Origin of the sequence: Hymenobacter sp. NBH84, from assembly GCF_014217645.1 — a bacterium.
In the GTDB taxonomy this organism is placed as follows: Bacteria; Bacteroidota; Bacteroidia; order Cytophagales; family Hymenobacteraceae; genus Hymenobacter; species Hymenobacter profundi.
In genome coordinates this window covers 2869075-2926745 of the sequence record NZ_CP043644.1, presented here as the reverse complement: position 1 = coordinate 2926745, position 57671 = coordinate 2869075, and the positions used below count along the sequence as shown (strand labels likewise).

The following is a 57671-nucleotide window of genomic DNA, read 5'->3' as shown; positions in this document are numbered from 1 at the left end:
GCCGCTGGGTAGGTTAGCTACCGATACCGAAGTCGTCTGATCGTTGAAAGAGTGGGTCAGCACGCGCTTGCCCATCATGTCGTACACTTCGGCTACGTGTGCACCGCTGCCCAGGCCGCTGATGTTCAGTACATCGGGGGTAGGAACGGGGCTCAACACCAGAGCGGGCGCGTTGCCGGCTGGCACTGCAATGGTTACCACGGGCGAGAAGCTCTCGGTGCCATCGTTGTCGATCTGACGTAGGCGGTAGTAAGCTTTGCCTTCGGGGGCGTTGGCATCTACTAGGGTGTAGGCGTTGCGCTGGCTGGTGCTGCCGTGACCATCTACGAAGCCTAGTGGGAACCACTGGTCGTCGCCGGTGCTGCGCTGCACTTCAAAGCCTTTGTTGTTCTTCTCCGAAGCCGTAGCCCAGTTCAGGCGAACGGCAGAGCCTTCCAACTGACCAGTGAAAGCTACGAGTTCAACTGGTAGAGGGTTATTGCCGTCGCCAAGTGTGAAGGTACCATTCAGCTTAAAGGTGCTCCGTAGGAATATAGAGTTGCTACTTGCATTCACTATACCGCCCAGCTTCTGGTAAGGTGGTCTGTTATAATCCTCCGAACGAAAGAGAGTTAAACGATTTTCCGGAACGGCACCGAGTTCATTCTTTTGTTTGTCGCGGTATCCGAATGTTAGACCGAGGTCAAAATTTATGTCTCGTTGCCCAGCATCATTGGCAACTGTAACAACGTATTGACGCAATATACTGCTAGGTGCCAGCGCACCATTACTACTTACACCCTGTACATTGGAACCAGTAATACGTTTAACAGTGACACTACCGGGAAATTCTGGACCGTATGGCTGAAGGGCGAGGCCAATATTATTGAATTCGTACCTTATTGAAGTTGATAGATTCTGCGTTGAAACAACATTGCCAATTACATATCCACCGATATTATCGGTATCATCATCTCCAACAAATTGTTCAACAAGAGAAGCACTACTACCCTCTAAGAATAAGGTGTTTAGGTCACCAGTTTCGAGGCGAGCTCCATTGGTCAATGTAATACTACCTGTTACGGTAAGATTGCTGGTGAGTGTTTTAGAGCCTGGATTGGTGAAAAAAATTGTATTCGCACGCAGGCTATTTATATTAATGGTTTGCGTGTTTTTTCCATTAAAGGTAAGATTACCATCACCACCAGTAAACCCACCTATGCCAGGAGAATCAAGATTCCCTCCTACAGTAAGGGCGGCGGTGCCTTGATCAAATCTGCCACCGTCCACAACTGTAAGATTACCAGCAATGATGATAGCTGCCGGGTTATTCGCACCTCCAGCCGTCTTGGTAGTGAAGTTACCTTTACTACCCACGTAGAGGTTATTATTAACAGTTAGTGAAGCACCTTGCTGCCTTGCCACCGCTACGGAAGTAGTCTTATTCGTAGCGTTAACAGTGAGGTCATACAGGGTGGTATTATTGGGAAATTCAGTTGTAGAGCCACTAGCAACATTCGTAGCGCTGTTAGGAACATTCTTCGTATAGCTTTTGCGAAAAAAACAAACCTTGTGGTTCGCCAACAGGGCCTATGTTGACTTTACCATTATCAGTACCATTAATTGTGTAATAATAGGATAAACCTTTATTGTTTAATGTTGTGGGGGATTCATTATCAGATGGCAAAATTGCGTGTATATTCCTGGCAGTGCCAGTGGCTGTAGCAAAAGCCAAGTAGTTAAAGTTTGCTGGGCGTCCATTAGGAAAAGCAGACCAAGCAATAGCTACTTCTCGAACATTACTAGTGGCACCATAACCGGTGACTGCCTCTGGAACAATATCAGTCCATTTTCCTCCGTCAGCTAGGCGTACTTCAGTATTATTACTATTGATAGCAAGTACCAAATCAGCTCTGAAAGGAAGCTTTGCTGTTAATCCACCTCCAATTTGGTCGTAAGAGGAATAGCCGTTTGGACTACCGTCATTATCATCCCCACCGTTAACCGGAATTATAGGATTACTGTCAAAGTAAAAAACAACTCGGTCGTCATTACTTTGACCTTGCGCAGCAATGTATAGGTTGTTAGCATCCCATGTTATCCGATAAGTAACAGAATTGCCATTTCCTTGGCCTGAAACCTTCAAATTCCGAGCATTGGAACTATACTCAAATAGATTACTTCCATCTTTAATGACTCCATCTTGCTTGGGAGGATTAAAAATAAATTGTGCCTTCGCGCTCCCTACCGCCAATATGAGTAAGAAAAGAGCACTAAGGACTTTTCGAGTTAGATATAAGTGTTTCATTCTGAGAAGGTGGAATAGAAGAATTCTGTCACAAATTTAACGTATAGATGAAAAAATTGTGTTAAATAAATTTTACATTTAACAAAAACTTATTTTATTTATATAATAAAGAATGCATTTTCCTTTTTATGTTTCATGGAAAGGAAAATGCATAGTCTAGGATTAATTCTACTATGAATTTCTATAGGGATGTCATGAGCTAGGGAGAAGGACGAAAAAGCCTATTTTGTTAAATAGGCTTTGCACATGTTAGCGGGAAGGATAAACTGACTTTTAGAAATATTCTCTTCAAATATTATAATTGAATTATTCGGGTAGCAAAAAGGGCTTGCAACCATTTGGCCTTATTATAGTAAAACTTATGATAAACGCATGTAAGTATTTGACAGATAATATAATAAGCGTATAAAAATAAACGGCGCGGCAGCACCGAAACCGGTAACTGCCGCGCCGTTTGCGCTGTTTTCTGCTAGAAGTGTTACTGCACCTGCTGGGCCATTTGCACGGCCTTGTAGAGGTTCACCAAGCCGCCGGTGTTCGATAGCTCGGCGAAATCAATGGTGGTTTTGCCGCCGGGCTTGAGCACCTTAGTATGCAAAGGCGTGGCCGACTCGCGGATGATGCGTTTCAGGTCCTCGGGGGTGAGTTTGGGGAAGTAGGATTTCAATACCGCCGCCATACCGGCTACCATAGGGCCAGCCATACTGGTGCCGCTTTCGTTGCCGTAGGTGTTGTTGGGCAGGGTGGAGTTGATCTGCACGCCGGGCGCAAACACGTCTACGTTTTTCTTGCCGTAGTTGGAGAAATCGGCTACCAGCTCCTGGTCGTTGGTGCGAGAGGAGGCGCCTACCGTAATCAGGTTCGGGATGGTCTTGGTGTTTAGGAACACCGGCGAAGGGTACTGCTTCTTAGTGTCGATGTCGATGGACTCGTTGCCGGCGGAGTGTACGAGCAGTACCCCCTTGGTATCGGCGTAGCGGATGGCTTCTTCCACGGCCTCGCGGTGGGGCGAGAAGTACTTGCCGAAGCTCATGTTAATCACTTGCGCGCCGTTGTCTACGGCGTAGCGGATGGCGTTGGCTACGTCCTTGTCGCGCTCGTCGCCGTTGGGTACGGCCCGCACCGCCATAATGCGCACGGGTAAGCCCGCCACGCCCATAATACCCACGTTATTGGTTCGGTCGCCGGCAATGATGCCCGCCACGTGTGTGCCGTGGGTAGGGTCAGGGCCGGTCACGTCGGCATTGCCGTACACGCGCTGCTTTAGGTTATCGGGGTCGTCGCCCACAATGCTGCGCGGGTTGAACTTGAGGTCTAGGGAATATTCTACTAAGTTTTTGGTCTGTTCGTAAGCGTGCTTCATATCGTCCAGCACCGATTCCATATCGGCGTAGCCGCCAGCCTTCAGGTTTTGATAAAATAGCTGGCTGATGCGGCGCAGGTCGGCATTGTCGGTGGGTGGGTTGCGCAGGGTAGCCGTATCCAAGCGCGACACGCCCAGGGCCTGCTTCATCTGATCGGCCACGGCCTGGGTCTGCGGATACTCGTCCTTGTACTGGTCGTAGTGCTCGTTGTCTTCCTTGTAGTGCGTCTGGTAAGACTTTTTCACCTGCTGATATAGGTCGAATTCCTCGCGCTTGGCGGCGGGCACTTGGTTGCGGGTTTTGCCCTGGTAGAGCGGTTCCAGGCGGGCCAGCATGCGCGTGTCCTCGTAGGCTTCCACGTCGATGTTGCGGCCATCCTGGCCTCCAAGGAAGTTCCAGCCATATACATCGTCGATGTAGCCATTGCCGTCGTCGTCTTTGCCATTGCCGGCAATTTCCTTTGGGTTGTGCCACATCACGCCGCGCAAATCTACATGGGCGGTATCCACGCCACCGTCAATCACGGCCACGGTAACGGGGGTAGCGGTGCGGCCTTTCAGAAGCTCCTGGTAGGTGCGCTCAGCGCTCAGGCCCATCACGCCATTGTTTTGTTGTGGGTCGAGCAGATGCCATTGGGGCTGGGCAGCAGAGGGGGAGGGGGTGGTTTGCGCAGCGGCAGCCAAAGGCAACAGCAGCGCTACCAGGCCAGCCTGGCAGGAGAGAGGGGAAAAGCGCATTAGAGAAAAATAAGGAGACAAAGAGGCAGCTGCTACACAGTTGCCGTGGGATGCTGTGCCTAACACAACGAAACGGCAAGCTGGTTCTTGCTTTCAGTACAAGATTCAGAAAAATCTCGCTTAGTTACACCGTTCTGGGTCGGCCGCAGTAGATAAGACGAGCAAAACTGATGGTGAGTAATCGTAGCGGTTTCGTGAACGGTGTATACCGTATCCTGTAGATACACAATATTTTATGTCTCGTTGTTGCTGATGGTGGCTGTTCAATGAGAGAGTCTATGGCATTCAGCAAGGTGACACAAAATATTGTGTCGTCTCCTACCAGCTACGAAACCACTGTAAGCAGACGTTATTTTTTATGTGTCATTATTCCATAAAAAAATAGAATAGTAAGTACTAAGAAAATTGTATTTCATAAGTATGCTATTATAGATAAAGAACAATAAGCTGTATAAATTTAAATTGTATATATAAAGCGTTATAACCTGATAATTGCTGTTATAAAGCTGGTAGAATATATTTATTCTGATGTGGCATCATTCTTTATGCTAGTGTTTCTGACGCCTAACCACCTCAGGAATGCAAATACGTTTACTATTTTTCTTATTTCTGTTGCTGTCAGCCAGTCAGCAAGCGGCCGCCACCACTTACTATGTACGGATTGCAGGCAATGATGCGCAGACTGGTACTACCCCCGCTACTGCCTGGCGCAGCATTGCGCGGGTAAACGCCGCCACGCTGCAACCCGGCGACCAAGTCTTGTTTGAGGGAGAGCAGACCTTTGTAGGTGGCTTGCAGCTGAAGGGCACTACGCAAGGCACGGCTGCGCAACCTATTGTATTCGGCTCGTATGGTAGGGGCTGGGCTACCATCAGCAGCGGCGGTACCTACGGCTTGCTGGCCCGTAACGCGGGTGGTATTGAGCTGCGTCGCCTGTATTTCGCCGGCTCGGGCCGGTTGAACAACAAGAGCGCTGGTGTGGTATTCGTGCTGGACTCGGCGGCCACGCAACTCCCGCACCTGGTGCTCGACAGCCTCGACGTAAGTGGCTACCAGCAGGCAGGCGTTACGATCAGCAGCCAGCGAGCCGGTAGCGGCTACACCAGCGTACATATCACCAACAGCCGCGTGCACGACAACGGCGAGGCGGGCATCAGTTCGTATGGTCCGGCTGCGGCCACCCACAGCAACTGGTACGTGGCAAATTGCCGACTATACAACAACACCGGCCGGCTTGATCTGAAGCAAACCCGTACAGGCTACGGCTTACTGCTGGCTCACGTAACGGGCGCCGTGGTAGAGCAGTGCGAGGCCTACAACAACGGCCGCCTGAACGCCTACCCCGCCGCCGGCCCGGCCGGCATTGGGGCTTGGCGGTGCACCAACCTGACGGTGCAGCAGTGTAAGTCGTACAGTAACCGCTCGGGTACGGTGCGGGGCGGAGGCTTTGCCCTAGAAGGCGGGTGTGCTACCGCTGTGGTTCAGTATAACTACGCGCACAACAACGAAGGCCCCGGCTTCGCCATTACCCAGCCTGATACGATGTCGGCGCCCAGCACCAACCTGACGGTGCGCTACAACATCAGCGACAACGACGCCCGCCGTGCCAACCATGGCGCCCTGGCGGTGCTGGCACCTGCCGCAGCAGAGCGAATGCAGCGGATTAGCCTGCACAACAACACCGTGCTGGTTACGAAGCCCGCTAATAATTCGGTGCCCGTGGCTGTCCAGCTTGAAGGCGGTGCGGCGAGCGGAATCACCTTGCGCAACAACCTGTTGCAGACCACCGACGGCCTGACGCTGGTAGACGCCAGCCTGACCACTGGCGTGCGCCTGGAAGGCAACTGCTATTGGAGTGAGGGGAGTGGTTTTACGTTGCGCTGGAACAACGCTACCTACACCTCCCTACCCACCTGGCGACAGGCCACCACGCAAGAGCAGCTGGGCGACCGGCCCTGCGGCCTGAGCATCAATCCGCAGCTGCGCACTGCCAACCAGAGCGATGCAACGACGGCTACACCAACCGCCGCCGCTACAGCCGCCAACAGCGACTACCGGCTGGCGCCTACCTCGGCGCTGGTAGGAGCCGGGCTGAACCTATGGGATGAGTTCCGGCAGGAAGCAGGACCACGCGACTACTTCGGGTTGGCAACGCCCGCAGCGGGCGTACGGGGCAGCATTGGTGCCTCGGAAAGCCCAGCCGTGACGCTGCCTACGGCTACACCCGCTGTCGTTTCGGGCGCGTGGTGCGCGGCCTACCCCACGCGCACCCACGAGTTGGTACGCGTGGTGCTGACCAACACACCCACTGCCGATATAGCCATTCGCCTCTACGATATGCAGGGCCGCACCTGCCTAACGCGCACGCTGCACGGCCGCGAAACAGAAGTGCCCGTAGCTGGCCTGGCCAGCGGCGTGTACGTGCTGCGCGTGGAAGCCAATGCCCAGCACTATCAGCAGCGTATTGTGGTGGAATAGAAATACGCATCAGCTAGTAAGAAAACCGTCTGTCAGCCGGAACGCAGTGAAGGACCTTCTCACGTGAGAAGGTCCTTCACTGCGTTCCGGCTGACAGACGGTTTTTACTGACCACCTCACAACTCGTAACTTGCGCGCTTATTCGATTTTAGAAGCGTGCAAATGATGCAGGTAGTAACTACCCGCTGCCGATGGGGCGCGGGCATGATCATGCTGGTGTGGCTGTTGCTGAGTGGTGCCGTGCAGGCCCAGGACGCGCCGCCGAAGCGGGAGCTGCGGGGCGTTTGGATTGCTTCGGTGGCCAACATCGACTGGCCCAGCCGTCCTGGCCTCACCGCCGACCAGCAGCGCAACGAGTACCGCCGGATGCTAGACCGACAGCAGCGCACGGGCATCAACGCTGTGTTTGTGCAGGTGCGGCCCGCTGCCGATGCCTTCTACCGGAGTGGCCTGGAGCCCTGGAGCAAGTGGCTGATGGGCCAGCAGGGCAAAGACCCCGGCTACGACCCACTTCCGTTCCTGATTGACGAAGCACATAAGCGCGGCATGGAGTTTCATGCCTGGTTCAATCCTTACCGCGCCTCGCAGGATACGATCACGCGGCGCTTGGCTACCACCCACGCCTACCGCCAACACCCCGAGTGGTTTCTGCGCTACGGCGGCAAATTGCTGTTCAACCCTGGGTTGCCGGAAGTGCGCCAGCGCATCACAGAAGTGATTCTGGACGTAGTGCGCCGCTACGATATCGACGGTGTGCACTTCGACGACTATTTCTATCCCTACCCCGAAGCGGGTCAGACGCTGCACGATGAGGCGGCATTTGCCCAATTCAACCCTGACCACCTCGCGCTGGCCGATTGGCGCCGGCAAAATGTAAACCTGCTGATTGAGGGCCTGAGCCGCGAGATTCACGCCACTAAGCGCTGGGTGAAATTTGGGATTTCGCCGTTTGGGGTTTGGATGAACCGCTCGGCCCACCCCGAGGGCTCCGATACGCGGGCCGGCCAGCCGACCTACGCCAACCTCTACGCCGACACGCGCCTGTGGCTGCAACGCGGCTGGATCGACTACATCGTGCCGCAACTGTACTGGAGCAGCAACTTCCGGCTGGCGCCCTACCCGGTGCTGGTGGAGTGGTGGAGCCGCAACCACTTCGGGCGCCATCTCTACATTGGGCAGGCGCCCTACCGGATGCTGGAGAACACCCGCGGCGACACCACGTGGCGCAATCCCCGCGAGCTGATGCGTCAGATTCGTCTCAACCGCAGCTACCCCACGGAGGTGAGTGGAAGTGTGTTTTTTAGCTCGAAGTCCTTGCTGGCCAATCCGCTGCACGTCACCGATTCGTTGCAGCAGAACGCCTTTCGCTACCCGGCGCTGGTGCCGGCTATGCCCTGGCTGGATGCGGTGCCGCCCCGCCCGGCCCAGCAGTTGGTAGTTATCCGCACGCCCCCGGCCGTGACGCTCACCTGGCAGCCCGGCCCTACCGCCGCCGACGGCGACGATGCCCGGTATTTTGTGGTGTACCGGTTCGCAGAAGGCGAAACCCCCTCGCCCGACGACCCCCGCCACATTCTGGCCCTGGTGCCACGCACCGCCTACGCGCCTACCCTGATTGATACCACGGCCCTCACCGGTGTGGAATACGCCTACTACGTAACGGCCGTAGACCGCCTGCACAACGAAAGCTCACCCGTGCACGTGGTGACTAGGAAAGGGAATATTATGGTAGCGCAAGCGCCCCAGCCAGCCACTGTGCCAGCGCTGCCCATACCGCCCGCCCCCGCGCCGCCTACCCCCAAACCAGCTACCGGCACAAAGGTGAAAACCAAGACCGAAGCCGGCACCATCAAAAAGAAAACCAAGCTGAAAAAGCGCCGCAAAGGCTTTTTCGGGCGGTTGTTTGGGGGGTGAGTTTGTGAAATTGTGAGTTGAAAAGGTGCGCCTGTCATCCTGCGCAAGCGCAGGATGACAGGCGCACCTTTTCAACTCACAATTTCACAAACTCACCACTTCATCATTTCAAAGCATTCTATACTCGAACCACACCCGCGACGTGGTGCCGGTAGTGCCGGCTTTCACGCTCAGGATGCGTAGGAGCATCACCTCCCCGGTGCCGCGCACACGTACGGCGTATACATCACCAGGGGTGGCGGCGCCCAATTCAGCGGTGTTTGTATTGCGGTATAATAGATTACCTACGGCGTTGGCGGTTGCCTGCGTATAAAAGCCAGCGGCTACCTGGGTGGCAGGCACTTTGTAGAAGCGCGTATTATTGCCGGCCGTAAGCGTGACGCTGCCGTTAGTGGCGCCACTCACAAACAAATCCTTCGTGTCTGCGGCGCTGGTTGCGGGTTCGTTGCGGGCCAGCTTCAGGTTGTAAGCCAGCGAGTCGGGAGAAGCGCCGGTGCCGAAGCTTACCGAGCCGCGCTGGGTGGTAGCCAAGGCAGTAGGCGCCATAATATCGAGCGTGGCAGATGCCAGATTGACGCGCTGGGTTTGGGCAAAAGCCGAGAACAGGAACGTGACGGGCTGCCCCTGCGCCCCCGTGGGAACCGTTACATCCACGGTGCGCGTGGTGGCTACGCCAGCCGTTGGCGTACGCAATACCCCCTGGCGCACGGGCGCTTGTGTACCCACGCGGGCGTAGTACACTAGGCTGTCAATGTTTTTGAACAGGGTAGCGGTGCTACCAGCGGCAGGCACCGTCGAGATACCGCCCTCGTTCATCACAATCGAGTAGCCAATCAAGTCGCCGGGGCTCTGGGCGGTGGCTGCTAGGCCGTTGCGGTAGGTGGCGGGGGTAGCGCCAAACTTGAGGGTAGGGGACGCGGCAACGGTGTAAGAGAAGCGCCGCAGCCGTTTGGAGCCATTGGCAAAATTCAGCGTCACATCTACGCGCACGGGCGTTTTGTTCGCTAGCGTGGCAGGCACAGTATAGGGAACCAGTTGGGCAAAAACCTGACTGGTAGCATCCAGCGCGCCATTGGCCGGGTAGGTGCCCACCACGGCCGAGTCTTGCCGATTGATTACCTGAAATACGGTGATGTCGCGAAGGTTGTCCTGCTGATTATAGCCTACAGCTACAGGTACGGTTTCGCCGGGCGCAAACTTGGTGGAGCCGAAAACCGGCCCACCTATCACCCCAAAGCCTGCTTCCTCCTGTGTGTCGTACAACTCATCATACGGCTCCTTCTCGCAGCCCGCGAGTAGGGTCACAGCCAGGCCCGCTACTACCGGTAGGGTACGGCGCAAGGTGAAAAATCGAGAATATATCATGACGACGATATGCGTTTTGAAAATGAAAGGGTAGGGCGTTAGTCCGCTTGTTAGCGTTGCCTGTCATTCCAAGCGTTCTGCTTAATGCGCAGGATGCCCAGAATGACAGGCAACGGTCTTTCTAATTGGCCTGGTCCCACCACAGGGGCTTCGTGATGTAGTCGCCGTTGGAGGTGGCGCCCACGTCGCTGAACAGCTTGGATACAGCGGCGGGATTGTAGAGCACCTCGGTGGCCCCGGGCAGCATCCGGCGCGGAAACTTGCCATCTACTTCGGGGTTGGCATTCACCGGGAAGCGGAAATTGGGGTAGGTAGTGGCCGAGAAATCAAAGCGACGCAGGTCTGACCACGACTCCGGATTCAGGAACATGGCAATGTATTTCTGCTCCATAATGCGCTTCAGCGTGAGCTGGCTCTCATTCTGGGCCACGGCGGCACTACTCAGGTAATCTTCAATCTGGGCTGTGGAGATGAGCGGGAACGTAACGGGTGGCAAAGCATTGGAGCCCCCAGAACCCACTTTCTCCATGTGTGCCCGAATACCGGCCCGGTAGGCCGTAAAGGCCCGCGACAAATTGCCAGCCCGAAACGCCGCTTCGGCCTCAATAAACTTGGCCTCCGCATACGTCATCACCTGAAAAATGCCCAGGTCGCGGGCATACCAGCTGGAATAAAAATCAGCGTAACCATTCAGCACGAAGCTGGTGGAAGGCACACTTACACCAGGGTCGGTACCCAGGCTGATGGGGGTAGCCATAATGGTATAGCGTGGGTCCACAATGCCGGGGTAGGCCGCCCCGCCCGCGTTGCCGTTCAGGTACTTGATAATGTTAGCCGAGAAAGTGGCCGTCGCATAGTTGTTGCGGGTGGTGCCGAAGATGTTGGTGGTATTCACCTGCGGCGCCACGGCCGGAATAAACTGAATCTGCGCGTCGTCGGCGTTACTGGTGAAGCCTTTGTCGAGCAGCGCCAATACCTGCTGCGGGTTGTAGGAGCTCTTTTTGGTGAGGTGGTTGAGCTGACGTGCCTTCAGGGTGTTGGCAAAGCGAATCCACTTCTGCACGTCGCCTTTGTACAGGATGTCGCCGCTTTCGCTGGGCGAGGTCACATACAGTGGCCGGAATTCCTCGCTGGCGGGCCGCTCCATTAGGGTAATGCCCTCATCCAGCAGCGTATTGATGGTAGCGTAAATCTGCTGCTGCGAGTCGTAGGCAGGCGTGTAGTTGGCCGCGCCTTTGAATGCCTCGGTGTAGGGAATATCACCCAGCATATCGGTGGCGTGGGCCAGCACCATGGCGGTCATAATCTTGCCCGCGCCCACGTAATACGGCGAGCCCTCGGCCTCCGCGGCGGCCGTCATGGTCGGCACGTTGCCGGCTGAGTAGTAGTAGGTGTAGTTGAAGGTATTGGTGCTATTGCCGTTGGAAAGGTAGTACTGGTCGGTGCTGGTAGCCAGAGTTTTGCGCACCGTGTACTGGGCCAGATAGGTAGTGGTGAGCGAGGTAAACATCTGCGTCTGAATGCCCTGCGAAATAATGCCGGGCAGCAGGAAGTTCGGGGTCGTCGTCACCGGATTGTTGGGGTCGGTGTTCACATCAAGGTAGCTTTCGCACGCCGTGAAGGTGCCGCTACCCAGCAAAAGGCCCAGGAAGAGAAGATATCGTTGTTTCATTGAATTGATGTGTGTAATGGACCCCACCCCAACCCCTCCCCTCCGGGAGAGGGGCTTTAGCTTCCAGAATACTATAACCTAGAATTAAAGCCCCTCTCCCGGAGGGGAGGGGTTGGGGTGGGGTAGCAATTAGAAATTCACCCGCAGGCCCATGTCTACGCCACGGGTGGCGGGTACGGCTCCATAGTCGAAGCCGCCAGAACCGCCGCCGCGCACGCCGGCGCCCGAAGCGGCCGTTTCGGGGTCCACCCCCGAGTATTTGGTGAGCAATACCAAGTTGCGACCAGTCACATTCAACTCGATGCCCTTAATGAACTTAGAGCGTTCCAGCAAGGCAGCGGGTAGGGCATAGGTAAGGTTCACGTAGCGCAGACGCACCCAGGAGCCGTCTTCAATAAACGGCGTACCAATGGCTCCCAAAATGCTCGTGTAATATGCTTGCGTCAGCTCCACGGGGCGCGTGTTAGCCGTGTAGGTGCCGTCTGCGTTGGCTATTACCCCATCAAACACCACTTGCTTGTAACGGTCTGTGGTTCGCTCGGCCAGACCGGTAATGGTCATATACTGCTCGTTGCCGTTGAACACCTTGCCGCCCTTTCTGAAATCGGCCAGGAACGACAAGCCCAGGCCCTTGTAGCTGAACGAGTTGGTGATCTGCACGGTGAAGTCGGGGGCGCGGTTACCGGCATACACGTAGGTGCCGGTGTTGACGAGGGGATAGCCCGTGGTCGGGTTAATGAGCACCTGTCCATCGGGGGAGCGCCGGAAATCGGTGGCGCTGATGGATGAAATCGGGCGGCCGGGAAACGCGCCTCCGCGGGCACCATTCAGGAACGCATCCGACTGATACACCTCCGTCAGGAAGCTCGGCAGCGACTCTACCTTGTTGCGGTTGCGGGTGTAATTGGCCAGCACGTCCCACGTAAAGCCGCTGGCCGCGCGCACGGGCGTACCCGTCAGCGACACTTCCCAGCCTTGGTTGCGCACGTTGCCCGCGTTGATGTACTGCAAAATGAAGCCCGTGGCCTGGCTCACGCGCGGCCCGATAATTTGGTCGCGGGTCAACTGGTTGTAGTACGTCACGTTCAGGCCCAGGCGATTCTGTAAAAATTGCAGGTCCACGCCGCCCTCAATGGCGCGGGTGCGCTCGGGCACCAAGTTGGCGTTGGAGCCAAAGAAGCCGTTGCGGAAGCCGCCGCCAATGTAGCTGGCCTGCGCCAGCGGCGAAAACACGCGGTAAGGTTGGGTGTCCTTGCCCACATCGGCCACCGCCGCCCTAATCTTACCAAAGTTCAGGTAGCGGTTCTGGTCGAGGCCCAGCAGGTGCGTAAACTGCCAGCCCGCCGCCACCGAACCGTAGCCGAACAGCTTGCCAAAGTTCTTGTTTTCGTCGGGGCGGGGTAGGGTGGAGGATTGGTCGATGCGGCCGTTCACTTCCAGCGTCACCTGTTGCAGCATGTCCAGGCTCAGACGGGCAAAGTTGCCAATCAGGCGACGGTCCTGCGTAGTAATTAACACGTTGCGGTTCACCGTGTTGTTGATGCTGGTGAAGCTCGGGTTTTGAAAAATCAGGCCCAGATTGTCGGTGGTTTCGCGGTGCTGATACTCCACGGTGTTGCCCAGCACCAGCGAGCCGCTGAAGTTGTCGCTGAAGCTATGCGTAAGTGTGCCCAGCAGGTTGCTGGTAATGAGCTGGTTGAAGATATCCGACTCCGAGATGCCGCCGTTCTGGTTGTTGGGCTGGGTGGTGCCCACGGCCCGCACCGAGCGGTCTTTCTGGAAGTAGAAGTCGTTGCCTATGTTGTAGCTGAAATTCAGCCAGTCCGTCGCCTTAAAGCCCAATTGCACGTTGCCCAGCATGCGATTAGTGCGGGTGGTTTGGGGGTTGCGGTACACCTGAAAGTAGGGGTTGTCGGCATCCGTAGCGGCCTGGGCGGCGCCCAATAGGCGGCGCACCGAGCCATCGGGGTTCAGGTAGTTGCGGGCGTCGTCGTTGCGGGGCCAGTTCAGGATACTAAGCAGGTAGCCCCCGGCGCCTTGGTACAAGCCCTGGCCTTGGAGGGGCGTGCGGGCACCCGAGTTCAGGTATTCCACCGAGCCCGAGGCGCTAAGCTTGGGCGAAAGCTGAAACGTGCCAGATAGGCGCGCCGTGGTCTTGTCGTAGGCACTGGTAGGCGCTACGCCGGTTTGGTCCAGCCGCGAGGCCGACACGAAGAACGTGCCCTTGTCGCTGCCGCCCGACATGGTGAGGTAGTGCTGCCAGGTTTTGCCGGTCTGGAAGAAGTTGCCCAGGTTGTCGTACACTGGCTCGCCCTCTTGGAAGCGTGGCCCCCAGGAGCCGCGCACGCCCTGGTCAAATAGTCCCTGCGAGCCTTGCTTGTACTGGTCCTGAAGCTTGGGTAGGCGGTTCACCTCATCCACCGAAAACTGCGTGCGGTAGTTGAGCGTCGTCACGCCCTTGGTGCCTTTCTTGGTGGTAATCACCACGGCACCGTTGGCGGCGCGCAGGCCGTAGATGGCCGAAGCGGCCGGGCCTTTCAGCACCGTCATGCTCTCGATATTCTCTGGGTTCAGGTCGCCGGCGCGGTTGGTGCTGGCGGCCGTGCGGCCCAGGATGCCGTTGAAACCCGAGCCCCCACCCGGCGCCGTCGACTCCACAAACGAGGAGTTATCCATGATGATGCCGTCAATTACGAACAGCGGCTGGTTGTCCGAATCCAGCGAGGCCCCGCCGCGAATCACGATAGACGCCCCCTCGCCGGGTGCGCCGCCCGAACTGGTTACCTGCACGCCGGCTACCTTGCCCTGCAAAGCATTCACCACGTTCGGCTGCCGCGACTCAATGATGTCCTTGGCCTTCACCACCTGCACAGCGTAGTTGATCTTGGCCTGCTCTTCTTTTATGCCGTAGCCCGTCACTACGGCCTCTTGCAACTGCTGCGCCGACTCGCGCAAACTCACGCTGATTTCGCCGCTGGCTTCCACGGTGCGCTCCTGGCTGGTATAGCCGATAAAGCTGAAAACCAATACAGTACCCGGTGCAGCCTGTAGCGTGAAGCGGCCGTCGCCGTTGGTGGTGGCGCCGTTGGTTGTGTTTTTCACCACCACCGTCACGCCAGGTAGGGGAGAGTTGTCGGAAGCGGCCGTGACGACGCCCGTTACGGCGCGGGCTGCCCCCGTTTGGGCGTAGGCGCTGGGCACCACAAAGCCTAGTAAGAGGAGAAATAGTAGGAGTTTGTGCATAGGTGTGGAAAGGGAAAGGAAGAAGAAAGGCCAATTGGTTGGGTGAAGGCCCGTACAAATGCGAGGACGTGTAGGAGGGTAGTACTGAAAATAATGATACTACTGCCGCCAGTATACAAATCAGGGTAGGGGGTTGCTATTTAAAATACAAGCAAGCCCCTAGCTGTGAGGAGGAACGGATTTCCAATCTACATTTTCACTGACAATAGCGCAAACGTGGCGGCGCATTTGTCGAGGTATCTTATGGCTCTGTAGTGCGTAAACTTGGCTTTATCGGTCGCATGGCTGGAATGCTTGCTGGTAGGTCTTGCTGAAATATCTACATTTAGCAAAACGCCCCTACCTATGCAAACCACTACCCAGGCTGCCACCGCTACCACCGGCGCCCTACCCCTTGCCGAAGCCTCGCAGCCCGGCCGCCTGCTTTCCTTGGATGTGTTCCGGGGCTTCACGGTGGCCGCCATGCTGCTCGTCAACAACCCCGGCGACTGGGGCCACATCTACGCCCCGTTGGAGCACGCGCACTGGAACGGCTGCACGCCTACTGACCTGATCTTCCCGTTTTTTCTGTTTATCGTGGGCGTGAGTATTGCCTACGCGCTGGGCACCGCCCGGCAAGATGCCAGCCGCCACGCGCAGCTGCTCCTGCGCGTGCTGAAGCGAGCGGCCATCCTGTTCGGGCTGGGCCTGCTCATGGCCCTGGAGCCCCGCTTCGATTTTGCCCACGTGCGCGTGCTGGGCGTGTTGCAGCGCATTGCGCTGGTGTTTCTGGTATGCGGGGTGGTGTTCATAAAAACCAATTGGCGCACCCAGGTAGGGCTGCTGGTAGCAGCCTTAGTAGGGTATAATATCCTGATGCAGCTGGTGCCCGTGCCGGGCGTAGGAGCCGCCAACCTAGCGCCGGAGACCAACCTCGGCGCCTGGCTCGACCGCACGGTGCTGGGCGAGGCGCATCTTTGGAGCCAGAGCAAAACCTGGGACCCCGAGGGCCTGCTGGGTACCCTACCCGCCATGGGTACCGGGCTACTGGGCCTACTGGCCGGGCAGTGGTTGCGCCGCAAAGCAGTGCCTGTAGCCGAGCGCATCGCCTGGCTGTTTGTGATAAGCGCCGCCGCCATAGTGCTGGGCCTCATCTGGAACGGATGGTTTCCCATCAACAAAAGCCTGTGGACGAGCTCCTTTGTGCTCTACGTGGGCGGGCTGGGCGGCGCTACCCTAGCGGCTCTCTACTGGCTCTGCGATGTGCAGGGCTACCGGGGGTGGTGGTCGCGCTTTGCGGTGGTGTACGGCGTCAATGCCATTACCGTGTTTTTCCTGTCGGGGGTGGTAGCGCGGTGGTTGGGTATGTGGCAAGTACCCGATGGAGCAGGCGGTACCACCTCGGCGCACCAGTGGCTATATCAGCACTTCTTCGTGCCCTACCTCAGCCCCTTTAATGCTTCTCTGGCCGCGGCCATTGCATGCGTGCTCATCTGGTACGGCGTACTATGGTTGATGTATAAGCGTCAGATTATCATTAAAGTATAACCAACTCGCTGCTATTCGGATGCATTGCTGTATGCCAGGCTCCTACTAGTGTAGGATGGTATGCTTATTTAGACATTACACTGACTTTCAGAAGTATAGTCTTTAACTTTTACTTACCACTATGATAACCACCCGCTCTGCTATAGCCCACTGGTCGGGCACCGGGACCAAAGGCGAGGGGCACCTGACCACCCCAAGCACCGTATTGCATCAGACCCGCTACTCCTACCTGACTCGGTTTGCCGATGGGGTAGGGACCAACCCCGAGGAGCTGATAGCCGCCGCGCACGCGGGCTGTTTCTCCATGAAGCTGGCCTTCGATCTGCAAGCGTTGGGCCTCACGGCTACCGCCATTACGACCACCTGCGAGCTGAGCAGCGAGGAAGGAGAGGTAGTACGTTCGCACTTGCGGGTATACGCTTCGGTGCCGGGCATCACGCCCACCCAGTTTGAAGAAGTAGTGGAAAGCGCACGACAAAACTGCCTTATTTCAAAGGTGCTCAACCTGAACCTCTCCAGCGAGGCCAGGCTGGTAGACGAAGCGGACATAACGGAAGCAGGATTGCCAGGGTAGGATAAAAGCCCGCTAGCTCAGGCGCCGGACAACCCACAGCACCAAGCTGAGTAGCAAGCTGACAACCAGCATAGAAACAAACGGCACATACAACCGAAAGCCGGGCCGCTCCACGCGAATGTCGCCGGGCAGGCGGCCAAACCAACCAAACAGGCTACCGCCGCCCCACCAGATAAAAGCACCCAACAAAGCCAGCCCCAGGCCGAGAAAAACCAGCATTTTACCAAGCTGCGGACTCATATAAGCAGTAATGAAAGATGGTCTGCTCAATATAAACACAATGCCCGTCGGTGAAGCAAAACCGCTGCACCGACGGGCATTACGAATGAAAGCGCACGATGCTATTCTTCTTTCGGCACCGTCGACTCGATGGGTAGGCGCGCCGTTTTGCCTGCTTGCGCCGCCTCAATGGCAATTTGCAGGAACTTGCTGCGTACACTCAGCTCCCCTAGCTTGTTGTTGTTGCGGGTAGGGTACACGCGGTTGGTCAATAGAATGCACACCAAGTCTTCGGTGGGCTCCACCCAGAAGTAGGTGCCTGTGTAGCCGGTGTGGCCGTAGCTCTGTTGGGAGGCACTTTTGGCAGAGTTGATGGTCGGGTCGGCCGTGGGTCGGTCGAACCCCAGGGCGCGACGGTTGTCGGGGCAGAACTGGCAGCGGGTATACTCTTGTAGCGTTTCCTTTTTCAACACCTGCTGACCACCGTAGCGGCCATTCCAGGCGTACATCTGCACCACTTTAGCCAAATCGTTGGCGTTGCCGAACAGCCCAGCGTGGCCCGAAAGGCCGCCAAGTAGGGAAGCGCCTTCGTCGTGCACGACGCCGTGTAGCAGTTGGTGCCTATACAGCGAGTCGTATTCTGTGGGCACAATGCGGCTGAGCGGGAAGCGGCGCGTGGGGTTGAAGGTAAGCGTGGTAGCACCCAACGGCCGGTAGATTTCCTGGGTTAAAAATTGGTCCAGCGGCTTGCCCGACACGCGCTTCACAAACTCGGGGTACATGATAAACGACAGGTCGGAGTAGACGTAGCCTGGCTTCGCGTTCAGCGGCGAAGTACCAATTTCCTTATGAATGCGGTCGGGCATATCCTTGCGCACCCACACGTGCGGGGCCGCCTGAATCGGGAACCGCGCCGACGAATCGGTCCGGAAGTAGCGCCGGCTCATCTCACTGGGCTTCTTGTCTGATACCGTAACGGCGTCGGGGCGCTTGTTGAACAGTTGGTTGAAGAAGCCTTGCGGCTCGGTATACTCTTTCCAAAACGGAATCCAGGCCTTCAGGCGGGCTTGGTGCGTGAGTACGTCGCGCAGCTTGATATTCTCTTTATTAGTGCCTTTGAATTCCGGGAAAACCTGGCCCAGGGTCATCTCCGGCGAAAACTTGCCCTCGTCCTGTAGCTTCATCAAAGCGGGTAGGGCAGCCGTGATTTTCGTGACGGAAGCCATGTCGTACAGGTCGGTGTTGGTGACGGGACGCGCCTTTTGGCCAGCTGTAGGGTAGGTGTGCGTGCCGTAGCTTTTGCGCAACACCACCGTGCCACGCCGGGCAATAACCACCTCTGCGCCAGGAAATGCCTGCGCAGCAATAGCATTGGTAATCAGCGAGTCGATGCGGGTTTCGAGGTTGTTGCTCATGCCCACGGCCTCGGGGTAGGAGTAGGCCAGGCGCTGCCCGCCCTGCGTGGTGAGGCCGGCACCGTACGGGAACTGGTGGTTGATGGTAACGGGTAGGTGCCCGGTGGCGCCCACGCCCCCGAAGATAATTTCGGCGGCTACCTCCTGCGCATTCTGGCTTTCCTGGTAGGCCAGCACCACGGCAGTGGCGCGGTTCAAATCGCGCAGCTTGTCTACCGCATACGCATTGCCAAACACGCTGACCACTACCCGCTGTTTCCCGGTGGTCAGGTCGCGCAGTAGCACATTGGTTTCGGGCGTCACACCAAAGTTGGTGGCAGGTAGGCGGCCCAAGTTGTTCACGCCTACCAGAATAGTGTTGTAAGGCTTCAGCGTCTCACGCATGCGCAACAGCTCGTCGAAGCTGGCAGTGGCGGGCAGCCAGAAGTGCTTGGTGGTAGCATAGTCGGCCACTCTCTTCTGAAAGTAGGTGGTATCGGTGGTGCCGATGGTGAGCGTGGCCACCCGCAACGTGTCGAGGCGTTGCAGGGGTAGGGCTTGCTGTTGATTGCGCAGCACCGTTACGCTTAGCTCCGAGAGGCGGCGCGTGAGGTACTCGGCGTGGGGCGTGTTCAGGTCTTCGTACAGATTCTTCAGCTCCACAGGGCGGTAGTGGTCGAGGCCGGACCACTGCTTGAGGGCCAGTACCTTGCGGCAGCGTCGGTCTATTTCCTGCTGCGTCAGCTCGCCACGGTTGATGGCCTCGCGCACCATGCGCAGGGCCAGCGGAATGTTCTTCGAAAACTCTAGAATGTCGTTACCAGCCAGCAGGGCGCGCACGTCGGCCTCGCCGGGCGGGTACTTGCTGATAACGCCCTTCATGTTCATGGCGTCGGTGAAGATCATGCCGTCGAAACCCAGCTTCTCCTGAAGCAACCCCGTCACGATGGGCTTGCTGAGGGTAGAAGGTAGGCCGGTGCTGTCGAGGGCCGGAATGTTGAGGTGGGCCACCATCATGCCACCCAAGCCGCGCTTAATGAGGCTCTTGAAAGGAAATAGCTCCAGCGTATCAATCCGGCGCTGGTCTACCCGGATGAGGGGTAGGGCTAGGTGCGAGTCGGTGTCGGTGTCGCCGTGGCCAGGGAAGTGCTTGGCCACGGCTAGTACACCGGCGTCCTGCATACCGCGCATGTACTGGTAGCTTTTCTCGGTGACGTCCTCGCGGTTTTCGCCCCACGAGCGGTAGCCAATCACGGGGTTGGCGGCGTTGTTGTTCACGTCTACCACCGGCGCAAAGTTCACGTGCATGCCAATGCGCCTGAACTCGCGGGCAATTTCCTGGCCCATGTCGTAGAGGAGCTGGTTGTCGCGAATGCCGCCCATGCTCATCTGGTAGGGAAACCGGATGGTGCTATCCAGGCGCATGCCCAAGCCCCACTCGCCATCCAGCGCCACCAGCAGCGGCACTTTGCTCTGGCTTTGGTAGCGGTTCAGCAGCTTAGCCTGCCGCACCGGGCCACCCTGAAAGAAGATAAGTCCCCCAATCCCATACTGCTGAATGAGCGCCGACACCGAGTCTTCAAACACGCGGTTGCGGTTGGAGTAGGCGGCCACCATAAACAGCTGCGCCACGCGTTGGTCAGGCGTCAGCGTCGCCATCACCGAATCAACCCAACGCGAACTAAGCTGGGGCGCAAACGGCACCGGCGCATGCAGCGAAGCGGCCGGGGTAGGGGTTTTAGCTTGCTTGCGCCGCCGCTGAGCAGAGACGTCCGGGGTGTGCAGCAGCGTCAGCAGCAGCAACAAGAGCAGTGGAAAACGAGAGGTAGGCAAGGTATTTCGCAACGGGTGAGACACGTAAGTTGCGAAAATAGAGGAATAGAGAAGGAAATAGTTGCACAGAATGCCCTTTTATAAACACAGACCGTCCTCCCGCTGGTCGAAAGGACGGTCTTGTCAAATCCTACCCGTGAGCTACGGATTGGTGCTCCACAAACCGGCTTCCTTCACAAATACCCGGCGGTTCAGCTTCAGTTGGGCAATGATGAACTCGGCCAAATCTTCCGGCTGCATCACTTTCTCCGGGTTGCCATCCGTAAGCTTCAGCTCCTGCGCCAGCGGAGTAGCCACGGTGCTGGGCGTGAGGGCCGACACGCGAATGTTGTGCTTGCGCACCTCCTGCATTAGCGACTCGGTGAGGCCGAGCACGGCAAACTTGGAGGCCGAGTAGGCGCTGGTAGCCGCCGCCCCGCGCTGCCCAGCCGTAGACGAAATATTGATGATGTCGCCGGTCTGGCGCTCAATCATGCCGGGTAGTACGGCGCGGGTGGCATAGTACACGCCCATGAGGTTCACCCGGATAATGTTTTCCCAGGCTTCCGGCTCCTGCTCCAGAAACTTGCCGAACGCGGCCGTACCGGCGTTGTTGATGAGAATATCAATGGTGCCAAGCTGCTGTTGCACCTGTGCCGCGGCAGCTTCTACGGCGGCACGATCGGCCACATCTGCCGTGACAACGGCCGTTTTCACGCCCAGTTTTTCTAGTTCGGCGGCTACTTCGCGCAGGTCGTTTTCAGAGCGGGCCAGCAGGCCCACGTGTACGCCTTCTTGCGCCAGAGCCACGGCTACGGCGCGGCCAATGCCTTTGCCAGCGCCCGTTACCAGGGCAATTTTTCCGGTGAGGTTTTCCATGTGAGTAGGGGGGATAAATAAAAAGAGTTGAGTGGTAGCCTCTGCGCGGTGTAGAGACGCATACTTGCGTCTCGTCGTTGCTGAAGTTGTTTGTATTGGCTGTTATTTAATGATGAAGAGGTGTCGCTCAACGACGAGACGCAAGTATGCGTCTCTACACCGTACGAACGTTGATGAGTAAGTAGCCTTAACCAGCCAGCCGCCGAGTTGTTGCGCCGGAAATTTCGCGTATCATTGCCCCTAGTTCTTTGCAATATCAATTGCCATAGAGGGGTTTTCGGGTAATACCGGAATTAATAAGGAACCGTGTGTGAATCACGGGCTGTCGCGCAACTGTAAGTACCCAAGTAAGTTACGATCCGTAGCACGTCCATTGTTCTGCCAGGCAGAGTGAGAAGGATGATCGTAATGGTACAAGCCAGGAGACTTGCCTTTCTACGCCTTGACGTATGCTTCCGCGCTCTGAAGCAGTAGTCTGGTCAATTGCATACTGCTGTCTTTTCAGGGCCTCCGCGGGGTGGAGGCTGGCGCGTGCGTATGCGCGCCGGATGGTAGGGTGCAGGGTAGGCCATACGCTGTGTTGGGCACGTAACGTACTCGTTGCGAGAACAATAATCAATTTATTGTTCCCTTCAACCCAAGCACTATGCTTACGCACAACCTCGGCTACCCGCGCATTGGTAGCCAGCGCGAACTGAAAAAAGCCAGTGAGAAATACTGGTCGGGCCAGCTGACGCTAGCCGAATTGCAGGCCACCGCCCGCCGCATTGCCCAGCACAACTGGCAGTTGCAGCAAGAAGCCGGCCTCGACCTGATTCCCTGCAACGACTTCAGCTACTACGACCAGGTGCTGGACACTAGCCTGATGGTAGGAGCCATTCCCAGGCGCTACACGCCCGTACTCAGCGAAAATCCGCAGAACACGGCGCTGGATCTGTACTTTGCTATGGCTCGCGGCTACCAACGCAACGGCCTCGACATCACGGCCATGGAGATGACGAAGTGGTTCGATACCAACTACCACTACCTCGTGCCCGAGTTCACGGCCAATCAGGAGTTTCGGCTGTTTTCGGAACACATTTTCGAGCAGTTTATTCATGCCCGCAATACGCTCAGCACCACGCCCAAGCCGGTGCTGCTGGGGCCGGTTTCCTACCTATTGCTAGGCAAGGAAAAGGAAGAGGGCTTCCACCGCATTGAGCTGCTGAAGCGGTTGCTGCCCGTGTACGTGGAGGTGCTAACCAAGCTGCACCAATACGGCGCCACCTGGGTGCAGCTCGACGAGCCCTACCTAGCCCTCGACCTAACACCCGCCGAAAAAGAGGCCTACCTATTTGCCTACGCCAAACTGGCGCGTAGCTGTCCAGGCCTTAAGCTGCTCGTATCGACTTATTTCGAAGGGTTGCGCGACAACGCCGCGCTGGCCGTGAGCCTACCCATCAGCGCCCTGCACGTGGATTTGGTGCGGGCGCCGGAACAACTAACGGCCGTGCTGCCGCTGGTTCCGCAGTGGCTGAGCTTGTCGCTGGGTGTGGTAGATGGCCGCAACATCTGGAAGAACGACTATCAGGCGTCGTTGGCGCTGATTGAACAGGCGGTAGCCGCGTTGGGCACTGAGCGGGTGCTGCTGGCACCCAGTTGCTCCCTGCTGCACAGCCCCTGCGACCTGGACCTGGAAACCAACGACACGACCCTAACGCCGGAAATCAAAAACTGGCTGGCCTTTGCCAAACAGAAGCTGCGCGAGGTAGGGGAGTTGCGCCAGATTGCCGACCACGGCGACCAGAACCTATTGCACCAGAACCAGCAGGCGCTGGAAAGCCGCCGCAAATCGGACCGCATTCACCGCCCGCACATCAAGGAACGCACCGCCGCCGTGACGGAGGCTGATGCCCGCCGCCGGAGCCCGTTTGCGGTGCGGCAGGCCCGCCAGCAGGCCCAGCTACAGTTGCCCTTGTTCCCAACAACTACCATCGGCTCGTTTCCGCAAACCGAGGATATTCGACAACTGCGCGCCCGCTTCAAGAAAGGGGAGCTGACTGCCGAGCAGTACAACGAAGCTCTGCAAAATGCCACTGTCGACGTGATTCGGTGGCAGGAGGAGGTAGGGCTAGACGTGCTGGTACACGGCGAGTTTGAGCGCAACGACATGGTAGAGTACTTCGGCGAGCTGCTCGACGGCTTTTCATTCACCAAAAACGGCTGGGTGCAGAGCTACGGCTCGCGCTGCGTGAAGCCGCCTATTTTGTACGGCGACATCCACCGCCCCGCCGACATGACCGTGGCCTGGAGCACCTTCGCCCAGGCCCTAACCCGGCGGTACGTGAAAGGCATGCTGACCGGCCCCGTGACCATTCTGCAATGGTCGTTTGTGCGCGACGACCAGCCGCGGGCCACCACCGCGTTGCAGATTGCGCTGGCTATCCGCGAAGAAGTGCAGGCACTGGAAAAGGCCGGCATTCAGCTGATTCAGATTGATGAGCCGGCTATTCGGGAGGGCCTACCCCTGCGCCATTCCGACTGGCCCACCTACCTGGCCTGGGCCGTGCGGGCGTTCCGGGTGGCCGCGTCCGGCGTGCGCGACGAAACCCAGATTCACACGCACATGTGCTACTCGGAGTTCAACGAAATCCTACCCGCCATTGCCGAGCTGGACGCCGATGTGATTACCATGGAAACCTCCCGCTCGCAGATGGAGCTCTTGGCCGCCTTCGCCGATTTCCGGTACCCCAACCAAATCGGGCCGGGCGTCTATGACATTCACTCGCCCCCGCGTGCCTAGCACGGAGGAAATGGTAGGCCTACTGGAAAAAGCCCAGGCGCTCCTACCCGCCGAAAACCTGTGGGTGAATCCCGACTGCGGCCTCAAAACCCGCAAATGGCCCGAAACCGAAGCTGCCCTGCGCAACATGGTGCAAGCTGCCCGCCAAGTGCGCGCTGGGAAGAGGTGAAATGGTGAGATAGTGAAATGGTGAGTTTGTCTGTCATCCTGAGCGCAGCGAAGGACCTTATGCCCGCAGAACGAGTCGTTGATAGTCAGCGTGACAAGTTCCTTCACTTTCGCTCCATTGCGCTCAGGATGACAGACAAACTCACCATTTCACTATCTCACCATTTCACCTCTTCCCCAAGGGTGCGGCCCGTATTTTGCGGGGCGGCGTACGGTTGCGCGCTGTATTGGCGTTGTAGCAAGCCGCCGTTCATCCAATCCTTTCTATTTTGGCTAGTTCAAAAAACTTTTCTGCTGCCGTTGCGCGCCTGTCGGCGCTGTTAGGCTTTTTCCTGCTAGTGCTGGGTAGCAGCGCGCAGGCGCAATACCAATTGCGCGGCTCTGTCCTCGATAAAGAAACCAAGGAACCGATTCCCTTCGTGAGTATCGGTATTCCGGGCACATCGTTGGGAACGGCTAGCAACGCCGATGGTCAGTTTTTCCTGAACCTACCCTCATTGCCGCAGCGCGTTGTCTTCTCCGAGATTGGTCACTTGCGTGATACACTGGTAGTTACCAGCACGCAAAAGCCCTTTGAGGTGCTCTTGGGCTCGGCCACTATTACCCTACCCGAAGTGAAGGTAGGCAGCTACGCTTTCCAACTCGTAGACCGTGCTTACCGCCACATGGCCGATAACTACGATGAGAAATTCTACGGCAAAGCCTACTATCGCCAGGTAACGCGCATCGGTGCAGAACCCACCGAGTTGCAGGAAATGATCTGGAACGTGAAGTCCAACAACGCTCGTATTGAAGGAACCACTACGACCCAGGGACGCTTTGCCGCCAAGCAAGCCCTACTCAACTTCACCAACTTTTCCTTCAACACCAAAGGCTACGGCCTCTATAACCCCAACGCAGACAGCACCGTGTCGCTGGCCTTGCTGAGCCCGAATGCGGTGAAAAACTACTACGTAGAGCTACAGGGTATCTTGGAAAAAGGTGATGCCAACATAGCCGAAATTACCTTTGAAACCCGCCCTGAGGTGGAAGGCTACCAGGCCAACGGCACCGTCTGGATTGATACCGATACCTACAAGGTAGTGCGTTTCACCATCACGTCGCCCAACTACACTTCCGCCTCGCAAAACCCGACGTACAAGCTGAAAAACACGCTGCTGACGTTCGATCTGAGCTTCCAGAATACGCCCGACCCCGTGTCGCCGCTCGACTACATGAAGGTGAAGCTGACCGCCGACGTGCTGCGCCCCGGCACGCCCATCACCAAGCTCGATGTGTCGTCGTTCACGTTCTTCTACGACACCAACCGCAAGCCCACCGGCATTGCCTACGAGCGCGGCACCCTGGACGAGAAAGACCGCGAAACTATCCGTCAGGCCAAGTACGACCCTGAGTTTTGGGCCAACAACCCCGTAGTGCAGCGCACGCCGGTAGAGGATGAAGTGATTAAGTCTTTCGAGCAAAAAGGCGCGTTCGGCACTACCATTAAGCCTAAGCGGAAGTAGTAAAACTATAGGACGGACTACAAAACCGCCTGTCATCCTGAGCACAGCGAAGGACCTTCTCACGCGTGAACGACTGACGTAACAACGACTCGTTCAAACGTAAGAAGGTCCTTCGCTGCGCTCAGGATGACAGGCGGTTTGTTTTAACTACTCTGTTCTTCCAGCTTCACCCGCACCCGCAGCGCCAGCAAACCTTTCACCCCTTGCAGTTCTTCCAGCTCTAGCTCCTCAATTTCAGGTTCCAGCATGCCGCGGTCTTGGAGGTAGTCGAGGTACTCCAGGTACTCGTCGGCTTCGCGTTGCTGGGCATAAACCAAGGCAATGCAGCCGGGTTGGGTGAGTCGTTCGCCGGTGCCCAGCACAGTGGCCTTATCAATGCGCTTCTTGATGATTTCGTAGCGGATGTTGTAGGCGCCATCCACGTCAAACTGGCGCTCATCCTGCCGGAAACGAATGGCCAGCGGCTGGCTATGAATCAGAACAAGCTGCGTAGTATCGAGGGGAACGGGTAGGTGCTCTTTGAGGGCGGCAGTGCGGCGCGTAATCTCCACCATCACCAGCAACTGCCACAAACGCAAATTTTTCAGGAATACCAAGTCGAAGGGCTTATTTTCGACCAGCGACGCGCCTACATAGATGTTGTACTCCACGCCATCCGTTTTGAAGCGCTGGAAGTAGTGCGGAAACATCTGCTGGGCCTTTTGCTCTTCCTCGTCGAGGTAGTCGCTCACCGTATCGTTGAGCAGCGTAACACTCCGCTCGAAAGCTTTGCGGCGCTTATAGAGAATGCCCAAAACGGGGTCGATGTTATTCCAATAGTCGGCAATAACAGGACGTAGCTCAAGCGTATTCTGCGCAAAATACTCAAACAGTGGCTCCACTTCCGACTTTAGCGAATCGAAAATGCTCACTTCATCGCCCGAGATAATGCCCTGTTGCAGCCGCTTCAAGTTCTTCTCCACATAGAACTTCAGCTCATCCAGAATAGGCAACTGCTGAAACTCGGAAGCTTTTTTGAGAACTTTGTTGGCCAACGAAAGATGTTCGATCAGGTCGCCCTGCACGGCTTCGTTGCGGGCCGTGCTGCTACCGCGAATATCGCTGGAGCCATGCAAGGGGTACACTTCCTGGAAGACAATATCTTCCATCTCAGCGTTTTTATTGCCGGCTTCTATTTTCTCCAGCAGGTTCAGGGCCGCGTCGTTGAAGCGCCATTCCATGGTAGGGTGCAGCGCCGTGAATTTCTCTTTCACAATGGCCTGCACACGGTTTTGCATATCCTCCGCGTTGCGCTTCACGGCCACCGCAAACAGCGGCACAAACTGATTCACCTTTTCCAGGCTGAACTCATCCAAATCACCCACGTTGGGAGAACCTAATTCCAGCAAACCCACCGTGTCGTCGCCGTAGGGTAGGAGGGCCAGGATGGCGCTTTTGATACCGATGCTGCGAATCTGCTCGCGCAAATCTTCGGGAATATCAGCCGTTTCCACGTTTTCCAGAATCAACGGCTGGCGGTCCTGCAACAGCTGGGAGTAGATTTGCCGGAAGCCCGTGCCAGCCTGTTGGTTGTTGAGCTGCTTGGTGAGGAAGCTATGGTTGATTTTGCGACCAAAATCCACGAAAGCCTGCTTGTTCTCATCGTATGCGGCAATGCCTAGCTGCAAAAACGGCCGCTTAAACAGCACCCGCAGCTTCTCCTGAATCTGCTCCAGCCGGTCAGAGGCCTGTAGCACGTCGCGCTCCAGCAAGTCATACTTCAGTTCGGATAGTATCTCTTGGTCCGTGACGTCTACTAGGTGCAAGATGTTGAAGCCTTCCAACTCAAAGCGCTCGGGCGGCAGAAGCTCCCGCCACAAATCCTGCCGGTGCATGTTGTGCAGCAGCAGGTCAATCTGCTCCTCAGTCAGCTCCGGCCGCTCGCCTACCATTTTCACATTCAGGAAAGTGGAGTTGAAATCGACGCCGTAGTGCCGGTACAGGCCAATGCTGTAATCGGGCACCGTAAATACCAACGTATCATTCTTGGGTAACTCTACATCGTATATTTTGCTCAGAATGAGATGATAGGCCATGCGCGCCATATACACCTCCATATGTCGGCTGTCAATGTTGAGCGGCTGCTTGATGATATCGTTAGCATTCAGCAGCACCTCCCCAAACAAAGGGGTGTAGTAGAAACTACGGCGCTGAAAAGGCGGAATTGCCCCACTGATATCGGTAGAAAAGGAAGCTGGCGGAAATACGGCCATCATCAGCGTTTCTATCAGGTCGCAGCCGCATTCCGCAGCGTTGAGGTCCGTGATGGGGCCATGCGCCCAGGGCTCCTGAGCCACTTGCTCACCAATACTGCGTGCCAGCTGAGCCAGACCAGCGTTTGAGTCGTTTTCCCGGCTTTTCCAGTACGCAATCAGCGGCTCCAGGCTGAGCGTAGTACGGAAGGGGAAAATGGTGCTTTCAATGGGGGAAACGAGTTCTTTCAGCATATAGAGTGTCCGGGGGGTAGGCCATTGGCTACCTGGCTGTACTATAATACGGAGAAATCGCGCAGTTCGCTTATTCCTGCCTATGGTTGCAAGGTGGCGTATCGTCGTTCCGTGCCTTTAGAAGTTAAATTAAGGCCGACTATAGGCACGTCTCCGTTATCAAGATCTATAATCTTCTTCGTGTTTTTATAATATGTGCAGCAGCCATCCTCATCGTTAAATCCACCCTCTAACAGAATGTTATCAACGGTAAAGCTCAAAGCCTTTGTCTTACCAGTGGTATCAGCTGGATTTAGGGTATAAATCTCATAAGTGTAAGCGTTGAGCTTACGGTTAGCCGTGGCTACAAAGGGAGTATTATTACCAATAGAGAGCGTGTCATTGGTGGATGGGCTAATAGGGTTGCTAATTAAGCGAGCCGTATCGCGTACTGGTGTTAGCGAAGTAGGTGCAGGGACAGTGTTAGGGTTGGGCGTAAAGGTGCGGACGATGTACACAGTGGAAATTTCCTGTGGCGTTACCGAAGGCGCAAACTTGAAAAACAACGTATCCGCGTTTCTTTCTCGGTCGTCGCAGGCGACGCTACCGCAGCACGCGGCCACAACGAAAGCAAGGAGGGGAAGAAGCAGCCAGGAGAAGGAAGTGCGTAGCATAACAGGACAAAGATAAGCAGCCAGTGCCGGAAGCCTATGTACGTTACGGGGGTAGGGATTATTGTTTTGCTACCTGACGGCTTTGCGCTTCACTGCGAAACAGGGTCGCCAACAAAGCCAAGTGCCACCACGACGATTGTCGTGGTGGCACTTGAAATACTTTTCTTCCTGATTGTATAGCAGTCGGCTTTAGTACGCCGCACCAACGATGGTTTCTACCGGACCTGTGTGCAGCAATTGCTGGCGTAGCGTGTCGGCATCTTCGGCTAGTTGCGGGCGAATCTGGCTGAGCGCCTGCCGCAGGGCTTCCACATCGGCCAGACGCGGCGCCTTGCTCTGGGAGTAGCCGTGGTACATAGCCACCCGCACGTTCGATTTTCCCGAGCCGGTGTAGGTGCCCAGCACGTGGCCCTGGGCATCCATAATCTGTACTTCGGCCTGAATATCGGTGCAGTAGTTTTCTAGCGGCAGGCCCAGCAGGCTGGGCGTCAGCAGCGTCAGCATCTGAAATGCCTGAAAACCCTTGCCTTTGCGCGTGACATCGGCCTTGGTTACTTGCAATTTTGCGTAGCCGAATACCGTGCTGTCAGTCGGCTCCAGCACATTGCGCTTCATCTCCGTATCGAACAACTTCTCGGGGTCGTCGGGGTAGGCGCCTTCGGTCGCCATCAGCGGGCCTGGGTCCACGGCCAGCTCCAGGGCGGGCAGCCGGTTTTCGATAATATCAACCTCACTTTTAGCCATAATCTGGCTGGCTGAGCGGCAACCGATGAGCAGCAGCGTGAGCGGCAGGATCAAATGCAAAGAGCGGGAAACCAGGGTTGAATGCATAGTCAGGCGGGCGAAAGATCGAAGATAGAAACTCTCTACACACCTTATATGCCAGGACGTTACGCAACCGTTATATTGTTTAATACTTAAAAGTTAATATTAAATAAGTGCAAAATAAAATGTAACTTTTTGGGTGTAAGGTAGGATTAGCATTTTTCACTTCATAGTGCCGAAATTCAAGAGTAATGCATATTCATTTACCTATCAACAACAAAGCAAAACGCCCCTTCGGCCGGTGGAGGAGTCCAGTTGGCCGAAGGAGCGTTGGGCTCTAGTGCAGAATACTTTTAGTGGCCGGAGTGAGCAAGTGTGCTATCGGCTTCGGCCAGTTCCGTTACGGGTTCTGGGGCCACGTAATTGTCGATGAACTCGCCTTCCCAGCGGGCCACCACGGCCGAGGCCAAGCAATTGCCCATCACATTGACAGCAGTGCGGGCCATATCCATCAAGGCATCAATGCCCAGGATGATAAACACCGGCCAGGAGGGTAGGTTGAACGAGGAAACCGTAGCCAACAAAATAACGAGTGAGGCGCGGGGCACGCCGGCTACGCCTTTGCTGGTGAGCATCAAGGTGAATACCATCACCAGTTGCTGTCCAAACGACAACTCAATTCCCGCGGCCTGGGCTACAAAAATGGCGGCTAGCGACAGGTAGAGCGTGGTGCCGTCGAGGTTGAACGAGTAGCCCGTAGGCATCACAAAGGCCACAATGCGGCGCGGTACGCCTACGCTCTCCATGGCCTCCATGGCACGGGGTAGGGCGGCCTCGGAGGAGGTAGTGGCAAAGGCAATACTCACCGGCTCGGCAATGGCGGCCACAATGCGCTTCACGGGTAGGCGCGCAATAAGTGCCACGGGCAGCAGCACCAATAACAGGAAGGCTATCAGGGCTCCGTAGAGCGTGAGCAGCAGTTGAAAGGCATTCACTAGCGGCCCAAAGCCCATTTTGCCCACCGTATAGGCCAAGGCGCCGCCTACCCCAAAGGGCGCAAAAAACATGACCACGTTGGTGAACTTGAACATCACCTCCGACAAGCTTTCCGTCCAGCTAAGCATGGGCTGGCGGTGCTTGGGGTGCACCATGGCCAAGCCAATGGCAAAAATGATGGCAAAAATTACGACCTGCAATACCTGCCCTTCAGCCACCGACTTGGCAATGTTTTCGGGGAAAATATGCAGGATGATGTCGCTGGTGGTCTGGTTGACGGCAGCTAGCTGCTCGGTATCGGCGGCAATGGCACCGCGGTTGATGCCTGCACCAGCTCGCGTGAGGTTGATGGCGGCCAACCCGATAAACAGCGCGAAGGTGGTGACGACTTCAAAGTACACCAGCGCCTTCACCCCCATGCGCCCTACCTGCTTGAGGTCGGCGTGGCCGGCAATGCCTACGACCAATGTGGCAAAAACCAGCGGGGCAATAATGGTTTTGACCAATCGCAGGAAGGCGTCGCTGAGCACTTTCATGTTGACGGCAGCGGCCGGGAAGTCGTGCCCAAACTCGGCCCCCACAAACATGCTGACCACAATCCAGAACGTGAGCGAGCGACGACGGGCCGCCAGTACGCCTAGCGCTACCAGAGCCAACCAGCGCACTAGCAGGGGCACAACCGGAGCCAGCGTGAGCCAGCCGTAGGCTTGCCCGGCCGTGAGCAGCCCGGCCAGTAGAAATAGAACGAGTGTGAGCAGAACCAGCGGAGAAAACTTCATCAGCAGCAAAAAAGGAGTATACTTGACGACGGAAAGTCAGCAAATATACTCCTTTGCGCGTGGCACCCCAGCGTTCAGCTAGTACCCAATCACAATCCGCCGTACAATGGTTTTGTTGGCCATCTGGAGGCGTAGTGTATACAGGCCAATGGGCACATTGGGCGAAACCTGGATGTCGGGCTGACCGCTGATGAGTACGGGTGCACTATAGGCCCGTAGGCCGCTGGCATCCCACAATTCCAGCGTAGCGGTTTGCGGCAGAGCCGGTTGCACCCGCAAATAGAACGTGCCGTTGTTAGGCACAGGATACATGCTCACCTGCAGCGGCACTTCTTTCACTTCCACCGCTTTGATAGGAGAGTACACGGCCTGCGTGCCGCAAAGCTGGCGCAGCCGGTAATACGTAGTGCCCAGCGGAGCATGCTGATCAATTAGGTCATAGGTGTGGGCCTGCGTGGAAGTACCGGCACCAGCTAGGCTGCCAATCTCCTCAAATGCAACGCCATCAGTAGAGCGCTCTACCACAAACGATTCGCTGTGGTGCTCCGTGGCGGTAGTCCAGTTGAGCTGCACCTGCTGGCCTACGCTGTTTAGCTCGAATTCAGTGAGTACAGGAGAAGGATTACCATTTTTATTGGTGTACAACACGCCATTAGGCACTATTTGCTGTACCAAGCCAGGACCATCGTAGCGCAGTACTAGTCCTTGGCTACCCCCGTGCTCACCGTAATACACCCGCAGGGTATGAAAGCCTGCGCTGAGTTTCTTGGTAGCCGTTGCTTCGCGGTAGCCGTGTGCGTCGCCGGCGTTGATGACCGTGGGTTGCGTATCCTGATCAAACCACACGGAAGCAGCATCGTCGGAGCCAAGGTAGAAGGTATAGGTACCGCCCGTAAGAGCGTAAAATTTGCCAGTATAGGTGGCGCTAAACTCGTCGGGATTACCGGGAGAGTTATAAACAGCCACATCACCCACATTAAAGATATCGGTCTGATTGAAGGAGAAATTCAACTCACTTATGTGGCGGTTGACAATCCCTGGTTTTGCACGGGTGAAAAACGATATGTCGTCGTAGAAATAGCCACGGTAATACGTAGCCAGCAAACCGGCCTCGCAGGCGTTGGCTGGTGCATTCTGGCCCAGTACGAGGGTAGGCAACACTATTCCTGCACAGAACAGCGCAAAAAAAGCAGTGCGTCTTGCCAACTGTATCCAATTGGAAAATGCGTAAAAATTAGTTCTCATAACGTGGGTGGGAAAGATAAAAAAGGGCAGGAGGCGTGTTACTTCTAAGTAGGAAAAAGCAAAGCGGAAGACAGCCCGGAATCCAACTATATTATCTTATAATTGTAATATTCCAACTGCACATGTAGCCATATACGGACACTCAATTCAGAGGTTTAAAATTATGACATTGCACGGAAAAAGAAATAAAAATAACGGGTAAATGCCATTAAAAAGCATAGAATGTGGCATTCTGAAAAGGTTACTGTCCTTTGTGCAGCCCCAGATACCGTGCTGGCGTTTTTCTTTCTTCTCTCATCTCTATGCTGATCTGGACCCTCACGCCGCTGCTGCTGCCCCTGCGCTATACCTGGAAAATTGCCCGCAATGCCTCTGACAGCAAAACCAACCTGCTGGTCCAGCTGACCGATGCGAAGGGGGAGTACCAGGGTAGGGGCGAGGCGGCGCCCAATGTGCGCTACGGAGAATCGCCGGAACGGCTGATGCAGGAGTTTGAGCAGCTGCTGGCTGCGGGTTTGAGCCGCGTGGGCAGCCTGGCAGAGTTGGAAGCTTTGCTGGCTGCCTACCCACCTGCGCACGCGTTGCGCTTTGCGCTAGAGTCGGCCTACTTGCATCGAGAGGCAGCGCAACGCGGGCTGACCGTGCCCGCACTGCTGGGGGTATCCGCGCCGGCCGCACGTACGCCTACCGCGTTTTCCCTACCCATTATGGATCCCGGCGCTGTGGCTGGCTTTATGCAAGAGCAGGACATGCGGCGCTTTCCGCTGCTGAAAATCAAAGTGAACCAGGAGAGCGGCTACGAGCTGTTGCGTGAGGTAGTGCGCGCCGCGCCGGGGCACCCGCTACTGATCGACGGCAACGAATCCTGGACGGATGCCGATGCGTTGCTGCATTTTCTGGAAAAAATTGGGCAGCTACCTGGCCTGCGCGTGCGCCTGCTGGAGCAGCCCCTACCCGCCGCCTGCACCACCGACTACGAATACCTGCGCCCCCGTACGCCCTACCCCCTGTTCGCCGATGAATCGGTAACCGACACAGCCGATTTCGCGGCCATTGCCCGTCAGTTTCACGGCGTGAATATGAAGCTGATGAAAGCTGGCGGCTACCATAACGGCCTGCGCCTGTTTGCGCAAACCCGCGCCCACGGCCTGCAAACCATGTTGGGCTGCATGGTCGAAACCTCACTGGGCATCTGGTCGGCTCTGCAAGTGAGTGCCCTGGCCGATGTATGCGATCTAGATGGATTTTTGATTCTGCGCGACGAGCCGTTTGGGCTGGTGCATGAGCAGGATGGAGAGTTGGAGATAGTGGAGTTATGAGGTAGTGAAGAGAAAGCGTCTGTCATCCTGAGCGGAGCGAAGGACCTTCTCACAAGAGAACGAGTCGTTGATACGATAGTCGTTCTAGCGTGAAAAGGTCCTTCGCAAGCGGACGCCAGATAAAGGATGACAGACGCTTTCTCTTCACCACTCCCTACTTCGCCAACTGTTGAAGCTGCTGGTCCAGTTCGCGGAGCTGTTGGTCGAGTTGGCGGGTGTCGGGTGGGGTAGACTGCCGGGAGAGCAGGTCGATTTTTTGGTTGAGCAGCCGTACTTTTTGCTCCATCAGCTTCAACTGCTGGCTTTGCCGGTTTAGCTGGGCCTGCAAATCGGATAGAGGGACTATTTTGCCGCGCTCTACGTACTGCTCGAAGCGGGCTGCGTTGGCGCCAATAGTATCGTGGCGGGCCGCGGCGGCGCTGCTAGGTGTGGCAAACACAATACTGCCCGCGCTATTCACATAGTCGCCCTCGTGCAGAGTCGTTAGTTTGCCGCTGGGTAGCTCCACGATGCCACTTTTATAGTTGATCTTCGTGCCATTGGCCAACCGGATATTTTTTGTGAGCGGCTGGTAATTGTTATCTTGATGGAGCACTACCTCTCCATTGCGAAACAGAAACTGCGCCCCGGTACCGTAATCTACCGCACCTATGGGCCGGACGCGAACAGCCGTTTTTTCCTGGGCGCTGGCAGGTGATACCGCCGTTAGTAAGCTACCCGTTAGCAAGAGGAAGAGGAAAGTACGCATGAGTTGCTGGTGAGAGAGAAAATTGTTCCTCTACGCATCGGCACAACGGATGGTAGACAAGCAGCTGTAAATTTTTCCGTCAAATATGTTGCAACATTAAATGTATGTACATACATTTGTGTCATCAATCAGCCGCATCAATTATGTCAGCAATGAAAATAGAGGATGCCATCAAGCAACCGGTTTTTAAGGACCCTTATCAGAAGGTGATGATCAACCTGTTGTATACGGCTGGCTGGTTGGAATTGCGGCAGGCTTCAGCCTTTCGCGAATACGGCGTAACCGGGCCTCAATACAATGTACTGCGCATTTTGCGGGGGCAGCACCCAAAGCCCGCTACCGTTAACCTGCTGATTGAGCGCATGCTGGACAAAACCAGCAACGCCTCGCGCATTGTAGACAAGCTGGAGGCCAAGCAACTCGTGACGCGCACGGTATGCCCCAGCAACCGCCGCGCCGTGGACATCTGCATCACCGACGCCGGCCTGGCGCTGCTGGAAAGCATGCAGCCCGTGTTGGAAGAACAGAATACTGTTTTGAAAAACTTGAGCGTGGCGGAAGCCGAACAGCTCAGCAACTTACTCGATAAACTCCGGGACTGACGGCTTTCAGTCACATTTACTCTTTTTTCAATCATGAAAAAAATCGTTTTGTCGGCTCTCGTAGCCGCCACTTTCCTCGGCACTTCTGCTTTTGTTGCTGCTCCTGGTACCAGCGCCAACGCTACCCGTGTGGAGAAAGCCGCCGCCAAGACCTACAAAGTACAGCCGCAACTCAGCACTCTGGGTTGGGAAGGCAAAGCCGTAACGCACGGCCACAACGGCACGGCCCAGTTTACGGGCGGTGAGTTGATGGTAAACGGCAATCAGCTGGTGGGCGGTACCGTGACGGTGGACATGACCACGGTGAAGACAACCGACATCAAAGATGCCGACAGCAACACCAAGTTCATGGGTCACCTCAACTCGGACGACTTCTTCAGCACCGCTAAGTTTCCTACCGCTACTTTCAAAATCACGAAAGTAGCCTATATCAAAGGTGCCGCTGCTACTGCCAACAACGCCAACATCACCGGCGACCTAACTATTAAAGGCAAAACCAACAGCATCACTTTCCCAGCCAAGGTAGGCGTGAAGAACGGCGTAGCTGCTGCCAGCGGCACGGCCACTGTTGACCGCACCAAGTACGATATCAAATACGGCTCGAAGTCCTTCTTCGAAGGCATCGGCGACAAAGCCATCTACGACGACTTTACGCTGAGCTTCAACGTGATTGCCAAGTAGTAGGTACCTAATCAGCCTATAAAAAATCCCCGCTACCAGATGGTAGCGGGGATTTTTTGTGCGCGTTATGCAGATGGCTATTTACCGCGTAAGCGGCTCTGGCGGTACAGCATCTGCTGCCTCACTACCTGAACCAGCGAGTCGGGCACGAAGACCGGGTCGGTAGGGGGCTGCTGGGCGTTGAGGGGGTAGCGGAGCCAGTACGTTTTGTCAGTATCGTCGAACTGGCCGTCGCGGTCAGAATCGTAGCGTAGCTCCGCTAGCAACATTTTCGTGTTCGGAATCAGCTGCCAGCTTTCGAGGCGGGTGCTGTCGGGTGTAAGCTGATGCAGCTGCTCGCCAGCGCGGTTGGAGATAAACAGAATGCGCCCATCGGCACTGGTCAGCTCGCCGTCCCCGTTACGGTCGGCCGTAATCATCTGGTAAAAGATGTACGGGTAGGTAGCTGTAATCACCTTCTCGATGCGGTAGCCACCATTGTCTAATAGTAGGTGGGTGCGGCCAGTAGGCAGGTGGTGAAACAACAGGTTAAAGATCGGGCCGCGGGCCGAATCGTAGTTGGTGCTGGCGTAGGAAGCGAGTGCGTCGCCCTTAATATCAATCAATGGCCGTTCCTGCCTACCCGTTTTCACCGCCATAATGGGTTGGTACACATACCGGCCACTGTCCAACGGTACGGGCGCAGCGTATTGTACCCGGTACGTTTGGGCAGCCTGTCGGATGGTGAGCGAGTCGGGAATAGGCGGTGTCTGAGAAGCCGAGGTAGCTGCCGGTTTCTTTTGCTGATCGGGAGAGCAGGCGGTAGCCAAACCGCCAAATAACAGACAGGTAAACAGCGTAGAACGGGTAACGGGCATGAAAAGGGTTGCGCAAAAGGTAAACGGAAGCTGGGTTGCCTACTAACGAAACCCGGCAATAGCTAGTACGGTAGCGGGTGGGGTAGGGATGTATCGGGCGGCTCAAAGCCTGTGCCAGCCCTAGCGCTAATCTGGCAGGGCTAGCTCGTGCGGTAGCTCAAACCGCAGACTGTGGCTTTTGCTGCGGGCGCGCAACTGCTGCAAAAACGAGTCGAGGTCGGCTTTGTATTCCAGCCACAAATCTTCGTGCAGGTTGGCCTGCACCAGCGTGGTGGTGCGGGCGGCCAGGCGGGCCGTGGCGGTATAAAATCCCGCAAACGGACTCTCAAACTGCCCCGTGTAATTGTCGAAAATATGCCGCAGCATATACAGGTTCAGGTCTACCTCCAGGCGCTTGTCTTTGGTGATGCGGCGGGCGCGGGTCACTTCCTTGGTGGCTTTGCTAAGAGCTTTGGTAAGACTGCGGTTGAGCAGCCGCCCAGTAGCGCCTACCGCAAACAGTTCATGAATCCGGTCGGAGGCCTGCTCATATACCGTTTCCACCGTCACGTCGGGTAGCAGCTCAAAGCTGAGGGTATCGTACAGCTCGGCGTCGCGGCGGGCCGCACGTAGCAGCAGGGCTTCTTTTTCCTTATCGGTAAGGCGTTTTAGGGCCTTTTTAAACTCGGCAGACGGAACGGGCATGAGGGAAATACGGACTAAAAAGGCAGAATTGAAAGTCTTGTACGATAGATAGGGCAACAGCACCTTGGGATTCGTAGTCTTTTTTCTATATTGCTAAAAATATTAGTTGTTCAAATTTTTAGCAAAGTAAGCCATGGCGCTACTCACTATTCAGGATGAAACTGCCATGGGCAGCATCCTCAACCGGCTGGAGTTGGAAATAGGGCAGGAGATGATCACCGTACGCGAGTTGATTTCGCGGCGCGTGCAACAGGAGGTAGCCACCTACAACGCCCGGCAGGTAGGGGTGTTTAGCGGCTTGGTGCAACCCACCATGTCAGAGCGGGTGCTCAACGGGTTTCGGCTGCGGCAGCCCAAACCCATTGATGCCGAAGAACAGTTGTACAAGGCGCTGGAAGGTTTTCAGCAAAACGGCTACTTCGTGCTCGTGAATGATCGGCAGGTAGAGTCGCTCGACGAGGAGGTGTGGTTGGGCGTGGGTGCTACGGCTAGCTTCATTAAGCTGACGCCGCTGGTAGGCGGATGATAGATGATTCCCCTCTGGACCACTCTACTGCGGCGCCTCGGCTTTGCTAAGGCCGAAACGCCTGCCGTGCTTTCATCTCTATTCACTATGGTTACCAAAGAAAAAAAATCCTTTACGAAGCTGTTGAGCAGCCCCCGTCCCGAAGCCGTTGAAATGCAGTCTTTCCTTCTGCAATACCTAACGGAAGTACAGGAGCTGAATTTATCCTATTACTGGGATTTGAGGCTGCCAGAACTGTTTGCATATCAGCTGCTCAAGCAGCAGGATGCCGCTTACAAAGGCCGGTTGGTGCTAGCCACGGTAGAGGCGTTGCGTAGTCTGTCTAATAATAATGAGACACTTTATCAGCTAAACGCATTACTGAAGCAATTGCTGCGCCTGACGCTAAGCATCAGTAGTGAAGGATTCCTGCAACTGCTGAAGCTGTACGGAATAAGCGAGCAGGCAAAGGAGCAGGAAGTGGAAACGGCGTTGAACAAGTTTCCGGTGCTGCTCACGCTAAGCCAAGTGGAAAAACTGGCAGCCAAAGAAGGAATATCGGAAGCGCTGCTTGCCTACCTTAAGCAACTCCGGCTGCATGGCGTCTCTAGCTCCGATAACAGGCTGGGAAATTTGCGCGCTAAAATTCAGGATATCCTGAGGGCCAGCGGGGTAGCAGAGCTGCCCGTAGTTATTTTTCCTGCCGATGACCTGTTTGGCGTAACCTTGAATGAGTTTGTGCAGGGGCTGCACGGTAGCGATGCGGCTGGATCCTGGTTGCGGCTATTGCAATTGTGCCAGAATGTGAGTGGAGCGCAACCCACGGGCAAGTTTCAGAAAGCAGCGGCAGCGGCTGTAGCCGCAGTGGGGGCAGAAAACGTGGCGGCTCAGTATGAAGTCTGGCTGAATGGCCTGACGAAACTACCGGTGCAGGAGCTGAACCGCACGCAGCACTACGGTAGCTATACCTACACCCACACCGAGTGGCACTTTCTAAGCACTCCAAACCAGGAGGTTGTAAAAGGTTTGCTGTGGACGAGCGGGTTGCTGCCCAGTGCTGCGTTGCCACACTCTATAGCCGAGTTGGCGGCGAAGTGCTACCGCAAAATCCCAGGCAAAGGGCCCCTGGCGCCAGGCCTCGGCAATGCCTGCCTGTGGGCACTGGCCCAGCGTGGCCTAGCAGGTGTGATGCACCTCTCGCGCCTGCACAGCATCGTGAAGCAAAGCAACACGAAAAACCTTATTGGACACTACCTCGAAACCGCGTCTCTGGCGCTGGGCATGACGCCCGCCGAGCTGGAAGATATGGCCGTACCGGACTGTGGCTTAGCCAACGGTCGTGCACTGCATGAGTTTGGCGACTACCGCGCCGTGCTGCAACTACGCGCCGGCAAAGTGGAGGTGCAGTGGAGCAAAGCAGACAAAAGCATGAAAGCGGTGCCGGCGGCGCTCAAGCGCACCCACGCCGAGGAATTGCGCGCGCTCAAGCTCGCCCAAGCGCAGGCCCAGCACACCTATACTGCGCAACGCGACCGGCTCGACCGGAGCTATATCATAGATCGGCGCATCACGTGGCCCCGATTTCAGCGCTACTACCTACAGCACGGGTTGATGAGTGAACTGACGCGGCCGCTTATCTGGCGCTTTCACCGCCCCGATGGTACCCACCACGACGCCCTGTGGCTGGACAATGCTTGGCGCACCGCGCAGAAAGAGACCCTACCCGAACCCAATGAGGCCGACACCGTGCAGCTCTGGCACCCAGTGTTAAGCACCACCGACGAAGTGCTGGCTTGGCGCAATCTGCTTGACAGCATACAGTTGCGCCAGCCATTCAAGCAAGCCTACCGCGAGGTGTATCTGCTTACACCGCCCGAGGAACGCACGCGCACGTACTCCAACCGCATGGCTGCGCACGTGCTGCGTCAGCATCAGTTCAGCGCTCTGGCGCGTGGCCGCGGCTGGAACTACCGCCTCATGGGCAATTATGATAAGGGCTACGAATCGGACTCGACTACCCTGGAGCTACCCGCGCACAGCTTGGAAGCGCAGTTTTGGGTGAGTGAAGTCAATGCCGATGGTGCCTGGAATGAAGCCGGTATCTGGAATTACGTGAGCACCGACCAAGTGCGTTTCGTGAACGACCATGGCCCCGTACCGCTGCCGGAAGTGCCGCCGCTGGTGTTTTCGGAGGTGATGCGCGATGTAGACCTGTTTGTAGGGGTAGCCTCGGTAGGAAACGACCCGCTTTGGCGCGACAATGGCGGCTTGGTGCAGTACCGGGACTACTGGCAAAACTACTCGTTTGGGGAGCTAGGCGAAGTAGCGAAAACCCGTAAGGCGGTCTTAGAGCGACTAGTGCCCCGCATGCAGCTAGGAAAAGTAAGTCAGATCAACGGTAATTTTCTGGAAGTGAAAGGCAAGCTGCGGACCTACAAAATTCACTTAGGCAGCGGCAATATCCTGATGACGCCCAACGACCAGTACCTGTGCATTGTGCCCGACCGCTCGGCCAAAATAGTCACCGCCACCGGCGTATTCCTACCTTTCGAGGGAGACGCCATCCTGTCAATTATCCTCAGCAAAGCCATGCTGCTCATGGCCGACGACCAGATTGCCGACGAAACAATTGTGCGGCAGATCCGGCGCCGGTAAGCAAGTATGCAGCTTATCAGGGGGTTATCTAGCCAGAAAGGTGCGGTTGAGGTTGACCTTTTACCCGGTTTTTTCGTAAATTTGCACCATGCATAGCAACCCGCAAATCGACTACAACGAGGACGTACTGCTCCTGGAAGAAACCATCGACGTGCGCGACTTGGTCGTGTACAACGATGATGTGAATACGTTTGAGCACGTTATCAAAACCCTGATCGACGTGTGCCAGCACGAGCCCGAGCAGGCAGAGCAGTGCACGCTGCTCATTCATCACAAAGGCAAGTGCACGGTAAAGCACGGCGCCTACGATGAGCTAACGGGCATGTGCACCGCCATCCACGACCGGGGCATTTCGGCTGACATTCTGTAGCAGCTTTCCTCCCGAAAAATTCTGTCATCCTGCGCCCGGCGAAGGACCTTATCGCCCCCTGTTCGTTGTTAAGAAACGGGCCGGCGGGATATGGTATCTTGCCGGCCTCAGGATGACAGTCTATTTTACTCCTTCCCTCTTTTGAATGGAATTTCCCTCCAAGCTGATAGAAAATGCCGTGGGTGAGTTGGCCAAGCTGCCGGGTATTGGCAAAAAAACCGCTCTGCGTTTGGCCCTGCACCTCCTCAAAGCCGAAACTGAAACCACCAGCAACCTGGCGGAGGCACTGGCCAAAATGCGCTTCGACATCACCTACTGCCAGACCTGCCATAATATTTCTGACACGGAGCAGTGCAGCATCTGCGCCAATAAGCTGCGCGACCACGCTACCATTTGCGTGGTATCCGACATCCGCGACGTGATTGCCATTGAGAATACTGGTCAGTACCAGGGCACCTACCACGTGCTGGGCGGCGTGATTTCGCCCATCGAGGGCATCGGCCCCGGCGACTTGCACATCGATACGCTGCTGGAGCGCGTAACGGCGCCCGGCTCGGAGGTGCAGGAAGTGATTCTGGCCATCAGCCCTACCATGGAGGGCGACACCACGGCCTTCTACCTCTCGCGCAAGCTCCGCGACCAGGAAGGCGTCAACATCAGCACCATTGCCCGGGGCATCCCGGTAGGGGGCGAGTTAGAATATGCTGACGAAATTACGCTAGGCCGCAGCATTGTGGAGCGTCAGCGCCAGGCGCGGTAAGGTATATTATTGCTACATGAGTGAAGCCGCCGGAGTTTACTTCCGGCGGCTTTTTTTGTGGTAGAGACAGAGAGTCTGCTAATTCAACACGTAACACTCAATATTTCCGGGCTATTTTTGCCAGTATGCTTACGGTAGAAAAAATAGGTGGCACTTCTATGAGTGCTTTTGGGGATGTGCTTGATAACATCATCCTGTATGGCCGCGAGGGTGCGGCACTGTATAATCGCATCTTTGTGGTGTCGGCCTATGCTGGTGTCACCAACTGGCTGCTGGAGAACAAGAAAACCGGCGCGCCGGGCGTCTACCACCGTTTTGCCAAGCACGAGCAGTTCCGGGAGGCCCTGAGCCAGGTGAGCGAACAGCTCCAGGAGCTGAACAAACAGTATGAGCCGCTAGGGCTGGACCTCGCCGTAGCCAATGCCTTCATCGCGCAGCGCATTCAGGACGCCCAAGGCTACCTCGATAATCTGGCCAGTATTCTGGCCTCGGGCTACGTGAGCAGCGAAAACATCTTGCAGGCCGCCCGCGAGATTCTGGCGTCCATCGGTGAGTCGCACTCGGCCTTCAACTCCGTGAATATCCTGCAAAACCGCGGCATCAACGCTACCCTGGTGGATTTGAGCGGCTTCCACGATGCCACGCCCTACACCATCGACCAGCGCATTCAGAAGGCGTTTGGTAGCATCGATTTTGCCTCTACCATCTGCATTGCTACCGGCTACACCAAAGGCACGGAGGGCATTATGCGCGAGTTTGACCGGGGTTATTCCGAAGTGACGTTCAGCAAGATAGCCGTAGCTGTGCGGCCGCAGGAGGCCATCATTCACAAAGAATACCACCTCTGCACCGCCGACCCCGGCGTGGTAGGGTTGGCCAACTGTGCCCCGGTAGGCTTCACCAACTACGACGTAGCCGACCAGCTGGCCGACGTAGGCATGGAAGCCATTCACCCGAAAGCTTCCAAGCCGCTGGAAATCAATAAAATTAATCTGCGCATCAAGAACACCTTCGAGCCCGAGCACCCCGGCACGCTCATCACCGAAGACTACGTGAGCCCCACCAAGCGCGTGGAGGTAGTAACCGGCACCGACCGCGTGCTGATCGTGGACGTGTACGACCCGCTGATGGTAGGCGGGGTAGGCTTCGACCTGCACATCATGGAAGCCTTTGCCCGGCTGGGCATCAGCTACTCCTTTAAGGCCACTAGTGCCAATAGCATTTCGCTGGTTATCTGGGAGAAAGACTTCAAGTCGCAACTGGTAGAAGAGCTGCAAGCCAAGTTCGAGAAGGTGACCGTAGAGAAAGCCGCTATGGTCTGCATCATCGGCTCCAACATCGACGAGCCGGGGCTATTGGCGCGGGCGGCGGGCGCGCTGGCCGGAGCGGGTATCAACATTAAGAGCGCCGGTTTTGCTCTGCGCAAGGTGAACATTCAATTTCTAGTGGCTAGGGAAGATTTCAACCCCGCCGTAGTAGCATTGAACGCGGCCTTATATGCCACGGAAGGATAGAAACTATGTTGTTATAGGATTATGCAAGGGTAGGGTAGGGCTTTTTAGGTAGTTCACCGTAATTTGCCCACCTTGCACTCCCCCCTACCTACCCGCCGCGTGAAGCTCTCCGTCGTCATTGTCAGCTACAATGTTTGCCACTTCCTGGAGCAGGCCCTGTTGTCGGTGCGGAAGGCGGCGGCGCATCTGGGCGAGCCAGTAGAGGTGTTTGTGGTAGACAACCACTCAGCGGATAGCTCGGTAGCGATGGTGCGGGCACGCTTCCCGGAGGTAGTACTTATTGAAAACAAGACCAACCCCGGTTTCAGCACCGCCAACAACCAGGCCCTGCGCCACGCCCGCGGCCAGTACATGCTGCTGCTCAATCCCGATACGGTAGTGGAGGAAGACACCTTCCGGAAGTGCTGCCAGTTTATGGACGAGCACCCCGAGGGCGGCGGCATGGGTGTACACATGCTGGATGGCCAAGGCCGTTTTTTGCCTGAGAGCAAGCGCGGCCTGCCCACGCCCTGGGTGGCATTCTACAAAATATTCGGTTTGGCGTGGCTGCTACCCAAGTCGCGCACCTTTGGGCGCTACCACCTGGGCTACCTCAGCAAGGACCAAACCCACGAAATAGAAGTGCTCAGCGGCGCTTTCATGCTGATGCGCCGACAAGCGCTGGACGAGGTAGGGCTGCTCGACGAGGACTATTTCATGTACGGGGAAGACATTGACCTGTCGTACCGACTCACGCAGGGCGGCTGGAAAAACTACTACTACCCCGGCACCCGCATCATTCATTACAAAGGCGAAAGCACCCGGCGCACAAGCATCAACTACGTGTTCATGTTTTATCGGGCCATGGTCATTTTTGCTGGCAAACACTTCGCGCCGGGCAAGGCCGGGGTGTTTAGCTTGTTGCTGAATCTGGCTATTTGGTTGCGTGCCGGGGCCGCCGTGGCCCACCGTGTAGTGGCCGGTTGTGCCCCCGTGCTGCTGGATGCCATAGGGGTAGGCGCCGGGCTGATTGCGTTGCGGTCCGTTTGGCCCGAAGCAGCGCTGGCTGGCCCAGCCGCCGTGCCGGCGTGGGTGGCTACCTGGCTGACGGCCGCCTACCTCAGCGGTACTTACGACCAGCCCCCGCGCCTCTGGCCCATTGTGCGGGGCATCTTGTTGGGCACGGTAGCACTACTAGCTGTCGATGGTTTTGCGGAAGCAGGCTACGCGGCCAAAACCCTGCTGCTGGGCGGTAGCTGGGCAGCGGCTGTAATGGCGGGCTGGCGAATGGCGGTGCATGCCGTGCGTCACGGCAGCGTGCACCTGCACCAGTTCCGCACCCGGCGCGTGGCCATTGTGGGTTCAGAGGGTGAAAGCAGCCGGGTGCGCAAATTGCTGCGGCAAGCTGGCGCGCCTGTGTATGTGGTGGGGCACGTAAGCCCTACTCAGGTAAGCCCAGGAGAGTTGGGTACCGTGAGCGAGCTGCAAGCCCTCATTCGTCATTACCGGGTAGACGAATTGGTATTCTGTGGCCAAGACCTAACGTCGCAGCAAATCATGACCCTGATGACGCAATTGCCCCAACGGCTGGAAGTTGCGTATCGCATACTGGCCCAAGGAAGCGAGTATATTGTGGGTAGCTCCAGCCGCGTATCACCCGGCGATTATTATGCGCCGGAGCAAGCTGCTACTACCTATTCGCCCGCCCCGGATATGAGCGTGCTGGTGCGCTGCTTTCGGTGGCTGGGCTGGGTGCCGGAAGCCAATAATGCGCCGCGCGACTGAGTAGTCGGCAGCGTAAAAAGAGCAGGTAAAGCGGCGCGGCTTCAACTCAAATCCGTACATTGGCCGAACTTCTGACCTGTTTCATCCTTTTCGCATGTCCAGCTCCGCTACCTCCGTTGCCTCCGTGTTGTCCGACCGCATCAACGCTTTGCAGGAATCCCAAACGATTGCCATGGCCAAAAAGGGCCGCGAACTGGCCGCCCAAGGTATTGATATTATCAGCCTGAGCTTTGGTGAGCCGGATTTTCAAACGCCGCAGTACATAAAAGACGCCGCCAAAACGGCCATTGACGAGGGCTACACGTTTTACACACCCGTACCCGGCTACCTGGACCTGCGCCAGGAAATTTCCGCCAAGTTCAAGCGCGACAACAACCTCGACTATCAGCCCGACCAGATTGTGGTGAGCACCGGCGCCAAGCAGTCGCTGGCCAACGTGGTGCTGAGCGTGATAAACCCCGGCGATGAGGTAATCGTGTTTGCGCCCTATTGGGTGAGCTACGAGGAAATGGTGAAGCTGGCCGAAGGCGTGCCCGTACCGCTGATGGGCACCATCGAAAACGACTATAAAGTGACGGCCCAAGAGCTGGAAGGGGCCATTACGCCGCGCACCAAGCTCATTATGTATTCCTCGCCCTGCAACCCTACAGGCGCCGTATTCTCGCGCGAGGAGCTAGCGGCTATTGCCGAGGTAGTGGCCCGCCACCCCCAAGTGCTGGTGATGGCCGATGAGATTTATGAGTACATCAACTTCGTGGGCGAGCACGTGAGCATCGCGCAATTCGAGGAGATAAAAGACCGGGTAATTACCGTGAATGGCTTCTCGAAAGGCTACGCCATGACGGGCTGGCGCGTGGGTTACCTGGCGGCCAGCAAGGAAATCGCCTCGGCCTGCGACAAGCTTCAGAGCCAGATTACGTCCGGTACGTGCTCCATTGCCCAGCGCGCCGGCCTGGCTGCCCTGCAAGGTGGCCGCGCCTCCGCCGACGAAATGGTAGCCGCCTACCGTCGTCGCCGCGACCTGGTGCTGGACTTGGTGCAAGACATCCCCGGCTTCCGCACGCCGGTTCCCGAGGGGGCGTTCTACATCTTCCCCGACGTGAGCGGCTGCTTTGGCAAGACCACACCCGAGGGCAAAGTGCTGGAAACTTCAGCCGACGTAGCGTTCTACCTGCTCAGCGATGCACACGTGGTAGCCGTCAGCGGCGACGCTTTCGGGGCGCCCAACTGTATCCGCTTCAGCACCGCCGCCGCCGATGAGAAGCTGCAAGAAGCTTTCAACCGCATCAAGATTAGCATTGAGAAGTTAGGGTAGGGAGTGGTGAGATAAGAAGACAAGAAGAAGGGTCTCATCCTGAGCGCAGCGAAGGACCTTATTACGGTAGAACGAGTCGTGGTTACGCCTGTCGTTCACGCGTGATAAGGTCCTTCGCTGCGCTCAGGATGAGACCCTTCTTCTTGTCTTCCTATCTCACCACTTCACCCTTCGCCATTTCACCATCTCCCAACCTCACCACTTCACCATTTCCTACCTTTGCGGCCTTACTAATCTTTGCGTAATGCCTCAGCTTGCTACACCCACCACGTTATCCGATCTATTTTCCGCGTTCAACCAACTCAAGGTGCTGATTGTGGGCGATGTAATGGTGGATGCCTACGTGTGGGGGAAAGCCAGCCGCCTGTCGCCGGAAGCGCCGGTGCCGGTGGTGAATGTGGTGCGTACCGAGCAACGCCTGGGTGGTGCCGCCAACGTGGCCCTGAACGTGCAGGCCTTGGGTGCTACCCCCTTGCTATGTGCCGTGATAGGCGAGGACCAGGGCGGCGACCAGCTGCTGACGTTGTTGCAGGAGCGGAAACTGTCGGCCGAGGGCATTGTGCGTAGTGCCCACCGCCCTACCACCGTGAAGCAGCGCGTGCTGGCCGGCGGGCAGCAACTACTCCGCCTCGATGCAGAAGTAGAGCACGACCTCAACGAAACCGAAAACACCAGCCTGCACGCTCGCTACGAACAGCTATTGGCCCGCGCCGATGTGGTCGTATTTGAGGATTACGACAAAGGCGTGCTGAATGAAGCGACCATTCAACGTTTCATCCAGCTGGCGCGTGCGCGGCAGGTGCCTACGGTGGTCGACCCCAAGAAGAAAAACTTCCTAGCCTACCAATACTGCACGCTGTTCAAGCCCAACTTGAAAGAGCTGCGCGAGGGGCTGAAGCTGGAATTCGGTGATACCGACGCCGACCGCCCCTACTTTGAAGCGGCCGTAGCGCGGCTGCGGCAGGAACTGCAACCGGCCAACGTGCTCGTGACGCTCTCGGAGCGTGGGGTGTTTATCGAAGATGCGCAACAGAAGCAAACCTACATCCCAGCCCATATACGCGCTATTTCCGACGTTTCGGGGGCCGGCGACACAGTGATTAGCATTGCAGCCCTGTGCGTGGCGTTGGGGGTAGGTGCTCCGGCCACCGCCGCGTTGGCCAACCTGGGTGGCGGCCTAGTATGTGAGCAGGTAGGGGTGGTGCCAATCGCCAAGCAGCAGCTATTGACAGAAGCCCAGACCGTAGGCCTGAGCTTGGGCTAGCTTAAGCGAAACGGTTGTAGTGCATAAGTCAGCAAGCATTAGTTGTTCTTTCACGAAGACTCAGCTTATGCTTGACAAGCAAAGATTTTAATGGAGCCATCAATCTGCCTGCTTGCTATTTACGTACATAAATTAGTGATAATCCATTAAAAAATTGGATTTCATATATGATACGTGAATACTAAAGTGGTTCCTTTATGGTTGACAGGCAGAACTTTTCGGATGAAATCAGGCATTTCCTTGAAAGCCATGCGCTGCTGCCGAGTACAACCGCCGCTTCAACTGATTCTGTGGCAGCAGTTGACCGTGTTACCGAACTGGTGGTAGCCAAGCTAACCGAAGTGGCCCGGCAGGCAGGTGGGCAAGAGGTAATCTGGAACGTGGCCCACCAAACGGCTGCTTCGCAAGTGCTTAAGCAGCCCGCCACCTTGCGCGACCCAGCGGCTAGCAACCAAGGCAACGATTTGATGAAATCGTTGCTGGAGGACCGCTACCACGGCACAATGCACAATATAGTAACTGATACAGGCGCTGATGCCGGCGAGGTAAACCAGTTGGTTGGTCAGGCAGCCCTTGCGGCAGTTGCGCTCTTGGGCCAGAAAGCCGCTGCCAACCAATGGGATGCCGAGGCTCTTAGCCAGTGGTTGCAAGCACAGGGCAACGGGCAAGTGCAAGCCCCACGCGTCCGCCTGGCCTTGCCGCCGTTGCCCGCATTCACCGCCGCACCACGTGAGCCGGTGCCTGCCCGTGGTGGGAGTAGCGGCCGCTGGGGCTGGATTGCACTGATGGTCGCCATTGCCATTGCGAGCTTCGTGCTGGGCCGGCAAACGGCTCCTACCATCAACTACCAACTGCCCGACAACACCCTGGCCAGCAATGCGCTATCGGCCAGTGACCGGTTCTCTCTACCCACTGCCGCCGCCGATAATCGAAGCACCTGGGACGCCGCTAACCCCATCAACGTGGTGACCAACGAAAATTTTCAGGCCGCTGGCGGCTACCCCGAGGTCATTGCGACCAACACTACCCCCAACAGTGGCGGTGGCTACGTGTATGGCAACGCCGGGGTGCCGGTGGTACTAAAGCTAAGCGGTGGCTTACAGCAGATTATCGGTTCCAACTCCACCGAAAGTCGCCTGTACCAGTTCCTGGCCGACCCCTTGATGGCAGTGGATACCTTGAACCCGTTGAAAGGCTGGATTGGCTTCGACCGCATTTATTTTGAGTCGAGCAAAGCCACGCTCACCAATGAATCGATGTGGCAGCTCTCCAACGTAGCCAGCATTCTAAAGACCTTTCCCAAAGCCGAAGTGCGGATTGGAGGCTACACCGACAGCTCCGGCGACCCGCTGCTCAATCTGCGCCTGAGCCGCGACCGAGCGCAAGCCGCCCGCTCTACCCTCATCAGCATGGGCGTCGATCCGAACAACGTAGAAGCCATCGGCTACGGCTCCCTGGACAACATCGCCAGCAACGACACCCCCGATGGCCGCTCGCTCAATCGTCGGGTTAGTATTCGAGTTTTAGAGAAATAAGAATAGCGTACGAATACAAAAGCCCGCCGGAATACTCTTCCGGCGGGCTTTTGTGCGTAGGTAGGGTAGGGGTTACGCCCGCAGCGTGGTGCTAAACTCCTTCACCGTTTCAATGAACACGCGCACGTTGTCGGGGTTGGTATCGGGGTAGACGCCGTGGCCCAGATTGGCAATGTGACGGTGCGGCCCAAAGCGACGCAGCATTTCGATGGTCGCCTGGCGCACCTGCTCCGGCGAGCCGTAGAGGGCACAGGGGTCGAGGTTACCTTGCAGGGTTTTGTCGCCTACGAGTGGGCGCACATTGCGCGGGTCCTCGTTCCAGTCGAGGCCAATGGTGCGGCAGGGTAGCTCGGCAAAATCGGCGGTGGCGAAGTAGGCACCTTTGGCGAACACCGTCACGGGTACATCGGGAATGGCCTGGCAGATTTCGCGAATGTAGCGTGTGCTGAACTCCCGGTAGTGGTCGGGGGGTAGGATGCCGGCCCATGAGTCAAACACCTGAATCAGATTGGCACCGGCTGCTACCTGTGCCTGGAGGTAAGCAATGGTAGTCGCCGTGATTTTGCGTAGTAGCTCGTGCGCCAGCTCGGGCTCGGCGTAGAGTAGGCGACGGGCCTTGGAGAACGTCTTGGAGCCGTGGCCTTCCACCATATAGGCCAGAATGGTCCAGGGAGCCCCAGCAAACCCAATAAGCGGCACGCGACCGTTCAGGGCCGTTTTGGTGACGCGAATGGCTTCCAGCACGTAGCCCAGGTGCTCCTCGGGGTCGGCCACGCGCAGGCGAGCTATATCCTGCGCCGACTTCACGGTATTGGGGAACAGCGGCCCGCGGGCCTCTACCATCTCGTAGGGTAGGCCCATGGCTTCGGGCACCACCAGAATATCAGAGAAAATGATGGCCGCGTCTACGTCCAGCGCATCTACGGGCTGAATGGTGACTTCGGCTGCCAGCTCAGGAGTTTCTACCAGCTCCTTGAAGCCGCTGAGGCGGCCCCGCAGCTCGCGGTATTGGGGGAGAATACGGCCTGCCTGGCGCATAAGCCAGACCGGAGTGCGTTCGGTTTCTTCGCCGCGGGCGGCACGTAACAGCAGATCATTCTTGAGCATGCCGCAAAGGTAGAGGGGAAATAGTGAATTTGTGAGGTTGTGAAATGGTGAGTTGAAGAGCACGTGTCATCCTGAGCGCAGCGAAGGACTTTCTCACGTGAGAACGACAGGCGTAACAACGACTCGTTCCAGCGGGAGAAGGTCCTTCGTCGCCGCTTGATGCGCGGAGTACTCAGGATGACAGGCGTTGGTTTTACCTCGCCATAAACAACGCCCGAATAGCCGTGGCAATAAAGCTGACGCCAATGCTGAGCGTGAGAAAACCCATCACGCGGGCCATGGCCGTCATGCCGGCGCGGCCCATCACGCGGGTAAGGCGCAGGCTGCTGACGAGGATTAAGAAACTAGCGGCGGCTACCAGCACAAACCCCACCAGGGTAAGCGCCACTCCGGAATACGACAATCGACTGGTAAACAAGCCAATGCACACAGCAATAGAGCCCGGCCCCGAGAGCATGGGCATGGCCAGCGGCGTAAAGGAAATATCATCTTTTTGCTTGCTGTCCTCTACCGTAGCATCCGATACTTTCGATTTGTTGGCGCCCGGCGTGAGCAGGTCGAAGGCCGAGCGCATCAGCAGAATGCCGCCCGCAATGCGCAAGTGGTAAATGTTGATGCCAAAGAAATTGAGCACGTATTGACCGGCAAAAAACGACACGGACATGATGCACACCATATAGATGCACGCACGCAGGGCCGTGCGGCTGCGCTCGGGAGCAGTGTCATTTTCGGTTAGGGTCAGGAAAACTGGCATGGCCCCAAACGGATTCACCACGGAAAACAACGTGGTGAACGTGGCAATCAGAATATTTATGTCCATAAGGCAGCGGGTTGAAGACCCTGTCGGGTAAAGGTACACGCTGCCGCGCCACCGCAAAAATGCAAAAGTGTATGTTTGTTTTACTGTTGACTTGCGTATAGGTATCTTTTCGCCCTAACTCTCGTCCCTCCGACCTAAACTGCTACCCCCTTGTTGACTCTAGACGGCCCTTTGTGGCTACTCCTCAGCCAATCTTTAACCCTGTTGCTTACAAGTGTGGCCATTGTGGCCACCGTGGTGCCTTTGGTGAAGGCACAGGCATGGTGGATCCGGGTGTTTGATTTCCCTCGTCTGCAAATCGTTGCAGGAGCTTTGTTGAGCGAAGCCGCACTATTTGCCCTACGTATGACGACTGAGCCTAGTGGTATTGTGCTTGCCGTGGTCCTAGGCGTATGCGGTGTGTATCAGATATTTCGCATTTTGCCCTATACGTCCCTGCGCCCCAAACAAGTGGCCGACAGCGACCTGGAAGGCATTGCAAACAAAGACCGCCAGATCACCATTATGGTGACCAACGTGCTGATGACCAACCGCGACGCGCCCAGCTGCCTGCGGGCCATCCGCGACTGCGGGCCGGATATCTTGCTGGCCGTCGAGACAGACCAATGGTGGCTGGATCAGTTGCGTGTGTTGGAAGAGGACTACCCCTATACGGCCTACGAGCCGCTGCCCAATACGTATGGGCTCCTTCTGTTTTCGCGGTTGGAGCTGCGCGATGCCCACATTCGCTACCTCATCGACGACGAAGTGCCTTCATTTCATGCGCAGGTAGTGTTGAAATCGGGGGAGGAAGTGTGCCTGCATTGCCTGCACCCCAAGCCGCCGGCACCTGCCGAGGCTAAAACCAGCACCCGCCGCGACGCGGAGCTGCTGTTGATTGGGCGGGAAATCGAGAACAAGGATCAGCCCACGATTGTAGCCGGCGACCTGAACGATGTAGCATGGTCCCATACATCCGAGCTGTTTCGGCGCATCAGTGGCCTGCTCGATCCACGTCTCGGGCGGGGCATGATGCCGACCTTCCACGCTGATTACTCGCTGCTACGCTGGCCGTTGGACCACATCTTCCACTCACCCCACTTCAAGGTAGTGCAGATGCATCGCCTGGAATACATCGGCTCCGACCATTTTCCTATCTGCATCACTCTGAGCTACGAGCCTGAGGACGAAGACGAACAGGAAGCAGAAGCCGCCAAGCCCGACGCCGAGGACCACGAGGAAGCCGAGGAAAAAATAGCCGCTGGCTTTGCCGAAGAAGCCGAAGAGGAGCGCGAGGAAGCGGAGGGTAAGCAGTAAATGTGAGGTACTAAACTAGAAACCATCTGTTATTCTGAGCCTGCGAAGGACCTTCTCACGTCAGAACGAGTCGTTAGTATGATGGTCGTTTTAGCTGAGAAGGTCCTTTGCAAGCTCAAAATGACAGATGGTTTTTTGCTAGAAGCTACTTACAACCCGCACTTCACAACTCAATATCCTTCTTCAAATAGAAAAGCCATTTGTTGTCGATTGATGCTGGCTGGCACGTACCGCATGATGGTGTTGCGCAGGCGAACGAGGGTAGGGTTTTCCAGCTGGGCTACCCTGCCCAAGTGCCACGACAGCCGCACAATACGGGTGGTGCGGGCATGGCGCCGGGCTTCAAACGTTTGGAAAGCCTCTCGTATATCAGATTGGTTGGCCAAGCAATTGGCCAGAATGGCGGCATCTTCCACGGCTTGCCCCGCACCCTGGCCCAGGTTGGGGGTCGTGGCGTGGGCGGCGTCGCCGAGTAGCAGCACCGGGCCGTGAGCAAAATGTGTGATGGGCTTCAGGTCGGTGATGTCGTTCCAGAGGAGCTGGTCGTCGCGGGTGAGGGCCAGCAGTTGCGGAATGGGCGCGTGAAAATCAGCAAAATGCCGCCGCAAATCGGCCGCTCGGAAACGCTGAAACTGCGGATTGCGCGGCTGGGCGCTATTGATGCACGCAAACCAATACGTTTGCCCATGAGCCAGCGGCACGTAGCCAAAGCGGCCGGTGCGGCCCCATGTCTCGTAGGCGTGGCCGGTTGGTAGGCCAAGGGCCGACGCATCGACCACAGCCCGCCAGCAGGTGTAGCCTGCGTAGCGCGGCTCGGTACCCGGCAGCAACTGCCGCCGCGCTCTGGACCGGATGCCATCGGCGCCCAGAAGGGCATTGCCTACCGCCTGACTGCCATTAGCAAAGTAGGCGCGCACCTCGCCGGTAGCCAGCACCTCAAACCGCTCGAAGGGGCAGGCCAGCGTCAGGCAATGGCTGGGTAACTGGTGCAGCAGCGCCTGCTGTAGCGCCGCCCGATGAATCCCCAGGTTCTCGAAGCCCAGCCGGTGGCTGAACGGGCGCGTATCAGTGTGGTTCAGCTGTCTACCCTGCTGGTCTACTAAGTGTAGCTCCATGATGGGGCTGCCCGCGGCTCGCACTACCTCGTGCAAGCCCAAATCGTGGAGCGCACGCATGGCGTTCAGACCCAGCACCACGCCCGCGCCTACCTCACACAATATAGGTGCTGCCTCGTATACCTGCACCGTATGGCCCTGCCGCCGCAGGGCCAGAGCCGCCGTTAAACCACCAATCCCCGCCCCGATAATGAGAAAATGCATACGGCAGTATAGCAATAGTACGATGAACGGGTTATGAATAAGATAATGAGAAATGTAGAAAAAAGCCCGTCATGCTGAGCATGCTTGTCCTTACCCAAAACTCAAAAAGCGCCGGCCGGTAGGTCGGCGCTTTTTGAGTTTTGGGTAAGGACAAGCCAAGAGGCAAGGCTTTTTATTGGTTAAGATTAAAATTCTGATTGGGTTACATCTGGCTTTTCCAAAATAAAGGTTGAGCAGTGATAGCCACTTTCAATACAAGTAGAGACCTGCTTGATTACCCATCCATCTTTCATGGCTTTGGCCGTGTCGCCTTCTGGTTTCATCTCCAAAGAGACCGTATATGCTGCTGCAGAAGCCAGTTTTGTAGAAGCCAGGCTGATTACTTCGGTAATTACTCGTTGCGCCATTGGTAGTCTATGAAAAGGTGAGCTGCCAAGCTACGAAAAAGCCCCTGTCAGTAATTGCCCTTGTCCTTACCCAAAACTCAAACGCCCTTCCGGCCACATGACCGGAAGGGCGTTTGAATTTTGGGTAAGGACAAGCATGCTCAGCATGACGGGCTTACTTGGGTAGGCAAATGCCCTACACCTTCACGTTTTCCATACCGTACTGTTTCAGCACGTCTTCGGGCACGCCAGTCCAGCGGTTGGGCGCATTGCCGGCGTAGCCAATATCGGCAATGCCGATTTTGCTGGTAAAGAAGCCTGTAGCTGTCAGGTCGCGCATGCGGTTGAAGAACGTGACGCCGGGTGCCATCTCTGGCTTGGCCTTGAGGGGGTAGGCAATGGCCGTCACCATCTCCAGCTGCTGCTGCTGGCTGCACTCCACAAAGGGCTTGCCGTAGCGGTTGGAGCACTGTATATCCAGCCACCGCAACCCGCCGCGCATGGGCACCTGGTGCGTCGGAATGTCCTTCACAATGAACTCAATGAACTCGGGCACACCCGCATCAGAAGCACTACCCGACTTTTCATCTTTTGGTATGATGATGTCGCCCAGCACTGTGATGGTCGCCATTTCGTGCTTGGTGAAGAACGTTTCGGCGTGCAGCTTCTTATCGCGTTCTATTTCGAAGGCTTCCCTTCCGGCGGTGTCTTCGGGAGTGGCCTGCTTGGAGGTAGGGACCTGTTTGTTCTCCGTGTCGCTTTTGCAGGAGTCCAGCAGCAACCCGGTGGAAAGGGCCGTGAGGCCGATAGCTTTTAACGATTCCCGTCTTTTCATCGGAATAAAAAATCAAGCGTCTGATTATACATTCAGTTTTTTGCGCTGCTCCAGGATGTACTCGCTCGTCCGCATCGACAGGGCAAGGATGGTCCAGGTCGCGTTTTTGTCGCCTTGCTGCACAAAGGGAGCCGCGTCTACCACAAACAGGTTGCGGCAGTCGTGCGCCTGGCACCACTTGTTGAGCGCCGATTTCTTGGGGTCGTCGCCCATGCGCACGGTGCCTACCTCGTGAATGATGCGGCCCGGCGCTTCCAGCCCGTAGTTGGTTTCGGGACCAGGTATTTTGGAGGTGATAACGGCGCCCATGCCGTGCATGATTTCCTGGAAAGTCTCTTGCATGTGCTTGGCCTGCTGCACCTCGGCATCGGTCCACTTATAGTGGAATTTCAGGACCGGAATACCGTATTTATCCACCACGTCCTTGTCGATTTCGCAGTAGTTATCGATGCGGGCAATGGCGGTGCCACGGCCGGCCATACCTACCTGCGTGCCGTAGAAGCGGCGGTAATCGTCTTTCAGTGATGCTCCAAAGCCGCCAGCTTCCCGCTTGTTGCCGTCGCGGTCGGGCACCAGGCCGTTGAGCTTGTGCATGCCCATGCCGAAGCCGTAGGAAGGCATGTGCATGCCGCCGCCGTACTCGATGTGGTAGCCGCGTGGGAAGTTCAACTTCTTGTTGTCGAGCCACCACGGGGTATAGATGTGCACGCTGCCCACGCCATCCTCGTTATAGCGCTTGCGGTCCATGAGCTGGGGTAGGAAACCGCCCAAGCTAGCCCCAGTCGAGTCGTGGATGTACTTGCCTACCACGCCGCTGCTGTTAGCCAGCCCATTAGGGTGATGCGCCGAAACAGAGTTGAGCAGCAAGCGGGCCGATTCGCCAGCGCTGGCGCCCAAAATCACTGTTTTGCCTAGCACCTGGTATTCCTGCAACGTCTCCTTGTCTACGTACGATACGCCCGTAGCCAGGCCGTCGGCATCGGTCAGCACCTCGCGCACCATGGCGTTGGTAATCAGCTTCAGGTTACCGGTTTTCAGGGCCGGAATCACCAGGCACGACGATGCGGAGAAGTCGCCGTATACTTTGCAGCTGCGGCCGCACTGCCCGCAGAAAAAGCAGGCGCCCCGGTCTTTGTTGTTGGGTAGGGCTTCGGTGAGCACCGAGCCGCGGCCCGTAATAACTTTCACGCCGGCCTTCTCGGCGCCCTGCTTGATAAACAGCTCGTTGAGGCGGGGCTTGGGTGGAGGTAGGAAAATGCCATCGGGCTCGTTTTCCAGATTTTCCACGGTGCCATACACGCCAATCATGCGGTCAACCTTGTCGTAGAAAGGCTTCACCTCATCATAGGTGATGGGCCAGTCGTCGGTGAGGCCGTCTATCTGGTGGCTCTTGAAATCGAGTGGTCCCATGCGCAGCGAAATACGGCCCCAGTGGTTGGTACGTCCGCCCAACATGCGCGCCCGAAACCAATCGAACTGCGTGCCGTCTTTGGTAGTATACGGCTCACCATCCAGCTCCCAGCCCCCGTAGGCCGCATCAAAGTCGCCGAAAGGCCGCACCGTGGAAGCCCCACGCCGCGGCGACTCGTACGAAAACTTCAGTTGTTGCGCGTCCTTAGCCGGGTCGAAGTAGGCGCCGGCCTCCAGCATCAGCACCTTTAGGCCGGCATGGGCCAGTACGTAGGCCGCCATGCCGCCGCCGGCCCCCGATCCTACAATCACGGCATCATATACCGTCCCCGATTTCTTAATCTCGAATGTGCTCATCGTTTAGGTTAGTTGTCGATGGTGAGTACAAGCTGCCAAATCCAAAAACGGGCTGGCAACCCGAAGCTCATCATTACTTTATAGCTCGGTGATGGTAATGTTGCGGAAGGATACCTCGTGGCCGTGGTCTTGCAAGGCGATGTGGCCCTTGGGATAGGCGGCAAAGTTCTTCCAGGTTTTAAATTTACTATTGTTGATCAGCTCGTTCCACTCTGGGCTACCCATCTGCGTCTCCACGATCTTGCTGCCGTTCAGCCAGAACGTTAGGTGGCCGTCCTGCTTGCGCAGCTTCACCTTGTTCCATTCGCCGGCAGGCTTTGCTACGTCCTTGGCTGGGGCCTTCATATCGTATAAGGAGCCGGCCAGGTGGTTTGCTTTTTTGTTGTCCGATGCCTTGATGTTGTCCAACACCTGCATCTCTATGCCCGTTTCGTAGGTAGCATGAAATTTTGGATCTTCTTGTATGCCGAAGATGATGCCGCTGTTGCCGGCCTCAGTGATATTCCAGTCCAGCGCCAGCTCGAAGTTTTCGTATTCTTTATCCGTCACCAAGTCGCCGCGGCCCTCCGCTTTCGGGTCTAGTTGCAGGGTGCCATTCACGGCTTTCCAGGCGGGTGTGGCATCTGGTTTCAGATAGGTGTGCCAGCCGTTGGTGGTCTTGCCATCAAACAATACCTGGGGCTTCTTCCCGGCTGTCTGCTTGTTTGCCGACGCGAGCGGGCTA

The 57671-nt window shown here is 56.6% G+C and carries 42 protein-coding genes, 1 pseudogene and 1 riboswitch (2 of these 44 only partly in view); of the genes and pseudogenes, 19 read left to right on the top strand and 24 right to left on the bottom strand.

From position 1 onward, the window contains the following. The 3 genes from F1C16_RS12200 to F1C16_RS12190 all read right to left on the bottom strand — a co-directional run. Nucleotides 1–438, bottom strand: partial view of a T9SS type A sorting domain-containing protein gene (locus F1C16_RS12200; protein ID WP_185280926.1) — the 5' portion only. 51 nt of this gene lie to the left of the window's left edge; the window shows 438 of its 489 coding nt (coding positions 1–438); it begins with the start codon at nucleotides 436–438; its stop codon lies beyond the left edge, outside the window. A gap of 1069 nt (nucleotides 439–1507) precedes the next feature. Further along, a complete protein-coding gene (locus F1C16_RS12195) occupies nucleotides 1508–2287 on the bottom strand; it encodes a hypothetical protein (protein ID WP_185280925.1) in 780 nt (259 codons plus the stop codon). A 478-nt stretch (nucleotides 2288–2765) separates the two neighbouring features. Next, on the bottom strand, nucleotides 2766–4388 hold the full coding sequence (locus tag F1C16_RS12190) for a S8 family peptidase (RefSeq protein ID WP_185280924.1): 1623 nt from the start codon (nucleotides 4386–4388) through the stop codon (nucleotides 2766–2768). Between the two features lie 579 nt (nucleotides 4389–4967). Here F1C16_RS12190 and F1C16_RS12185 point away from each other — a divergent pair. Together F1C16_RS12185 and F1C16_RS12180 are read left to right on the top strand one after the other, a co-directional pair. Next, nucleotides 4968–6866 carry a right-handed parallel beta-helix repeat-containing protein gene (locus F1C16_RS12185; protein ID WP_185280923.1) on the top strand — a complete coding sequence of 633 codons (1899 nt, stop codon included), beginning with the start codon at nucleotides 4968–4970 and terminating at the stop codon, nucleotides 6864–6866. Nucleotides 6867–7028: 162 nt separating this feature from the next. Then, nucleotides 7029–8780 carry a glycoside hydrolase family 10 protein gene (locus F1C16_RS12180; protein ID WP_219733332.1) on the top strand — a complete coding sequence of 584 codons (1752 nt, stop codon included), beginning with the start codon at nucleotides 7029–7031 and terminating at the stop codon, nucleotides 8778–8780. Between the two features lie 108 nt (nucleotides 8781–8888). Here F1C16_RS12180 and F1C16_RS12175 read toward each other — a convergent pair whose 3' ends face one another. The 3 genes from F1C16_RS12175 to F1C16_RS12165 form a co-directional block, all read right to left on the bottom strand. Further along, the gene (locus F1C16_RS12175; protein WP_185280922.1) at nucleotides 8889–10145 is read right to left on the bottom strand and encodes a hypothetical protein; all 1257 of its coding nucleotides are present in this window, start codon (nucleotides 10143–10145) and stop codon (nucleotides 8889–8891) included. A 121-nt stretch (nucleotides 10146–10266) separates the two neighbouring features. After that, nucleotides 10267–11817 carry a SusD/RagB family nutrient-binding outer membrane lipoprotein gene (locus F1C16_RS12170; RefSeq protein ID WP_185280921.1) on the bottom strand — a complete coding sequence of 517 codons (1551 nt, stop codon included), beginning with the start codon at nucleotides 11815–11817 and terminating at the stop codon, nucleotides 10267–10269. A 129-nt stretch (nucleotides 11818–11946) separates the two neighbouring features. After that, nucleotides 11947–15060 carry a SusC/RagA family TonB-linked outer membrane protein gene (locus F1C16_RS12165; protein ID WP_185280920.1) on the bottom strand — a complete coding sequence of 1038 codons (3114 nt, stop codon included), beginning with the start codon at nucleotides 15058–15060 and terminating at the stop codon, nucleotides 11947–11949. 345 nt (nucleotides 15061–15405) lie between these two features. On the opposite strand from F1C16_RS12165, the gene F1C16_RS12160 reads away from it, so the two are divergent. Further along, nucleotides 15406–16587: an acyltransferase family protein gene (locus tag F1C16_RS12160; protein ID WP_185280919.1), complete on the top strand. Its 1182-nt coding sequence runs from the start codon at nucleotides 15406–15408 to the stop codon at nucleotides 16585–16587. A gap of 121 nt (nucleotides 16588–16708) precedes the next feature. Further along, nucleotides 16709–17161, top strand: a complete 453-nt coding sequence (locus F1C16_RS12155; protein WP_185280918.1) for an OsmC family peroxiredoxin — start codon at nucleotides 16709–16711, stop codon at nucleotides 17159–17161. Between the two features lie 12 nt (nucleotides 17162–17173). Here F1C16_RS12155 and F1C16_RS12150 read toward each other — a convergent pair whose 3' ends face one another. The 3 genes from F1C16_RS12150 to F1C16_RS12140 form a co-directional block, all read right to left on the bottom strand. Further along, nucleotides 17174–17380: a DUF2905 domain-containing protein gene (locus F1C16_RS12150; RefSeq protein ID WP_258048890.1), complete on the bottom strand. Its 207-nt coding sequence runs from the start codon at nucleotides 17378–17380 to the stop codon at nucleotides 17174–17176. Between the two features lie 122 nt (nucleotides 17381–17502). Then, complete coding sequence (locus tag F1C16_RS12145; RefSeq protein WP_185280916.1) at nucleotides 17503–20607, bottom strand: glycoside hydrolase family 3 N-terminal domain-containing protein; 3105 nt, start codon at nucleotides 20605–20607, stop codon at nucleotides 17503–17505. A gap of 141 nt (nucleotides 20608–20748) precedes the next feature. After that, on the bottom strand, nucleotides 20749–21465 hold the full coding sequence (locus tag F1C16_RS12140) for a 3-ketoacyl-ACP reductase (RefSeq protein WP_185280915.1): 717 nt from the start codon (nucleotides 21463–21465) through the stop codon (nucleotides 20749–20751). A gap of 254 nt (nucleotides 21466–21719) precedes the next feature. Next, nucleotides 21720–21915: riboswitch (cobalamin riboswitch) on the top strand. Nucleotides 21916–22111: 196 nt separating this feature from the next. Between F1C16_RS12140 and metE the strand changes: the two are divergent. Together metE and F1C16_RS12130 are read left to right on the top strand one after the other, a co-directional pair. Next, nucleotides 22112–24416: pseudogene (gene metE, locus F1C16_RS12135) on the top strand (5-methyltetrahydropteroyltriglutamate--homocysteine S-methyltransferase). A 268-nt stretch (nucleotides 24417–24684) separates the two neighbouring features. Beyond that, complete coding sequence (locus tag F1C16_RS12130; protein ID WP_185280914.1) at nucleotides 24685–25920, top strand: carboxypeptidase-like regulatory domain-containing protein; 1236 nt, start codon at nucleotides 24685–24687, stop codon at nucleotides 25918–25920. Nucleotides 25921–26063: 143 nt separating this feature from the next. Here F1C16_RS12130 and F1C16_RS12125 read toward each other — a convergent pair whose 3' ends face one another. The 5 genes from F1C16_RS12125 to F1C16_RS12105 all read right to left on the bottom strand — a co-directional run bounded on the left by F1C16_RS12125 (nucleotide 26064) and on the right by F1C16_RS12105 (nucleotide 32760). Further along, the gene (locus tag F1C16_RS12125) at nucleotides 26064–28406 is read right to left on the bottom strand and encodes a GAF domain-containing protein (protein WP_185280913.1); all 2343 of its coding nucleotides are present in this window, start codon (nucleotides 28404–28406) and stop codon (nucleotides 26064–26066) included. A gap of 80 nt (nucleotides 28407–28486) precedes the next feature. Further along, nucleotides 28487–29059 (bottom strand): hypothetical protein, encoded by a 573-nt coding sequence (locus F1C16_RS12120; protein ID WP_185280912.1) that lies wholly within the window; start codon nucleotides 29057–29059, stop codon nucleotides 28487–28489. 189 nt (nucleotides 29060–29248) lie between these two features. Further along, entirely contained in the window at nucleotides 29249–29863 is a 615-nt protein-coding gene (locus tag F1C16_RS12115) for a hypothetical protein (protein WP_185280911.1), read from the bottom strand. A 314-nt stretch (nucleotides 29864–30177) separates the two neighbouring features. Further along, nucleotides 30178–31599: a dicarboxylate/amino acid:cation symporter gene (locus tag F1C16_RS12110; protein WP_185280910.1), complete on the bottom strand. Its 1422-nt coding sequence runs from the start codon at nucleotides 31597–31599 to the stop codon at nucleotides 30178–30180. A gap of 78 nt (nucleotides 31600–31677) precedes the next feature. Then, entirely contained in the window at nucleotides 31678–32760 is a 1083-nt protein-coding gene (locus F1C16_RS12105; RefSeq protein WP_185280909.1) for a PA14 domain-containing protein, read from the bottom strand. 386 nt (nucleotides 32761–33146) lie between these two features. Between F1C16_RS12105 and F1C16_RS12100 the strand changes: the two genes are divergently transcribed. Continuing rightward, nucleotides 33147–34163 (top strand): enolase C-terminal domain-like protein, encoded by a 1017-nt coding sequence (locus F1C16_RS12100; protein WP_185280908.1) that lies wholly within the window; start codon nucleotides 33147–33149, stop codon nucleotides 34161–34163. A gap of 154 nt (nucleotides 34164–34317) precedes the next feature. Here the strand turns inward: F1C16_RS12100 and F1C16_RS12095 are convergent, their stop codons facing one another. Next, nucleotides 34318–34911, bottom strand: a complete 594-nt coding sequence (locus F1C16_RS12095) for a DUF6799 domain-containing protein (RefSeq protein WP_185280907.1) — start codon at nucleotides 34909–34911, stop codon at nucleotides 34318–34320. 152 nt (nucleotides 34912–35063) lie between these two features. Between F1C16_RS12095 and F1C16_RS12090 the strand changes: the two genes are divergently transcribed. Beyond that, entirely contained in the window at nucleotides 35064–35513 is a 450-nt protein-coding gene (locus F1C16_RS12090) for a MarR family winged helix-turn-helix transcriptional regulator (RefSeq protein WP_185280906.1), read from the top strand. Nucleotides 35514–35546: 33 nt separating this feature from the next. Next, a complete protein-coding gene (locus F1C16_RS12085) occupies nucleotides 35547–36194 on the top strand; it encodes a YceI family protein (protein WP_185280905.1) in 648 nt (215 codons plus the stop codon). Nucleotides 36195–36271: 77 nt separating this feature from the next. Here F1C16_RS12085 and F1C16_RS12080 read toward each other — a convergent pair whose 3' ends face one another. Together F1C16_RS12080 and F1C16_RS12075 are read right to left on the bottom strand one after the other, a co-directional pair. Then, nucleotides 36272–37051 carry a hypothetical protein gene (locus F1C16_RS12080; protein WP_185280904.1) on the bottom strand — a complete coding sequence of 260 codons (780 nt, stop codon included), beginning with the start codon at nucleotides 37049–37051 and terminating at the stop codon, nucleotides 36272–36274. A 126-nt stretch (nucleotides 37052–37177) separates the two neighbouring features. Continuing rightward, the gene (locus F1C16_RS12075) at nucleotides 37178–37735 is read right to left on the bottom strand and encodes a hypothetical protein (RefSeq protein ID WP_185280903.1); all 558 of its coding nucleotides are present in this window, start codon (nucleotides 37733–37735) and stop codon (nucleotides 37178–37180) included. A 133-nt stretch (nucleotides 37736–37868) separates the two neighbouring features. Here F1C16_RS12075 and F1C16_RS12070 point away from each other — a divergent pair, with 133 nt between their 5' ends. From F1C16_RS12070 to F1C16_RS12030, 9 genes are all read left to right on the top strand, one after another. Continuing rightward, nucleotides 37869–38261 carry a hypothetical protein gene (locus F1C16_RS12070; RefSeq protein WP_185280902.1) on the top strand — a complete coding sequence of 131 codons (393 nt, stop codon included), beginning with the start codon at nucleotides 37869–37871 and terminating at the stop codon, nucleotides 38259–38261. 87 nt (nucleotides 38262–38348) lie between these two features. Beyond that, the gene (locus tag F1C16_RS12065) at nucleotides 38349–40895 is read left to right on the top strand and encodes a DUF4132 domain-containing protein (protein WP_185280901.1); all 2547 of its coding nucleotides are present in this window, start codon (nucleotides 38349–38351) and stop codon (nucleotides 40893–40895) included. A gap of 88 nt (nucleotides 40896–40983) precedes the next feature. Further along, entirely contained in the window at nucleotides 40984–41265 is a 282-nt protein-coding gene (locus F1C16_RS12060; protein WP_185280900.1) for an ATP-dependent Clp protease adaptor ClpS, read from the top strand. Nucleotides 41266–41410: 145 nt separating this feature from the next. Beyond that, nucleotides 41411–42025, top strand: coding sequence for a recombination mediator RecR (recR, locus tag F1C16_RS12055; RefSeq protein ID WP_185280899.1), 615 nt, complete (start codon nucleotides 41411–41413; stop codon nucleotides 42023–42025). A gap of 125 nt (nucleotides 42026–42150) precedes the next feature. Next, nucleotides 42151–43539 (top strand): aspartate kinase, encoded by a 1389-nt coding sequence (locus tag F1C16_RS12050; protein WP_185280898.1) that lies wholly within the window; start codon nucleotides 42151–42153, stop codon nucleotides 43537–43539. A gap of 72 nt (nucleotides 43540–43611) precedes the next feature. Next, entirely contained in the window at nucleotides 43612–45303 is a 1692-nt protein-coding gene (locus F1C16_RS12045) for a glycosyltransferase (protein WP_219733331.1), read from the top strand. Nucleotides 45304–45397: 94 nt separating this feature from the next. Next, nucleotides 45398–46618: a pyridoxal phosphate-dependent aminotransferase gene (locus F1C16_RS12040; RefSeq protein WP_185280897.1), complete on the top strand. Its 1221-nt coding sequence runs from the start codon at nucleotides 45398–45400 to the stop codon at nucleotides 46616–46618. Nucleotides 46619–46862: 244 nt separating this feature from the next. Continuing rightward, entirely contained in the window at nucleotides 46863–47882 is a 1020-nt protein-coding gene (locus F1C16_RS12035; protein ID WP_185280896.1) for a bifunctional heptose 7-phosphate kinase/heptose 1-phosphate adenyltransferase, read from the top strand. Between the two features lie 290 nt (nucleotides 47883–48172). Continuing rightward, nucleotides 48173–49417 carry an OmpA family protein gene (locus F1C16_RS12030; protein WP_185280895.1) on the top strand — a complete coding sequence of 415 codons (1245 nt, stop codon included), beginning with the start codon at nucleotides 48173–48175 and terminating at the stop codon, nucleotides 49415–49417. A 72-nt stretch (nucleotides 49418–49489) separates the two neighbouring features. Here the strand turns inward: F1C16_RS12030 and hemE are convergent, their stop codons facing one another. Together hemE and F1C16_RS12020 are read right to left on the bottom strand one after the other, a co-directional pair. After that, nucleotides 49490–50524 (bottom strand): uroporphyrinogen decarboxylase, encoded by a 1035-nt coding sequence (gene hemE / locus F1C16_RS12025; protein ID WP_185280894.1) that lies wholly within the window; start codon nucleotides 50522–50524, stop codon nucleotides 49490–49492. Nucleotides 50525–50717: 193 nt separating this feature from the next. Next, entirely contained in the window at nucleotides 50718–51344 is a 627-nt protein-coding gene (locus tag F1C16_RS12020) for a MarC family protein (protein WP_243900333.1), read from the bottom strand. A gap of 204 nt (nucleotides 51345–51548) precedes the next feature. Between F1C16_RS12020 and F1C16_RS12015 the strand changes: the two genes are divergently transcribed. Next, nucleotides 51549–52640 (top strand): endonuclease/exonuclease/phosphatase family protein, encoded by a 1092-nt coding sequence (locus tag F1C16_RS12015; protein ID WP_219733330.1) that lies wholly within the window; start codon nucleotides 51549–51551, stop codon nucleotides 52638–52640. 170 nt (nucleotides 52641–52810) lie between these two features. Here the strand turns inward: F1C16_RS12015 and F1C16_RS12010 are convergent, their stop codons facing one another. The 5 genes from F1C16_RS12010 to F1C16_RS11990 all read right to left on the bottom strand — a co-directional run. Beyond that, nucleotides 52811–53959 (bottom strand): FAD-dependent monooxygenase, encoded by a 1149-nt coding sequence (locus F1C16_RS12010; RefSeq protein WP_185280893.1) that lies wholly within the window; start codon nucleotides 53957–53959, stop codon nucleotides 52811–52813. Between the two features lie 185 nt (nucleotides 53960–54144). After that, on the bottom strand, nucleotides 54145–54366 hold the full coding sequence (locus F1C16_RS12005; RefSeq protein ID WP_185280892.1) for a hypothetical protein: 222 nt from the start codon (nucleotides 54364–54366) through the stop codon (nucleotides 54145–54147). A gap of 175 nt (nucleotides 54367–54541) precedes the next feature. Beyond that, nucleotides 54542–55180, bottom strand: coding sequence for a gluconate 2-dehydrogenase subunit 3 family protein (locus tag F1C16_RS12000; protein WP_185280891.1), 639 nt, complete (start codon nucleotides 55178–55180; stop codon nucleotides 54542–54544). Between the two features lie 24 nt (nucleotides 55181–55204). Further along, on the bottom strand, nucleotides 55205–56947 hold the full coding sequence (locus F1C16_RS11995; RefSeq protein WP_185280890.1) for a GMC family oxidoreductase: 1743 nt from the start codon (nucleotides 56945–56947) through the stop codon (nucleotides 55205–55207). A 78-nt stretch (nucleotides 56948–57025) separates the two neighbouring features. Beyond that, nucleotides 57026–57671, bottom strand: partial view of a DUF1080 domain-containing protein gene (locus F1C16_RS11990; protein WP_185280888.1) — the 3' portion only. Its footprint extends 41 nt past the window's final position; 646 of the gene's 687 nt are visible here — the last part of the coding sequence; its start codon lies off the right edge, out of view; its stop codon occupies nucleotides 57026–57028.

What these genes read in the sequence shown, in the direction of transcription:
- F1C16_RS12195 (WP_185280925.1), bottom strand. Translation starts at nt 2,287, where the DNA reads ATGAAACACTTATATCTAACTCGAAAAGTCCTTAGTGCTCTTTTCTTA.
- F1C16_RS12190 (WP_185280924.1), bottom strand. Translation starts at nt 4,388, where the DNA reads ATGCGCTTTTCCCCTCTCTCCTGCCAGGCTGGCCTGGTAGCGCTGCTG.
- F1C16_RS12185 (WP_185280923.1), top strand. Translation starts at nt 4,968, where the DNA reads ATGCAAATACGTTTACTATTTTTCTTATTTCTGTTGCTGTCAGCCAGT.
- F1C16_RS12180 (WP_219733332.1), top strand. Translation starts at nt 7,029, where the DNA reads ATGATGCAGGTAGTAACTACCCGCTGCCGATGGGGCGCGGGCATGATC.
- F1C16_RS12175 (WP_185280922.1), bottom strand. Translation starts at nt 10,145, where the DNA reads ATGATATATTCTCGATTTTTCACCTTGCGCCGTACCCTACCGGTAGTA.
- F1C16_RS12170 (WP_185280921.1), bottom strand. Translation starts at nt 11,817, where the DNA reads ATGAAACAACGATATCTTCTCTTCCTGGGCCTTTTGCTGGGTAGCGGC.
- F1C16_RS12165 (WP_185280920.1), bottom strand. Translation starts at nt 15,060, where the DNA reads ATGCACAAACTCCTACTATTTCTCCTCTTACTAGGCTTTGTGGTGCCC.
- F1C16_RS12160 (WP_185280919.1), top strand. Translation starts at nt 15,406, where the DNA reads ATGCAAACCACTACCCAGGCTGCCACCGCTACCACCGGCGCCCTACCC.
- F1C16_RS12155 (WP_185280918.1), top strand. Translation starts at nt 16,709, where the DNA reads ATGATAACCACCCGCTCTGCTATAGCCCACTGGTCGGGCACCGGGACC.
- F1C16_RS12150 (WP_258048890.1), bottom strand. Translation starts at nt 17,380, where the DNA reads ATGCTGGTTTTTCTCGGCCTGGGGCTGGCTTTGTTGGGTGCTTTTATC.
- F1C16_RS12140 (WP_185280915.1), bottom strand. Translation starts at nt 21,465, where the DNA reads ATGGAAAACCTCACCGGAAAAATTGCCCTGGTAACGGGCGCTGGCAAA.
- F1C16_RS12125 (WP_185280913.1), bottom strand. Translation starts at nt 28,406, where the DNA reads ATGCTGAAAGAACTCGTTTCCCCCATTGAAAGCACCATTTTCCCCTTC.
- F1C16_RS12120 (WP_185280912.1), bottom strand. Translation starts at nt 29,059, where the DNA reads ATGCTACGCACTTCCTTCTCCTGGCTGCTTCTTCCCCTCCTTGCTTTC.
- F1C16_RS12110 (WP_185280910.1), bottom strand. Translation starts at nt 31,599, where the DNA reads ATGAAGTTTTCTCCGCTGGTTCTGCTCACACTCGTTCTATTTCTACTG.
- F1C16_RS12100 (WP_185280908.1), top strand. Translation starts at nt 33,147, where the DNA reads ATGCTGATCTGGACCCTCACGCCGCTGCTGCTGCCCCTGCGCTATACC.
- F1C16_RS12095 (WP_185280907.1), bottom strand. Translation starts at nt 34,911, where the DNA reads ATGCGTACTTTCCTCTTCCTCTTGCTAACGGGTAGCTTACTAACGGCG.
- F1C16_RS12090 (WP_185280906.1), top strand. Translation starts at nt 35,064, where the DNA reads ATGAAAATAGAGGATGCCATCAAGCAACCGGTTTTTAAGGACCCTTAT.
- F1C16_RS12085 (WP_185280905.1), top strand. Translation starts at nt 35,547, where the DNA reads ATGAAAAAAATCGTTTTGTCGGCTCTCGTAGCCGCCACTTTCCTCGGC.
- F1C16_RS12080 (WP_185280904.1), bottom strand. Translation starts at nt 37,051, where the DNA reads ATGCCCGTTACCCGTTCTACGCTGTTTACCTGTCTGTTATTTGGCGGT.
- F1C16_RS12075 (WP_185280903.1), bottom strand. Translation starts at nt 37,735, where the DNA reads ATGCCCGTTCCGTCTGCCGAGTTTAAAAAGGCCCTAAAACGCCTTACC.
- F1C16_RS12070 (WP_185280902.1), top strand. Translation starts at nt 37,869, where the DNA reads ATGGCGCTACTCACTATTCAGGATGAAACTGCCATGGGCAGCATCCTC.
- F1C16_RS12065 (WP_185280901.1), top strand. Translation starts at nt 38,349, where the DNA reads ATGGTTACCAAAGAAAAAAAATCCTTTACGAAGCTGTTGAGCAGCCCC.
- F1C16_RS12060 (WP_185280900.1), top strand. Translation starts at nt 40,984, where the DNA reads ATGCATAGCAACCCGCAAATCGACTACAACGAGGACGTACTGCTCCTG.
- recR (WP_185280899.1), top strand. Translation starts at nt 41,411, where the DNA reads ATGGAATTTCCCTCCAAGCTGATAGAAAATGCCGTGGGTGAGTTGGCC.
- F1C16_RS12050 (WP_185280898.1), top strand. Translation starts at nt 42,151, where the DNA reads ATGCTTACGGTAGAAAAAATAGGTGGCACTTCTATGAGTGCTTTTGGG.
- F1C16_RS12040 (WP_185280897.1), top strand. Translation starts at nt 45,398, where the DNA reads ATGTCCAGCTCCGCTACCTCCGTTGCCTCCGTGTTGTCCGACCGCATC.
- F1C16_RS12035 (WP_185280896.1), top strand. Translation starts at nt 46,863, where the DNA reads ATGCCTCAGCTTGCTACACCCACCACGTTATCCGATCTATTTTCCGCG.
- hemE (WP_185280894.1), bottom strand. Translation starts at nt 50,524, where the DNA reads ATGCTCAAGAATGATCTGCTGTTACGTGCCGCCCGCGGCGAAGAAACC.
- F1C16_RS12020 (WP_243900333.1), bottom strand. Translation starts at nt 51,344, where the DNA reads ATGGACATAAATATTCTGATTGCCACGTTCACCACGTTGTTTTCCGTG.
- F1C16_RS12010 (WP_185280893.1), bottom strand. Translation starts at nt 53,959, where the DNA reads ATGCATTTTCTCATTATCGGGGCGGGGATTGGTGGTTTAACGGCGGCT.
- F1C16_RS12005 (WP_185280892.1), bottom strand. Translation starts at nt 54,366, where the DNA reads ATGGCGCAACGAGTAATTACCGAAGTAATCAGCCTGGCTTCTACAAAA.
- F1C16_RS12000 (WP_185280891.1), bottom strand. Translation starts at nt 55,180, where the DNA reads ATGAAAAGACGGGAATCGTTAAAAGCTATCGGCCTCACGGCCCTTTCC.
- F1C16_RS11995 (WP_185280890.1), bottom strand. Translation starts at nt 56,947, where the DNA reads ATGAGCACATTCGAGATTAAGAAATCGGGGACGGTATATGATGCCGTG.